Genomic DNA, 57,539 nt, shown 5'->3' on the forward strand with positions numbered 1-57,539 from the left:
AAGAGCCGTCCAAGACCAGGACGTTGATAGGCTGGGTGTGTAAGCGTTGTGAGGCGTTGAGCTAACCAGTACTAATGACTCGTGCGGCTTGACCATATAACGCCAAAGCGATTTGAACGCCAACGACCCAGATCGTTGAGAGTGTGTAGCACAGTAAATTAATCAGATTCCGGAGAGCATGAAACGTTAACAAACCAGTAAACGTATCATGATCTCGACCAGTTTTGTCTGGCGACCATAGAGTATTGGCCCCACCTGATCCCATCCCGAACTCAGCAGTGAAACGATACATCGCCGATGGTAGTGTGGGGTCTCCCCATGTGAGAGTAGGTCATCGCCAGGCTTTAATTGAGAAAACCCTGATCAGGTAACTGGTCAGGGTTTTTGCTTTGTACTTTTGAAAAAATAATCACTATTGGACTGAATGCATCAGGATATCGAGGTATCCCCCTGTATCGCCTCCAGCCCAGCACTCAACATCACTACCCTGGCAGGATGGAATATGGGTTTTGCACAGCTGGCTGGGGGCAGAATCTTGTACGCTGATATCTTTGTGTAAATAACCTGCGGGATGGAAAATACGCCCCAAATATCGTCCCTGCATAGAGATAAACCCCTTCACATGAATATTGCCACCAACAGGATAAGAGGGGGCATCATCATTATGTGAATAACAAGCAATAAACCCATTATCTTGGTGAGATAGGGTAACAACGGGCATAATTTGTTCGCGTTCGGGAATATAGCTGTAATGTATCTGATTATCTTCCAGAGCATAGCTTAGAGTGCTTGAGATTAAGGCAGAAAAGACAATTAAAACACTTCCTGTTTTTATTAATTTCATTCAATAAACTCCTTCAATTATTCATTTAATACAATATGAAGCTATTCTCATCTGGTGATAGGCCAAGAGAATCTTCATAGATATAGATTGCTGCAAATGGCGGGAGTTGCATGTGTTTATCCATTGTGAGTGATTCTGACTATTTGCTTATCAATTCTTCCCGCTTAATAAACTATTAAGTGGTTTTATTTCAGAAGTACATCGCAATCATAGGCTATTTTTCTACATTGCAGAGCGAACGATGACCTAAACGCAGGCCGAATAGCAAGAGAGTGCTTTAATGACATTTCCTGTCTCAATGAGTTCGTGGTTCGTTGTGGCTATGTTTATTATCGCGACGCTGTATGTCGCTGCACGGCATGCTAAGCGTAGTTGTTCATTTGATGAATTTGCCCTGTCGAAAGGTTTTTTTGGTGCATTCCCCTTAATGACCAGTATTGCTGCAACGGCCATAGGGAGTGGGTTTATTCTGGGGGTTGGTGAGAAGGTTTATTCACAGGGTTTTATTTATGCTCTCTGTCTTCTTGCCGGCCAACCTTTTCAGTTCATTCTTTTAGCTGCCATTGCTCCCAGGTTAAGGCGGTTTCAGCATTGTTTCAGTATTGGGGACATTCTTGAGCGTCGGTACGACAAGCGGGTTCGTTATGCCTGTGGCATCTTTTGGGTCTTATTCTGTGTCGGGATTATTACGGTACAGATGGCAGCTATTGGACGTGTAGCCGCGCTGATTTTACCGATACCAATCTGGCTCGGTAGCCTTGTCGGTGGCGCTATCATCATTGGCTATTGCTCGCTCTGTGGTATTCGGGGAGTGGTTTCAACGGATGTGATTCAGTTGTGTTTAATCTTATTGGGCATATTGTTCGTTATTACTGCCGGGATACATTATCTCGGCGGCTATGGTGCGTTTATTCACGAGTTAAACACGGAACAGATTATTGGCTTGGCTGATCTGGGCGTCGTGGGGGCATTGTCACTCTTCCTCAGCTTTGCGTTGGGCGATTTTATGATTCCCCCGATGGTTCAACGAGTCATGATGGCTCGGAGTCATTATCAGGCCGCTTTGGCGCTGTCATCTGCCTGTGTTGTTGTGGTGCTTATTGCTGCCGGCGCAGGTTTTTTAGGGCTGCTCGCATCGGTTGTGAATCCTGATGCTTCTGTCCAGTCTGCCATTAATGAACTGTTGCTGATGATTCTCCCCGGCAGTCTTGTCAGTGTTGCGATTTGTGCCATTCTGGCAGCCATTATGTCGTCCGCAGACAGCTACCTGAATACAGCCGCCATCGCCGCTGTCAGGGATGCATTACCGATATTCCTCAAACGAGCGCTGAGTGAGCAGCAACAGCTGTTTATTATGCGCCTGGCTGTGGTTGTGATTGGTGGGGTCGCGATGGTGTTCAGCCTGTATAAAGGCGATCTGTTGAGTATCTTGCTGTATGCCTTCAATTTCTGGGGGCCAACAGTGGTTGTGCCGTTGTTGGGTGCACTGTTTTATCAAAAATTGCCGCCCAGACTCTTTTTCGTACCGGCATCTATTGGCTTGTTAACGGCATTGAGCTGGGATTACTTTACTTTAGCGGATCAGTTTTACCTGAGTGGTTTAATTGCCGGTATGCTGGCCTGCGGCGTGGTGTATAGCATCATGCTGGTGATTATCATGCGATGCTCCCCCTGCTTGCTAATACCCATGCAGGGGGAGTCTTAAGATTAGAATTGTGGCAGCCAGGGTTTTTGTGCTTCAAATAATTCTTCAAACAGGCTGTCGATCTGTTCAAGGGTGCAAAGGGCGGCGGTCAGCGGATCCAGTGCCAGAGCATGCTTGGCTGCCTGCTTATCGCCTTTGAGGGCGGCTTCTACGATTAGCTCCTGAACATTGATATTCGTTTTGTTCAGGGCCGCACATTGCGTGGGGAGTGTGCCGATAGTTTCCGGATGCAGACCTTTGCTATCGACATGTATGGGCACTTCGACCACACAGTTAGCGGGCAGGTTATCAATTAGCAGACCATTACTCTGCTGGTTAGCCACATTGCCGTTAATGCGCGTGGGAGTATCGGTCAGCATGGCGTGAATCAGTTTGGCGCCATTGAGCATGTTCTCTTCAATTCTGAATGGCTGTTCGCCGGCCAGCTGTCGGTTGATCTCTTCGTTGGCCAGGGTATGTACTTCCTGCTCCAGGGCAAGCAGATTCCAGCGTCTTGGCAAAAACTGGTTGATCATGGCCTCATTCTTACGAAAGTACGGCACATAGTCGGTCATGTGCCAGTGGTTTTCTGTGCTCCAGTAGCCGAAGTGCTTCAGTATTTCACAGCGAGGGGCGTCGTTTTTATAGACGGCAGGGTTATCCGGTAATTGGTGGATCAATGGGTAGAGGTCTTCGCCTTTATGGCGGAACTCAAGCATCCAGGTCATATGGTTGATGCCACCGAATCGATATTCAATCGCTTCAGGGACATCTTGATACATTAATGCCTGCCATAATTCGGGCGTATGCGGGTGATCCACCCAGGGGCCGACACCAAGATACCCTGCCAGCTGGGAGGCGGTATAGCGCACACCGTAACAGAGGCCGATGCTGCGAATAGACGACGCTTGGCTGGCTGCCCAGGTTAATGGTGCCAGCGGATTGGAATAATTAATAAAGAGCGCCTGCGGGCAGACCTCTTCCATGTCTTGGAGAATAGACAGTAGGGGCGGTATCTGACGAAGGCCACGGAAAATCCCGCCAGCACCCAGCGTATCTCCCACTTCCTGGCTGATGCCGTAGCGTTTGGGGATTTCCATATCCAGCTTCCAGGGCTCGAGGCCGCCGACCTGGATGGCATTGATCACGAAGTCAGCATTACGCAACGCATCTTTCTGGTTTACCGTCATGCTCAGAGTGACGGGGACGCTGGCCTGCTCAATCATCAACCCAACCAGCCGGAAACTACGCTCCAGTACCTGTTCGTTGATGTCTTCCAGAACCACTTCTGTCGGTGGCAGGTCTTTATAAGCAAACAGAGCAGACAACAACTGACGCGTAAACATGGTGCTGCCGGCACCGATAATCGTGATCTTTTTCATAGCCTCCCCGCAAAAAAACATCTAGCGACGGTGGGTCTTCATCAGGAAGGCATAGATTGAGACCGAAACAACAATAATCAGACCGTAAACCATGCGCGTCCAGAACCCTGAAAGTCCGACGGCAATGATACCGGATTCGATCATGCCGATGACTATGGCACCGATCAATGTTCCGAACAATGTGCCGGTTCCGCCGAAGACTGAGGTGCCGCCGATAAAGATCGAGGCAAAGACCAGCAGCAGGTAGCCCTCGCCCTGGGTCGGCCACCAGTTGGCCATTTCCAGGCACACCATAACGCCTACCAGGGCGCTGGTCAGTCCCATCAGGGTAAACAGCAGGATACGGGTGCGATCCGTCGGGATACCCATCATTTTGGCGGTATTAATGTCATCCCCGATAAAACGAACATTGTCGCCAAAGGTGTGCCGCTGCAACATGAGCCAGGCGAAGACGGTCAACATCAGACACCAGATTGCCTGCATGGGCAACCAGCCAAACAGACGGCCAACCAGCAGGTCATGTAGCCAGGTGGAACGGACATCAATCAGACTGATAGCGATGCCGTCAGCAAGCACTGTCGTCAATCCATACCAGAAAAACTGGGTGCCGATCGTGGCGATGATTGAGGGGACGCCGAGTCGGACAATCAGTAGGCCGTTAACCAGTCCGGCCATACTCCCGCCAAGCAGTGCCGCGGCCAGAGCAGCGAGGCTGCTGCCCGTAGCCGTAAACACGATGGCAAAGAGATAGCCTGAAAAGGCCATGATGGCCGGGAAGGACATGTCCATTTCACCGGACACAATCAGGAATGTCAGTGCAAGCGCCAGTATGGCCGGGAACGGGATACTGGTCATGAAAGAGGTGTAAATACGCAGAGAACCAAAAGTGGCCGGGCTTAACACCAGAAATGTTGCCCAGAGCACCAGCAGAAGACCCAGGGTGCCCATCTGGAAACGGTATTGGCGCAGTAACAGGGTCATGACGGAGCTCCATTCCGTTGCAGGGTGTTTTCCCGGGCAATATTGATCAAGGTGGTGCTGAGTTCTTCCAGGCTGATGGCATTGCGGGCGTGTTCAGCCACAATCCTGCCGCGGTCAACAAAGACAAACCGGTCTGCTACGTCGTAGACATGGGCCATGTTGTGGCAGATCAGTATGCAGGAGCGGCCGGTGGCCCGTATACGACGGATGAAGTCCAGCACCTTGCCCACTTCATGCAGGGAGAGGGCGTTGGTGGGTTCATCAAGAATGATGATCTCGGCATCAAAATGCATGGCGCGACCGATGGCCAGACCCTGTCGTTCACCACCGGAAAGAATGCTGACATCTGAATCCGGCGTAATGCCTATTCCGCGCAGGCCTATGTCCTGCAGGAGTCGCTGGGTAATCAGTTTTTCTTCCTGGACACGGATGAAACCGAACTTGTTGCGCAGATGGCGCCCGACAAACAGGTTCCGCCACAGTGGCTGTTTTTCGCCGAGAGAACGCTCTTGATAGACCGTTTCGACACCGAGCTTACGGGCCATTGCGACGTTATAACGGGAGAAATCAATCGCCTGGTCGCCGATCTTGAGGGTGCCACTGTCAGGCTGATGCAGGCCTGCCAGTATCTTGATCAGGGTCGATTTACCTGCGCCGTTGTCGCCAACAATGGCGACGACTTCACCGGGATTCAGGTCGAAATCGATATCTTGCAGTGCATGTACGCCATTGAACCATTTGTTCATGCCGCGCATTTCCAGGCGTTTGGTCATCCGGAAAACGTCTCTTTATCCAGGGGGGCAGGCCAGGCGCGCAGCCAGCCTGCGCGCCTGTGAGTATTAACGGAGGCCTTTCTTGGCCAGTGGGGCAATCAGGTCGATATTGTCGCGGCTGATAAAGCCACCGCCGGTATTGATATTCAGGCCTGAGAATCCATAGCGTTTGGTCAGGACAATCTGTAGAACGGGCAGGTAGCCCTGCAGGAAAGGTTGTCCATCACCCACAAGGTCAACGTAACCGCTCTGGATGGCGGCGGCAGTGGCGGGAGAGAGGCTGAAGCCGGCGGCGAAAATTTCATCCGGACCGACACCGGCGGAACGCAGCAGGTTTTCCAACTGGCCTGTCAGTGAGCCATGGTCAATCAGAATCATTTGAGTATCAGGGTTACGGGATAGATACGCGGTCATCAGAGGCATGCCCAGTGTGGGATCTTTATCCAGCTCGGCGCTGATCTCCATGTAATCCACCTGCAGACCGGCGTCTTCCAGGGCTTCAATCATGCCGACGGTAGAGAGTCCGCGGTTGGGCTTACTCTTGAGTCCCCAGACAAGGGCGCGCTCACCGGCTTTCATAGGGTGGCGGCGCAGAGCTTCCTGAGCCAGTAATGTGCCACGGCTTTTGTTGTCAACACCGGCGTAGCCAAAGCCTTCTGATTGGTGCTCTGCCATCAGGCGTGGCAGCTCGGTATCGCTGCTGGTGACGATGATGCCGCTGTCTTGCGCTTCATCAATCAGTGCTTCATAGGCGTCATCGCCGGGATGACCCATGACCACCAAACCATCGGGTTTTGATGCGATAGCACGGTTGGTGTTTTCGATCATCTTCTGTGGGCTCCAATCGGAGTACAGGAACCGGATATCACAGCCGAGATCCTCACAGGCCTGCTGGGCGCCATTCTGTACAATCGTATTGTAAGCGCCACCCACGGGGCCGCCGGTATCAAACCAGATACTGACGTTTTCCCCGCTGCGGGTAGCCGCCAGGGAAACACTGGTGTTGAGGGATGTAAGTGTGACGAGAGTCAGGGCCAGGAGTGTTCGAATTCGCATTGTTTGCCTCTGAGTCGGTGGTGATGTGGTGTGACTGGCGTTTGTAACCGCCTTATAGGTGTAGAGGCCGGTATCCTACTGGGCAGGTTTTGTCTGGGGTATCAGCAGTATCCGCATGTCGCTCCGGTTAAGCTTGGCGCTAGCTATGGTATTTTTCCGTTTTGTTGATCGGCGTTATTTTCGGAAGCGTAGTCCGTGTTTTATGTAATCAAAGATATTGAGAGGTATATCGGATATCTAAATAACTGTTCTGGGGGGCATAACTTCATTGTTATTAATGATTTTGATGTTTTTTCCAGAAAGCGAGAATGGTTTTTTGTGAGTGTAAGTGATGAATGGGTTGATGGGGGTTGGTTGGGAAAGCTCATTATAGGAAGAGTCATTTTTTAATATATCGCTCTCTTTTATCATGGAAATCTGATCCAGATTTTTTACCTATGACTTGCTTTCAGACGTCCCGTCCTTTGATGCGGTTTTACTGATCCCATGAATCTAAACTTACTTAGCTGTGCTCAAATATTGCACTTACTGTTGATGCTGCAGTCCTTTCGAGTATTGTTTTGAATATTGCAAGAGTAGGGTAATGCCGCCAATGCGTTGATTGCGAATACAGATCACAGATAGAACCGGTATATTGCTGTCGTTTTATCTGTAGGTTCTATGGCAAAGATTGATGTTGTTTGTGCCCATTGTGATGGTACCAAAGCTGTTGTGAGAAACGGTAAAGTGCCCTCAGGTCTGCAACGTTACCTCTGTCGTGACTGTAAGCACAGCTTTCAGATCGAGTTCATCTACAACGCGAATCAGTCAGGAACCCATGAGCGGATTATCGACATGGCAATGAATGGTGCAGGGGTAAGAGACACGGGGCGAGTACTCAATATCAGTCCAAACACCGTATCCCGCCATTTAAAAAACTCTCTCCCCAACAAGTAACAAGCCATACCTTCGAGAAGGCCAGGGTAGAGCTACTCTGTGAGATGGATGAGCAGTGGTCTTTTGTAGGAAACAAGCAGAATCAGCGGTGGCTGTTCTATGCTTGGGAGCCACGCTTCAAACGGGTCATAGCCCATGCATTTGGGCGAAGGGCTGAGTCTACACTCCAATCACTGCTAAGACTCCTTGAACCCTATAGTTTCAGCTTTTACTGTACTGATAACTGGAGTCCTTACACCTGCCGGAGAATCGTCATGTTATTGGTAAGTTGTTCACGCAAAAAATTGAGAGAAACAATCTGACGTTACGTACACGTTTAAAAAGACTGGCTCGCAAAACGATTTGCTTTTCCCGCTCAGAGGAGCTTCACGATAAAGTCATTGGTGAGTTTATCTCTCGCACTCACTATCAACGTGTTTGAGGCATTACCAAGAGTAGATGAATACTGACTTGGCAGATAATGTCACTTGAATTGGTTGCGACATACCCTGTGGTTTTGTCTGTTTATCCTTTCTGCGTCGTTAGCTGATATGGGGGATGTGTTGCACGCATACTGATTATGCGAAGGCATAAAAGCGGTTTTGGTCTCCCCATTTTTTTGTCACAATATCCTGAGGATATGGATGCATATGACAAAAGAAGAGTGAAACATGCCAAAACTGCTGATGCGATTTCTGACCGTCCTGCTGCTGATACCCTTGCTTGCTCAGGCAGGCGAAAAGTTTGAGGAGGGAAAGCACTATATCCGCCTCAGTCAGCCTATTCCCACCAGTGACCCGGCCAAGGTAGAGGTCATGGAGGCGTTCTGGTACGGCTGCCCTCATTGCTACCAGCTGGAACCCTATATTGAGCCCTGGGCCAGAACACTGGCTGATGATGTGAACTTCCGTAAAGTACCCGCGCTTTTTGGCAAGGAATGGAAAGTGCATGGACAATTGTATTATACCGTCCAGACGTTAGGGCTTGACGCCAATAAGGTGGATGCCGCCATTTTTCATAGCATTCACCAGGAAAATCGACGCCTGAACCAGCCGGATTCCATGGCAAAATTCCTCAAGCTTTATGACGTGTCCGAAGAGCAGTTCACCAAAGCCTACAATTCTTTTGGGGTACGTAATCAGTTACGGCAGGCGGATTCCCTGATTCGTGGTGCACAGCTTACGGGCGTCCCTGCGCTGGTTGTGAATGGCAAATACCGTATTTCTGCCCGGGAAGCTGGCGGCGCCAAGGCCATGTTGGAAGTAGCTGATTTCCTGATCAAGAAAGAGCGTGAGGCGCTGAAGCCCAAGGGGTAATTCAGCACCTGCTGGTGAGTCAGGCAAAGGCTGGGCTCACCCTTCGATAAGCTGCTCTACCGCCGTTTTGACATCCTTGGGGATGGCACGCATACGGGGCCATGAGAGCTTATGGTTCCCGTCATCATCCTCATCCATATGGGCCGTTTTGGCGCCACCGGTCTGTCGGTCGAGTACTCGTATGCTGAATTCCGGGGTTTGGCCGTCCGGTGTGTTGTCATCCAGCTTCAGGTAAACCGCCCAGGATTTATCCTCTGACTCCCACTGGGGTTGTTCGAGCACCTGCAGGTGCTGAATGCTCTCGTTCAACTCTTCAAGCGCCTGACGCAGAGTCGCTGTTTCTTCCTGCTCACGTTTCAGTTTGCTTTTGAGCTGGGCTATGTCGTTCTGTTTGCTGCGGTTATCCTCCTGAAGGCGTTTGATCTGGGTTTTCAGACGCTTTGGGTTATCCGCTTGAAGGATTTTGAATTCGCGAATCAGCTGGCGATTCTCTTCCCTGAGTTTGATGAGCTCACTGGCATCGGCCTGTTGTCCGGGGGCTGACGGTTCGCTCTGGCTAATCGATGTCATGGTTCTCTCCCGAAAAAAGCCCGGAATTTTACCAAGATGTCTGAGCAATGCGTGTCAGGGAAAAACACAGTGGTTTTTTTGTGACACGTCATTTACAGGGCTGTGAATGTTCAGCCGTGGTCAGGCATAGTATGATCCTTCACCATGGCCGCGATCATTTTTCATCTGGAAACGTGACTGAGTATAGATCGTCGGAAGGCGGCTTGTCTGACGTATCGATGTTTGTACCAGGTAGGCCGCCCTAGACTAACAATAATGAGATGGTTGTTCTGGAATGAATCTGTATCTACGCTTTTTGACCCTCATCCTGCGAATTATTTTCTTTCGTCGTTCACATACCAGAAAACCCCTGGAAACCAGTATTCAGTCGTTTACCGTCTGCCCGCATGATTGCGATATCAACCTGCATTTGACCAATGCTCGCTATTTCAGCTTTATGGATCTGGGCAGAACCCTTCATATGGCGGAGTCCGGTTTGCTGAGGTTGACCCTGCAGAATCGGTGGAAACTAATCGCCAGTGCTCAGGAAATCGCTTACTTTCGTGAGTTGCCGCCGTTCCACCGGTTTCAGTTGCAGACAACATTGTTGGGATGGGACAACAAATATTGCTATTTCGAGCAGCGTTTTGAAAGAAGTGGACGACTGTATTCGCTTGGGCATTCCCGGGTGGCTATTGTCGGTTCCGGCAAGGTACTTGACCCTGGGCAGGTGATGCGCACGCTGGATCCCGATTGCCAGATGGGTGAATTGCCTGATCAGATCAAGGCATGGAAGCAAATGTTGTCGGTCAAACGTCAGGCATTATTCCGGGATTAATCAAGTCATTTTGTGGTGGGAGGCTTCGTAATACCCCCTATATAGAGTCGGCTCACTATCTGCATTGCAAGCGTACAGGCGCTTAAGTAGCCCCTTCAATTTGCTAAATTGAAGGGGAGTGGTGAGTATTTCAGTTGTCAAATCAGTAGATAGAAGACCGGTTAATAACGAACCATCATCAAAGGATTGGTGTTTATGAAGTTATTGATAGTGATGGTTCTTGTCACCGTTGCCGTTGTCGTTTTTTACAATAACGATCAGCCTGAAATCATTACTTATGATGGAATGGTCGGTGTGAATGTCTTTGAGGTGAGTGAGACTGACAACCATTTTCAATATGAACTGGAAGAAGATTTCCTGACCCTCGATGCGGTCGCCGCAATGACGGGGAAGAATAGCGGTATCAGGGAAGGTGGTGCTTTATTGACAGTTCACTTATTGAGTCACCAGGCGGCAGATAAGTTTGCAGAAACGTATGGCCAGTCTGGGCATTGCCCTGCGCCTTTCTTTAATCAGCATGCAGACCAAAAGATCCTGATAGCGGCGAGTCCCGCTGTTGAAGCAAAAATTAGAGCCTGGGATTTACCAGATTACCAGCTGAGCAGTACGTGGGAAAACTTCACAGTGCGCGGGCAGTGCATAAAACGGTTGAAACAGGGCAAGCTTGATGGCGAGGAAGTGCAAATTCACGAGTCTTTTTTCAGCAACTGTCGTTTTATACTGGTGAATGAGCTGGAACACTCTCCTCATTAATCCATGAGGTGATTGCTTTTACATGGGAAGAGTACACTCTTCCCATGTTCGTTATTGCTTGTCAGGCGACGTCGTTTTCCAGCATTTGAGCCTGCCCGATCTTGATCTTGCGAGGCTTCATGGCTTCTGGAATTTCCCGCACGAGATCAATGTGCAATAAACCGTTTTCCAGGTTGGCGCCGGTTATTCTGACATGGTCGGCCAGCTGGAAGCGGCGTTCAAAATTACGCTCGGCGATGCCTTGGTAGAGGTATTTGTTATCAGACTTTTCACTTTCTTTCTTGCCTTTGACCAACAGAACATTTTCCCGGCTTTCGATGTCCAGTTCGTCGTCTGTGAACCCGGCGACAGCCATGGTGATGCGGTAGTCGTTCTCGCCCAGTAGTTCGATATTGTAGGGGGGATAACCGTTCTGATTGCCGGATGTATTCAGGTTTTCCAGCAGGCTGGCAATACGGTCGAAACCAATGGCGGAGCGGTACAGGGGGGACAGGTCAAAATCCAGAGTACGCATAGTGATATCCTCATAATGAGCAATATATGACAAATGTCGCCTTCCTTTCAGGACAGGCGTTAACAGCAGTTCTCTCTTGAGCAACCGCTGTTACTCTATATGAGGGCACACCCAATGCTTTCAAGTCAGGAAGATAAAAAATATCAGCTTTCTGGATTGTCGCTGTGAAGCGCGAGTTCCATATCCATCATCCGGTCACCATCAAAAATATAGCGGCCTGTGAATGACTGGTTTGAGAGCATCACGGGTATCCAGTACTGGTCGTCTTCCCACATTTCGTCGTAGGGGATGGCATCCAGGTCTGCCCATAAGGGTTCGGCTTCTTCGGTTTCTGTGATGACGCCGTCATAGTCGGTTGCTGTGAAAACATGCACGTGTATGGAATAACCATCGATGAACTGAAAGCAGTTATCGCCGTGGTAGCGGATATTCTTTGGTGTGATACACAGCTCTTCCTGCATTTCCCGAATAGCGCAGGCTTCAATGGTTTCTCCAGCTTCCAGCTTGCCGCCCGGGCCATTGATCTTGCCGGCACCCAGCCCCCGCTTTTTTCGAATCAGCAGGATCCGTCCTTCCTGAATGACAAACAGCAGGGTAGCAGGATCGGCTGCCTGCCAATTCTGCCAGTCGATGTCACAGACCCTGTGGGGAATGGTGGTGGTTTCCATGGTGCCTTGCCCGCCAGTTAAAAGTCGCCACTATAGCGGGCAAAGTCAGAGAATCATAATGGGTGGGAAGTACTTCTTTCAGGGTATGGGTACAGTTCCGCCAAGCTGATGGATTGTCCGTTGACAGTCACTTGTCGGGCATGGTGCCGTTTGAGCTGGCGGGGTTCCCTGACGCCGCAGGCATTGGCAATCAGCTCCACATCATGCACCAGGTTGTTGTGGTAATGGGCGACACGGGTGGCCTTGTCTTCGGGTACCAGGCCGCGCTGCAGTTTTGGGTCATGGGTGGTAATACCCGTCGGGCAGCTATTGCTGTTGCACTGCATGGCCTGTATGCATCCCAGTGCCATCATGAAGCCGCGGGCTGATACCACGAAATCAGCGCCCATGCACAGCGCCCAGGCGATATCCGACGGGTTGATCAGCTTGCCAGAGGCGATAACCCTTATGCGTTCCCGTAAACCGTGCTGTATCAGGGTATTGGTCACTTCAGGCAGGCTTTCTCGCAGTGGTAAGCCGACATCGTCCATCAGGGCCATGGGAGCAGCTCCAGTGCCGCCATCGGCACTGTCGATGGTCATGAAGTCAGGGGCTGATTCAATACCGCGTTGATGAATGGTCTTGCATAATATTTTGAGCCACTGGGTATCGCCTAACGCAAACTTGATACCGACGGGTTTGCCGGTAATAGAGCGGACATGGTGAATCATATCCAGCAGTTCTGTACATGAATGAACTTCTGGATGGCGGTTGGGGCTGATGGAGTCCTGACCGACAGGAATCAGACGAATCGAAGCAATCTCTTCCGAGACCTTGTTTCCCGGCAGAATGCCACCTTTTCCCGGTTTGGCGCCCTGACTGAGTTTAATTTCAAACATTCTGACCCGGGCGTGTGACGCAATATCACTTAATCGTTCATCATCCAGTTTGCCTTGTTCATCACGGACACCATACTTGGCGGTACCGATTTGAAAGACTAGGTCACAGTTGCCTTCCAGGTGATAGGGTGAAAGTCCGCCTTCACCGGTATTTAACCAACAATGGGATTGTTTGGCACCAAGCGATAATGCGGTGACGGCAGGGGCGGAAAGGGCGCCAAAGCTCATGCCGGAAATATTGAACAGGGATTTGGGACGATACGGTTTACGGCAGTTTGGACCGATCAGCACAACCGACGCTTCGTGAGCTTCCTGGGTCAGGGGCGGAAAAGGGTTGTTCAGGAACATGACGCTGCCGGGTTCCCGTATTGTTTTGGTGGAGCCGAAGGCAACGGTTCGGTCGATATTTTTGGCTGCTCGATAAACCCAGGCACGTTGAGCGCGATTAAAGGGCATTTCTTCCCGGTCGCCGGCAAAGAAATATTGCCGGAAGAATTCGCCCAGATGTTCAAACAGGTAGCGGAAACGTCCCAGCACCGGGTAGTTTCTTCGAATCGTATGCTCTGTCTGGTTCTTGTCTATGAAATAGGCAATGGCAATGGCAACGATTCCTGCACCCAACGCCAGAATGAGCAACGAAGCAATGACCTGCAATATTGTTGATAACGCAGAGGCATATTCATGATTCAGCAGTTCCATGCTTTTCAGCTCCACTATCCTGTGAGTGATTATGTGAACAGTATAGAAGGATTATATGGAGAAAGTGCTTTGGGTAATTTTGAGGTCAGTTGGGTCTAACCCACTGACCTCGCGCTCTTACAGTGTGCTTATTTGTTCAATCGTGATGCTGTCCTCATTTTTCTCTGTCTGCAAAAGAATGTCATAACCTTCAAGTTTCACGGAGACAGAATGCATCTCGGCGATAACTTCAGCCGTATTGGCCAGGGCCTTGAAACTAACAGGCTTGTCGCTCTGCAATTCACCACTTTTGTATTTTGCTTTTATTAAGTCCATTGACTGAATGTAGATGTCAATGAACAGCTCAAAGCTATGCTGGAAACTCCCTCCAGCCTCAAAGAGATTGACAAATACTGCTGGCAAGTAGGTGGGAGTTTTTGGCGGATAACCGACAAGTTTGTCTGTGTATATCTCTCTGAGCGTTTTTTGTTGGTTTGTACTGAGTCTGTTATAGGCATCATGGAGCTGATCTGCTTGATCAGGGGTGTGAATTCTTAGCAATGAAGCCAGACCACCATAGACCATAAGGTCGTTAACAGGAATATTGGGTAAGTTTAAGGCTCTGGCCCGATAAGTAAGATAATTTTTTAATAGTTCCCGTGCGATAACGGCACGAGGTTGCCATTTCAACTGATTAAACAGTGAGTTAGTCAGCAAGTGCCATTGCATAATGGTGTTCTGCGCTTCAGCTTTATTCAGGTAGTAACTGCCTTCCGGGATTGTCGGATTCACCCAGAATCCGCTGATATCAATCAGCCAGACCATAAACCAGAAATTGAATGTGTCTCGCGATAACGCAGGATTAGCCTGTTTTTGCTGGAGACCATCTATCAGGCGGTAAAACATCGTTCTACTGCCTTCTGCATAAAGCATGTGCCGAAAATGGCTGTCAGGTAGAAATGCAGCAAGAAGTAGTGCCCGCTGCTCCGCGGGCAGTGTATCCAGCAGTGGATAGATGGTTGTGTCATGGTTGGCTGTGGCCCACAATAACTCCATGCCATCCTGGGGTACGGAACCTAAGCCTTTGCTGTCCCATACTTGTTGTGCTCGATCATGGGCAAAACGTGTGCGAGCAACAGCACTAATAATGGTTACCGCTCTTAGCGTGGCATAACGATCCTCAGAGAGAGCCCTGGGGTTGAACCAGCGAGACAGGACATCAAACGTTTGTCGGTCCAGTACAGGTCTATCATAGTTATCCTCCCTTTGTGGTTTAGTGAAATATTGATAGCTTGCTTCACTGCCCTCACGTAATAAGGCCAGATTATGCAATCGGTTCAGTAAGCGAATGACCTCTTTTTCAAGCGGATAATAGCCAGCAGAGGGTACGTTGTCAGGTGAACGATGTTCCGTCTTTTCCAGCCAGAGTATTTGACTGAATTCTTGAGAACTGAGTTCCAGCGTTATTCCAAAGTGTTGTTCAATATAGTCCTGAAGCGTTTGTTCCTGTAAAGGCGAGGTATGACCTATCGGCATGAACAGGAAGCCTATCAGGCAAGTAAAAATAACGGACCATCTGCGTTCTGTTTGCATAGGGAGTCGCTGCTCTGGTTTTTGGCCTCTTCATGAGGCGCAGGTGGATCAATCACGCAACCACCCTGACGAGATATGTATTTATCTATGGAGGCTATCCCTTAAGCGCTATCAGGGGATGCGTCGGGGCGGAAGTAAGGTATAGACGTTGATAACTCTCTGTTCCAGCCGCTACTGAAACGGCTGGTCAAGAAAGGAATGAACGGTAGGAAATGATCGGTGAAATTGCTGGTTTCGGTTCCAGTCATGGCTGAGGCCGATAATCTGGGTGATGCCAGCACGTATGGCGGCAGTAATACCGGCATCGGTGTCTTCAAAGACGAGAGCCTCAGCGGGGGAGAGGTGCATCTGCTGGCAGGCCATGCGGTAGCTGTCCGGGGCGGGCTTGGGGTTGAGAATATCATCACCGCAGACCAGGGTCTGAAAGCAATCCATCAGGTTGAAACGCTTTAACACAGCTTCGACGATAATGCGTGATTCACTGGTCACGAGGGCAAGAGGATGCCCGTGTTCGTGCAGGCGATGCACAAAGTCTTCCGCACCGGTTGTCATGGCAACTTGGGTGTGCAATAGCGTCTGGTAATGATCATGGAAGTATTCGGCAAGAATGCCCTGGCGAGCCTGAATGCCCGCGCGCACCATCAGCTGCTCTTCTACTGTGCGCCATGGATGCCCCAATAGCTCGGCATACCAGCGGTCGCGCCAGGTGCCGCCAGCATGTTCAACCGCATAACCCAGCGCTTCGGCTTTCAGGGGTTCGCTGTTGACCAGGGTGCCGTCAAAATCAAACAGGACGGCTGAGAAATCCTTTTCTATATACCGCATTGTCCGTCTTGTGTCCGGTGCGGCCTGGAAACACCTGAAAGGTCTGTGCTGTCAGGAGTTTGACCGCTTATTAATCACTGGTACAGGTGCATGTAGACCTGTTCACTTTCCTGACCGTCGGGGGTTTTGACTGAAATATTCAGCGTATGGCCGGAATTGATATTCAGCCGGGCGATGCCGTCACGGGTGGTTTCACCCTCCGCAATCGTCAGGCCGTTTTCGCTTCTGACGATAATATGGGCCTTATGGATCTTCCGCCCCTGATAGGCTACGGAGACGATAAGCTGGTCGAAGGTACTGGCTGACTTGACGACCAGTTCATCAGCAATGACGCTGCTGGTGAGAGCTGTCATCAGCAGCATGGATACAATCTGGCGCATTGACAAACCTCCCTGCACAGCAATGCGTTTATTACCAGTTTAGGTGCTGGCACAGGGAGGTTTTTGGCAGATGGGTTAAAGAATTATTGAGGAATGTGAAAGGGGGCAGAATGCGTGCCAGATCGTCGAAAAAACGACGATCTGGAGGTTGGCCACGATCAATAGAGTGATGGTTCGCCGGGCGGGCGTGTTTTGAAGCGCCGATGCTGCCACAGATACTGCTCAGGATGCTGCCGGATACGCTCTTCAATCAACTGATTGATACGGGTGGTATCGGCTACATTGTCCTCGCTGGGGAAGTTCTCCAGGGGCTGTGAGAAGCGCAGTACGTACTGGTTGTTCTCATCCAGGTAATAGCTGGCCATGATCACCCGGGCATTGCTCAGGCGGGCAAAGTCGGAGACGCTGGGGATTGTTGCGGCTGTCTGCCCGAAAAAGGGAACAAACAGGCTGCGCTTCTTGCCCATGTCCTGGTCCGGCAGGATGATGCCCATTTCGCCCTTGCTCATGAAGTGCAGGAGGTCTTTGACCTGTTTCCTGGGGATATAGCGTCCCTTGTAGGGGTAGCTCTGCCGGCGGACATTGCTGATGTATTCATAGAGTGGATTATCATGCACCCGGTACATCAGATTGAACGGCAGGTATTCTGCGGCAATCCGGCAGACCATCTCGACACAGCTCATATGCATGCAGCAGAACAGGATACCCTGCCCCTTGTCGATATGACGGCGGATATTCTCCAGGCCTTCCACCCGGCTGATCCGGCGGATCCGGCGGCTGCTGGAAAACCAGGCAACGCCGGGCTCCAGCAGGGCAACGCCGATGGCTTCGAAGTTGCGCACCAGCAGGGCTTCCCTTTCCGCTTCCGAGAGTTCCGGGAAACAGAGTTCCAGGTTCCGGCGGGTCACCTTGACCCGGCTGCCGCCAATTTTCAGGAGCAGGCGACCGATCTTTCGGCCGATTTTCACAATCCAGGCTATGGGCAGGCGGCCGATCAGCCACAGGGTGCTGATCAACAGCCAGAGCCCCCAGTAACGGGGATGCAGAAAAGCGCCCTGGAAACGGTAAGCTTTGGTGTACATCCGCTCTTCGTAGGGGATGTCGTCAGGAATGGTGGGGTTCAATGTTCGCCTCAAAGAGCATCATGACATTCTGGGGCGCGAGTATACCGTAATGTCGTGGCGGCTTCCTTGCCTGATGCTTTTCGGTTTGTTAACGGATGTAAGAGAGGCATCACAGTGGTTATTTGTATGTGAAGCCTGGGATCGTATCGCTGCGTAATCCAGGCTGATGTGACTCCCATATCGTGTTGATAAAAAAATCTAATCACACAGGGCGTTGACCGGGTGGTTCGCTTGCTATGATACTGTATATATGAACAGTATTTATTCAGGTGAGCACCACTGGCCACGGATGATCGCGCTGGTGGACATGAATGCCTTCTTTGCTTCCATTGAGCAACTGGATCGTCCGGAGTGGCGGGGGCGCCCGCTGGGTGTCACCAACGGACGCACCGGAACCTGCATCATCACGGCTTCTTACGAAGCCCGCGCCTACGGTATCGGGACCGGGATGCGCGTGCGGGAAGCCCGTGCGCTGGCGCCTGATTTCATCCAGGTGCCCGCACGGCCGTATCGCTATGCCCAGGTGTCATCCAGCATTATGGCGGCGCTGGAATCGATAACGCCGGATATCGAAATTTTCTCTGTCGATGAAGCATTTCTTGATCTGACCGCCTGCCAGAAACTGTATCGTTGTCCGGTTGAAGTTGTTGCCAGAAAGATCAAGCACTGTGTTTTCGAAGCATCCGGGCTACTTTGCTCGGTTGGGGTCAGTGGGGATAAAACCACCGCCAAATGGGCGGCCAAGCAGCAGAAGCCCAATGGTTTGACGATCGTTGAGCCCTGGCAGGCGGCTGAGCGGCTGGCGTCTGTTCCGGTCACGGAATTGTGTGGTATCAGTACAGGGATTGGTCGCTTTCTGGCGCAACATGGCGTTTACCTGTGTGGCGATATGAAGCAGATTCCTATCAGTGTGCTGGCCGGGCGCTTCGGTAACCTGGGGCGCCGGATCTGGCTGATGGCGCAGGGACTGGATCCGGAGCCATTGCGCCGGGAGGTCAAACCACCCAAGACCATCGGTCATGGCAAGGTCATGCCGCCGGATACCCGGGATCGCCAGGAAGTGGATCGTTACCTGATGCATATGTGCGAAAAGGTGGCGACCCGGCTGCGTCGACACCAGCTCCAGGCCGGCGTGTTCAGTTTTGGCTTGAATACCCGGCGTGGCTGGGTGTCGCGGAAACTGAAAACTGTACACCCCACCGCTGACAGCGACCCGCTGATCGCCCTGGCCCGCTTTTTTCTGGAGCACTGGTGGGATGGTGTCGGCGTGCATCAGGTGCATGTGGCGGCGCTGGATCCCCATCCGCAGGCCAGCCAGGGCGAACTGTTTGCCCCGGATCATGCCCGGCGAGACCAGGTGCTGACGGTGATGGATGCCGTGAACCAGCGTTACGGAGAGTTTGCGCTCTGCCGGGCGCCGCTGGTGAAACGGTCCGATATGCCCAATGTGATTGCCCCGTCCTGGAAGCCTTCAGGACACCGCAATACCCTGGAACCCTGAGGAGCCGGCTGTCATGCCGATCGGTGTGATTTATCGTTTTGACCAGAAGGAATGCGCCTGCCGCTTTTGTCTGCCGGGAGCTCGGTTACCGGTGTTGACCCGGGATGGCGAGATGCAGTTGCTGCTCTGGGGCCGGCGGCGGCTGGATGCCTGCCATGGCGACTTTCCTTTTGGTGGCTGGGCACGGCTCCACAATATCCAGGGAGGGCGCTGGAACCGGTTCAGTCCGGTACCGGTCAAGATTCCGGCGCAGGCGTTTTTTGAACAGGATGTCAGCGGGCAGGAGCATCGCTTTCCTGTCACAGAGGGGCAGTATCTGCAGGGGCTGGTCAGCCGGATCGGACGCGAACAACGAGTGTATGTCGTCACCCTGGAGACCAGCCTGGATGATATGTGTTTTGAACGCTGGCCCCGGCTGGTGGCATCGGTAACATGATGCGTCAGGGCATTTGCGATGATTGAATCCTTAACACTTCCATTGTGTTTTGGGTGGTTTGCCGGGCTATGATCTCCGCGGATTCCGGACGCAACAGGCAGAGTTCATCCAGAGTCAGAGGCAGGTATTCCGGGGAGTTTCTCTGTCCCTTGAAGGCTGCCGGCGCCATATCCGGTGCGTCGGTTTCCAGTACCAGGCTGGTCAATGGCAGCGTGGCGGCCAGATGACGGAGTTTGGTTGCGCGGGGATAGGTGATGGCGCCGCCAAACCCCAGCTTAAAGCCCATCTCAATAAAACGGTTCGCTTGTTGCTCACTGCCTGACCAGGCATGGACGATCCCGCCTTCCTGAAAATGGAGTTCCCGGAGGATTTTCAGTATTTGATCATGGGATTTTCGGGCATGCAGGATAATGGGCAGCTTGTGGGCTTTGGCAATCTTCACCTGCGCCCGGAACAGGGATTCCTGCTGGTCTCTGTCCAGATGGTCAAGATAGAAGTCTATACCTATCTCGCCGACTGCCATAAGGTGTTTCGGGTTCAGACAAAGCTGTTGTTCAAGGGCTTCCAAGTGAGATGCGTTATGCTCTTCAAGAAAATAGGGGTGTAACCCCAAGGCGAAATAAAGCGAAATAGGGCTTTTTGCTGCTGCTAAGTCGATAATTAATTGCCAGCGAGTGGCTGTAGTGCTTGGTATGCAGAGGGCGAGGATTCTTTTTTGGGCACAGTCATCCATAATGATTTGGCGGTCAGAGTCAAAATTCTTGAAGTCGAAATGGCAGTGGCTGTCAAAAAGCATAGAGTTAATTGTTGATTCAATTAAATGTCACAATATTTTATTTGAAATAAGATGTTATTTCAAAATGAAATAACTGTATTTTTTTTATTTTTGAAAGTGATGTTCTTGTTAGGTTGTGTCGATTTTTTATGAACTTAATGCGCTAATCTGAATATAAGTTGATTAAGAAAAAAACTTTTCATTGGAGAGTGATCATGGGCAAGGTTTCATCGACAGGAGCAGGGACAGGTGCTGCTTCGGGTTTGCATAAAATTAATACCTCCGCTGGCAAATCAAAAGTACAAAAAGCCAGAGTGGGTAACATGAAACTATCTGTTGCTAAGGTCAAGGCGAAAAAAAGTCACTTTTCAGGTGTGAAAAAGCTGTTTGGGAAAATACAGCAAAAGCTTAGTAAAAGAAGTGTCCAGTTTGTGGAAGTGGATGTTACCCAAAGCCGTAAAGGTAAAAGTGGTGGAGCCTTGTTTGAGCATAAAACGGCCGATGCTTTGCAGACGAGAAACCAGCATGTGGGTGATTATAAGGGTGTCCGTGATAAGCTTGAGGCTGCAATGGGAACTGCTTCAGGCGCTGTATCTAGAAGTGAAGCAACAGAGAGCCTGCAGCCAGTTTTATCGAATATACGCTCAAATTTTGAAGTGCTGCAATTTCAGCCTGAGGTATTAACAGCGGTTGATGCATTGATAGAAAAACTGCAAGAGCAAAAAGGTAGTGATGAAACACTACAAAGCCGTGTACAAAGTGAGGTACAAGAGCATAAAGTGTCTCTGGAAGAAAAAGAAAGTCTCGTAAAGGGTGATACGAGTGCTGTTGGTCAAGCGATGAGAACTGATCGTGATGATCTCGTTCGTGCAGAAGTTGATAAATTTGTTCAGGAAAAACTAGAAAAGAGAGCGACCGCTAAAACCGGGCGAACAGCGAAAAGAGGGCAGCTGGCAACCGATAGAGCAGCGTATGGCAAAGCAATAGAAGAATGGAAGCAGAAACTCGAAACGCACTCCCTCAAAAAATCTGAGGAATCTAAAGAGCTTAAAGATTTGAGATCAGACTTGAAGAAAGGGAAGAAGCTCTTCGAGAGTATAGAGGCTGCAGAGAGACTCGGTAAAAGAAGGCGTGCGAAAACGGCTAATGCTAATCCTAATCCTGAAGGGAAAATGCAGAGTCTAATGAATAATCTGGAAGCGGCAGGTGGTGATGTTCGTAGTATTAAACAAGATGCTAAGGATGATAAAGTCATATTGAAACGTGCGAAAGCCGAAGCAAAAAGATTAATGGGCGAAGCGGAAAAACAAATTGCGAAGAAGGAAAGGCAGTTACTCAAGCTTGAAGCTCAGGCTGCGAAAATGGAGCTTCAGTTTGCTGGTGAAAAAATTGTAACGGCTGTTGAAATAAAGAAAATGCAGTTCGATATGGAAAAAGTGACTGCCGCGTATGATAAACAAATGGATGAGCAGTTAAGTACGTTACAAAAAGTTATGCCTAATCTAAAAGTGCCTAAGACCACATCACGTAAGGTCATGGCGAAGGAAAGTAAGGCGGCGCATCAGGCAAAACATGGTGAAGCGGGTAGTACAGACTTATATGCCCAGGTTAAGAAGCGTAGTGATGATGATTCTATATCAGAAGTCTCTAGCCTGGAGATGGATGACAGAATGGATGACTTTGTAGACTACGATGAAACAGAACCTTTGCTGCCAGGAGATAATGATGTTTCATCGATGGATGGGGTACGAACAACAGAACAAGGTCTCGGAAGAATTAGTAGCGATTTATACGCATATTTCCAAGACAACAAAGCAGATATCCAATCGGCACAACAAGCACCGGAACAAGAGAAGAAGGCGTATAATGATCAATTGATAGATGTTTTGACAGGTTGGTTGGCTGATGAAGGTTTGTATGTGAGTGACAGCCAAGTGAAGCAAACTGCCAGAAATCTTATCGCTAATGGGGGCACGTCAGAGTCTATAATCGAGTCAATCATTCAATATGGGCTTAAAAACGGATAAGTAATAATAAAAATACTGTGTGCTTTCGTCAGGGAAAAGTTTGGGTGTATTTGCTGAGCTTTTCCCTGCTTTCGTTGTGAGTTTTGCTACGGTTTTGTTTCACCTTGCTCTTTGTTTAAAAGAGTATCCTGCTGATGTGCCCACTGCCTATGAGTGATCAACCTGAGGTAAATGGATCACTTTGAATCTCGGTTAGGTTGCCTATAATTGCTGCTTTATCTTATCAGCCGGTGATATGAGGGCGTATGGGAAAGCGGTTGTTGTTGGCAGGATTGATCCTGATAGCCATTGCTTTGTTGCTGAACCTGCCAGGTATTTTAAGGCAGATACATGGAGAGCAGGTTATTAGTCAGTATGACTGTTTGGACAGAGAGCGAGAGTGCCTCGGTGCCAGTACGTCTGTTGGCCAGATAGCGCTCAGCATTGAGCCCGTTAGTCTGCCAGCAATGCAGCCTCTATCATTAACCGTCAATGTGTCAGATAGGCGTGTGGAATCCGTCAAACTGCAATTTATTGGCCGGGATATGAATATGGGTTTGCAGCCCGTTACCTTAATCCGGAATGCTGATAATAAAGACCTTTGGCAGGGCGAAGGTGTCATCAGTTTGTGTACAGTGGATGCCGATATGGTATGGCTGGCACGAGTGACTGTCATGGCGTCCGGTAAGCCATATGTTGTGGAGTTTGTATTAGGACCGGCAACACATTAATCATCTTTTGGGGGACAGCTGCGATCATACCTCCTAAAATACCAGACGTTTTCATAATTCATAAATGTAAGGTGGTGCGGATGAATCCAGCATCATCAGGTGGTGGTGAGAAAGGATGTCAGACGTATGAAAGGTATGGCGCAGAGGTTGTCAGTCATTATGCGACCAGTGGGAAGCGGTCGGCGTTATGGTGTTTTACATGCCCTCATGGGATTCATTGGGCTGTTGGTTGCCGGTACAACGCTGGCTGCCGATGTGACGGTGTCTGACGCCCGTATCCGGGCAATGCCGCCTATCTCCAAGAATACAGCCGCCTACGTCGTCATCAAGAACAATAGCCCGCAGGCGATTGATCTGGTGGCTGCCGATGTGCTGGATAAGCAGGGTCGACCGATTGCAGATAAGGTAGAACTCCACACCACGCGCATGGAAAACGGGCTGATGAAGATGGAGCATCTGGCCGGTATTCGTATTGAGGCAGGCAAGCAGGCCCGTCTGGCGCCGGGTGGCAACCACATCATGATCATGGGACTGCATCAGGCATTGACGATAGGTGAAGATCTGATGCTCAGCCTGTCATTCTCGGATGGTGAACGGGTCAAGGTGACTGCGCCGGTCATGAAAGTGCTGACGGATGTCAAACCCCAGCCTGTGATGGATCATCATCAGACGTTGATGGTGACAGAACCCCGGGTCAGGGCCATGCCGCCAGGCAGCAAAAATACTGCAGCCTATTTGACGATCAAGAACAGCGGCCAGAAGGATGTGGAGCTGGTGCGTATTGATACGCCAGTGGCGGATTTTGCAGAACTCCATCTCAGTAAAATGGAAGATGGTGTTATGAAGATGGAGCACATGGCTGAGCCCCGTATTCCGGCTGGTAAGAAACTGAAACTCCAGCCCGGTGGTCGCCATATTATGCTGATGGGTTTGAAAAAAGACCTGGTGACCGGTGAAAAAGTGCCGCTCGAACTGCATTTCAGTAATGGCACGGTGCTGAATGTACTGGCGCCAGTGCAAAAACTGGTCTCCGGGGCTGGGAATTTTTCTTCTTGAACCCGCACGTTTTGAGTCTGTTTACCTGATGGCCATTTGTTTGTCTGCGAATGGCTTTCAGGCGTCGTCAGCAACAAATTATCTCCTGTTGGTAAATGTCCTTATACCGGCCACTATGACGGCTGTGTAGGGTGACGGCGTGAGCGGACGTCACCTTATTCTTTGAATAACAAACTGTCAGTGCGTCGCAAGAAATTGCTGTTTCCTGCCATGTGATGACGGGACATGACTGTCTCGCCCTCCTCTTTTATTAACAACATCAAAACCACTGTTCCGGGCTGACAGGTACTCCGGATGTATCGGGCTGTCTGCCATAAGGTTATGGATAATTCAGAATGACGGAAACTCTGACCACTGCAAATCCAATATTTTCCCGCAGGAAACCCGGCGTGTTGGGCGGCGCACTCATTGTGGCTGGCAGCACCGTGGGAGCAGGCATGTTTTCACTGCCTGTTGTCACCAGCGGCATGTGGTTTGGCTGGTCATTGTTACTATTGCTTGGCGTCTGGTTCTGCATGTACAGCGGCGGAATGTACCTGCTGGAAACCAATCTCTGTTACCGGCCATCCGACAGCTTTGATACGCTGGCGGGGGATACCCTGGGGCGTACCGGGCGGATTCTGAATGGTTTATCCGTGGCCTTTGTGTTGTACATCCTGACCTATGCCTATGTGTCCGGTGGCAGTTCCGTGGTTAGCCATAGCCTGGGTATGCTGACAGGCATTGAGTTAAATGCCAGCTTCTCGGCATTGTTGTTTGCGACGGTACTGGGTGTTTTTGTGGTGGCAGGTGCCGGTGCTGTGGATCGCATTACCACAATCATGCTGGGTGGGATGGCGCTGACATTTCTGGGTTTTTGCCACGGACTGCTCAGCTCGGCAGACAGCCGGACACTGTTCCCAGGTTTACCGATGACTGAAACGATGCCCTACATCGCTGGGGCGATTCCGTTTCTGATGGTGAGTTTCGGTTTTCAAAACTGTATTCCCAGTCTGGTGAAATATTTCGGTAAGGAACCGGTTGCGCTGCGCCGTGCGGCGATTATCGGCACCCTCATTACCCTGATGTTTTACCTGGTATGGCAGGTCAGTGTTCTGGGTAACCTGGAGCGTGACGCCTTTCCTGCGGTACTGGCTGCGGGAGGGAACATTGGTCACTTGATTGGTGCCCTGGAGCAGAGCGGCGTCAGCCTGGGATTATCCCTGCTGCTGCAGCTGTTTTCTCATCTGGCGGTAGCGACATCTTTCATTGGCGTAGCGTTGGGGCTGTTTGACTATATTGCGGACCTGTTCGGCTTTGCCAACGACTTGCGTGGACGGCTGATTACCGGGCTGATGACCCTGGCGCCGCCGACGGTGTTTGCCATTGTCGCTCCCAACGGTTTTCTGGCAGCGATTGGCTATGCCGGTATCTGTGCAACCGTCTTTGCCTTGATTGTTCCGGTGTTGATGACTGCGGTCTGTCGTTCCCGGGGCATGAATGGCGGTTATCGAGTACCGGGTGGAACGCCGCGTATGGTGCTGGTTCTGCTTTTTGCGCTGGTGGTATTGGTCTGCCAGTTAATGAATATGGCAGGGTGGTTGCCTTCGTTTAGCGGCTAAGTCGACAAGACGTGTTATTGCCTCGATGATAGGCAAACGACATTCGTGGCAGTAAAAGAAAAACGGCTTTCTTCCTGGTGAGAAGAAAGCCGTTTTTTTATTTTTCGATAATGCGTTTTAACTGAATATGGCCTGAATGATGTAGAAGAACAGAATCGCCAGCAGTGCGCCGGCTGGCAGGGTGATAATCCAGGACATGAAGATGGTGCTGATGACCCGGAGGTTCAGCGCACCAATCCCTCTGGCGAGCCCAACGCCGAGAACTGCACCGACCAGGGTGTGTGTGGTGGAAATGGGCAGGCCGGTGCCTGACGCCAGTACGACGGTACTGGCTGCCGATAACTCTGCCGCAAAGCCACGGCTGGGTGTCAGCTCGGTAATATGCTTGCCGATGGTGGCCATGACGCGGTAGCCATAGGTAGCCAGCCCCGTGATGATGCCGATACCGCCCAGTAGCAGTATCCAGCCCGGCATGGCGGATTTGGCAACGATTTCACCGCCCGACATGACAACACTGGCCACAGCCGCCAGCGGACCGACCGCGTTAGCCACGTCATTGGAGCCATGGGCAAAGGCCATGGAGCAGGCCGTAAAGATCATCATGACGCCAAAGACTTTTTCCACACTGGAGAAATGGAAGGCTTTGTCGGCTTTGTGGTCTTCCTTAATGCGGCTGATGGCCAGCTTACCGATGATCATGACCACCAGACCAATAATGACCGATACCATGAAACTTTCCATGTCCGTCAGTTCCAGACCGATATGTTTCAGGCCCTTGGTAAAGGTCACCATGGCCATCATGAAACCGACCAGGAACATATAAATGGGGACGTAGCGCTTGGCATTCCGAAAGGGATTATCAGTATCCAGAATCAACTTCTGGATACTGCTGAACACCATAAAGGCCAGTACACCCGATAACACCGGTGAAACGACCCAGCTGGCAACAATAGAGCTGACTTTGCCCCAGTTGACGGCATCCACCGATATACCGACAGCGGCAAAGCCGACAATGGCGCCAACAATCGAGTGTGTGGTGGAGACTGGCCAGCCAAAGTGCGTGGCGACCAGCAGCCATGTGCCGGCTGCCAATAGCGCGGCCAGCATGCCGTACACCAATAGCTCCGGGTTGGACACCAGCTCCGGCATGGTGGGGTCAATGATCCCTTTACGGATAGTCGCGGTGACCGAGCCTCCGGCAAGGTAGGCCCCGGCAAATTCCAGTACGATGGCGATAAAGATAGCCTGCTTGACCGTCAGTGCCTTGGAGCCAACGGATGTGCCCATGGCGTTGGCCACGTCATTGGCGCCGACGCCCCAGGCCATGAAGAAGCCAAATACACAGGCCATGATCAGCAGGATCGTGCCGTATTCTGCAATGATTGACATACTGCGTTTCCAGAAAGTAACTGAGCAGGGAAGTTATTTGGCCAGTAGCAGCTGCAGGTAGCTGCCCACTCGTGAGGCGCGATCCGCCAGATCGCCTACCCAGTCGATGATCTTGTACATGAACATGACATCCACCGGCGGTAGTGATTTTTCCAGCGCGAACAACACCCGGCGAATCTGAACCTGCAGATCATCGGTCTCGCTTTCAAGGTTGTCCAGTTCTTCAATCATCTCCTCGACCATATCGGCTTCTCGTCCCCGGAAACCCGTTTCAAGTAGCTCGTCGAGTTCGTTCATCGCTTTGAGGGCCTGGGCGGAGGTCTGGATCGACCGGTTCAGGTAATGGCCCAGGGCTTCATGGAGTTCGTTCGGAAAACGCATCTGGCGACCCAGCACCAGGCCAGCGATATCTTTTGCGCGGTTGGCCACTTTGTCCTGCACGGTCACGATTTCCAGCAGGTCGGTTCTGGGAACCGGGAGAAACAGACTTTTGGGTAATGACAGACGCACCTGTTTTTTGATCTGGTCAGCTTTTTCTTCCAGATCCACGATGCGCTGCTGATAATGCTCCGCCTGCTCCCAATCCTCTTTCAGTACGGCTTCAAAAAAGGGTTGCAGATCGGAGGCGCACTCATGCACCAGACTGATGTGTTTCTGAATGGGGCCGATGGGGGAGCGGCCAAATACACTGGATAACAGGTTGCTTGGGGGCATACGCCGGTTACCTGAGTCGATGTGAAAGCCCGGTAGTATAACGCTCTTCGAAATAGGTGGAAATCCGTAGATGGTTAGCCTGTCTGACAATTTGCATGATTTTATCTATGGAGTGAGCGCGCTAGAATAGACGGTCCCTATCTCGGGAATAGCCTGTCAGAAACGCGTATGTCCAAAGAAACCGAACTCAAGCTGCTGATTGCCCCTGAGGCACACAGTCAATTACTGTCTGACTCCCTGCTGAATGGTACCCCCTGTGCGGATCAGTGTACGTTTCAGCTGCAGAACACCTATTTCGATACGCCCGATCAACGGCTGCACCAGGCCCGGGTGGCGCTCCGTATCCGCGAAAAGCAGGGGCGCTTTATCCAGACCCTGAAAACCCGGGGACAAAGTCGCAATGGGCTGAGCCAGCGAGGGGAGTGGGAGTGGTCCCTGGCGACGGATCAGCTGGATGTGGCAGTACTCAATGGGGTCTGGCCTGACACCTTGGCGGATGTTGATCAGTCGGCGCTGAAGCCCGTTTTTACAACAGACTTTCAACGTACGGCCTTCACGCTGAACTGGGCGGGTGAACACCGGGCCTGTGTTGAGCTGGCGCTGGACCTGGGAGAAATCCGGGCTGGACGACAGCGTGAAGTGATCTCTGAGGTGGAGATTGAATTGATTTCCGGTGTCGAAGCCGCACTGCATGAAATCGCTGACCAGTTACGTCTTTCTGTCTCACTGGAGCCGTCTGATGTCAGCAAAGCTGAGCGTGGCTACAGGTTGATCAATAATCAGACATCCACCTAATAAAGCATTGCTGTCGTTTATTTTGTTAGTGTCTCCTTCATGTAGTGCCGGCAACAGATTGGCTGCTAGTATGAACGGTAGGGCACAACGCATTAGGTGCTGTTAAACACTGGGTGGCAATGTCAGGGAACGGGCGCAGGGATGATGCAGAGATATCACGATGGCAGACGGATACTGCTGGGATTTTTGCTGGTTTTTTCCACCGCCGTGGTGGCTGAGGAGCGTCCGGAAAAAAGTCATGCGGCTTATACTGCAGACTGGGAATGCCGGGCGTTTAGTGGCGGAGACTGGTTGTGTCGCACCGATTCGAACGGCGATTTTCGTGTGCCGCTGGATGCGATCGCACCGATGCGCTCTTCCATTCCTAAGACACTGAGCGCGTTACAACAGTCGGCGCAGCCGGCAAAGCAGCATCCTGGATTCCCCCAATTTTCTGAACAGCGAACAGGCTCCTCTCGGTCTGTGCTTTCCCTATCACCTGACGCTCGTCGTTTGATTGTCATGTTACAGCGTGAAGAAGCGTTCACGATCCTTTGGTATGCAGGTTCTGATCGCGCGGAGGCCGACAGAATGCGGGATGCCATTGGTCGTGTCGATGACGCGATATTGCTGGTGACAGATAGCCGCGAAGGTAAAGAATACGTGATCGTTTCGGGTTTGTTTTCCGATCAGGCATCAGCCCGCCGTGACCTTAGCAAGTTGTCCCAGAAAGGCCGCCTGGCTTTTCTGCAGCCATCCCCCCTGCAAGTGGGTGTTTTGAGCCGCCGCCCGCTCTCTTTGCCTGACTGATCGGCCTGTCACGAATCATTGCCTGGATGTTAGTATGCAGGCAGGCAACGCATCATGTGATGGCGGCTGAATCATCGTGGAATAAAGAGTGATAACAGCATCCGCGAGCGCCATCCAATAATAAGCATCTGGTACTCCAATCATGGAAGCAGCAAACAAGATCCCTGCGCGAAAAGTGGCGAGCACAGACAAAGAGGCGTCATTGAAGGCCACCATAAAAAAAGAGGTGGCGTCGAAATCGGAGGATGAGCCACGGGACAGCCGGGAACTGGACCTGGCCACCATAGTGACGCAACTCTGCACATCTGGGTTGCTGGATCAGGCACAGAAACGGGAGGTTCTGGATCGGCGGCGCAATGCAGAGCAGGCTCGATTGCACCCGGTGGAGTATCTTGCAGAGCTGGAGCTCGAGGATCAACGGCATTCGGGCCAGGCGCTGGATATTGATACCATGATGCGCTGGTTGGCTGTCCAGGCCAATCAGCCCTACTATCCGATTGATCCCTTGAAAATTGATCCTGCCGCAATCACGCCTGTGATGTCGGCCGCTTTTGCGCAGCGCCATCAGATTCTGGCCGTTGAGGTCAGTGATGACACGTTGGTGATTGCCAGTGCCCAGCCATTCCATACCGGCTGGGAGGATACGGTTCGGCATACCAACCGGAAAAAAATCCGGCGTGTGATCAGCAGTCCTGCAGATATACGACGTTACTCCGCTGAGTTTTACAGTCTGGCTGATTCTGTCAGCCGGGCATCGAAAAATGGCCATGGCAATGGCGCCACGCCAGCCTCTTTTGAGCAATTGCTTGAGCTGGGCAATATCCGCAACCCTGAAGCCAATGACCAGCATGTGATCAGGGTGGTGGACTGGCTGTTGCAATATGCGTTTGACCAGCGTGCCAGTGACATCCATATAGAACCACGAAAAGAACAGAGTAATATCCGGTTCAGGATCGATGGCATTCTGCATCAGGTTTATGACCTGCCTTCAGATATCGTCTCTGCGGTGACCAACCGTTTCAAGATACTGGGTCGAATGGACGTGGCAGAAAAGCGTAAGCCGCAGGATGGCCGGATCAAAACCAAGGGGCGGGACGGCAGTGAAGTAGAGCTGCGACTGTCTACCCTGCCAACGGTGTTTGGCGAAAAGCTGGTCATGCGGATCTTTGACCCGGACGTACTGCTCAAGAATTTCCGTTCATTGGGGTTTTCCCGGGACGATGAAAAACGCTGGCATAAAATGGTTCGTCAGCCCAATGGCATTATCCTGGTCACTGGGCCTACCGGTTCGGGCAAGACAACAACGCTGTATTCAACGCTGCGGGAACTGGCGACACCTGAAGTGAATGTCTGCACTATCGAAGATCCCATCGAAATGGTCGAGCCCCGGTTTAACCAGATGCAGGTTCAACATGGCATAGGGTTGAATTTTGCCAGTGGGGTACGGGCACTGTTACGGCAGGATCCGGATATCGTCATGGTCGGTGAGATCCGTGACCTGGAAACCGCAGAAATGGCGATCCAGGCGGCACTGACCGGACACCTTGTTTTGTCTACGTTACACACCAATGATGCACCGTCTGCGATTACCCGGTTGTTGGAGCTTGGAGTGCCTGGATACCTGATTCGCTCGACGGTTCTGGGGGTGATGGCGCAGCGCTTGGTCAGAACGCTGTGTCCGGATTGTAAGCAGACAGCCGCTGTGGACAAGCAGGGGTGGCGGGAGTTGACACATCCCTTCAAGGCGCCTGTTCCTGATAGCTGTAGTGTGCCTGTGGGCTGTCTGAAATGCCGTAATACGGGCTACCGTGGCCGCGCAGGCTTGTATGAAATCATGCTGTTGAGTAATGGACTCAATGAGAAGGTGGATGCTGGCTGCGATATTGATGCCATACGACGGCAGGCTATTGTTGAGGGAATGCGAACCCTGAGAATCAGTGGTGCACACAAAGTTGCCGCTGGTTTGACCACCATTGAAGAAATTATGCGGGTAACACCCGCCGGTGGCCGTTTTAATTAAGAAGACTTTGTTCTATTAAATGGTTTTTCATTTCTTTTAATAATGCCCTTTTCTATCTGGAAAGGGGTGTTATCAGTCACTTCCACACCTGCCTGATACCTGTACGCCATTAGTTGTAGAGACCTATGTATAAAGGTCAGATTGTCTGTAAGGCGGTAGTCTTATGTGATCAATGATCTCAGGGAGTAGGATATGGCGCAGCCGGGTTCACTGAATGTTCATCAAAATGCAGGCAATGCAGGTGTTGCTGGAAGGCCACTACAGGAGGCTCGGGAACTTGCGCTTTGGCACAGGGTGTTGAGAGTTGTGGTGCCAGTATTATCCGTCACCAGTATGCTGGTGGGGGTGCTTGTATGTATTGCCATGCCTCTCGTTGGTGGCGTTGTTGCTGGTATTGGCGCTGTAAGCCTTGGTTGCTATGTTGCTGGAAAATGTATTTATGACCGCCTGATACGTGAGGTTCCGCCTACACAAACACTCCATGGCAATCATGGAAGTCTACGATCCGAAGCTTCAGAAGCGACTCCTTTATTAGCTGACACTGAATCTGTGCACCGTGTGGATATTGAAGATGCAAACCCCTCTTCCCTCAGCTCGCGGACAGAAGACAGCGTTCTTATTCCGGAACAGCCTGACGATGATCGAGAGGCTGGAGATTCCCGGGAATTGGTTCCTGTCCATCTTCAGATTCATGGGGGGGAAGGCAATCTTGTAATTGTGGAACCTGAGAGTGTAGCCGGAGAGTTTCAATCTCAAATCCCGTGTACTGATATAGAAGCGGCCCTTTATAGTAACGATGCAGTACCTGGCTGTAGTCATTGGCAAGATGGTACCCCTATGGCGTTACAGGGACCTGATGACTTGGACAGTGATACAAATGAAAGCATCGGTGAGGAGTGGGAAGATATAGAGGTATATGATTACGATTACGATTATGAACCTTTCACTAGCCTTGATAATTACAGGCAAAGCTTGGTCAAACGGTCATATGATTCACGACAGGATGAGTATCTTAAACCTGTGTCCACGCGGCCCGATTTGGCAAGGGATGAAGATGAATACCTTGAGCCAGTCTCAAAAGGGCAGGGGGGAGTAGCACCTGAGCGGTCTTTTGATAGCTTATCAACGCAGTATACAGATTATGCATCAATCGATTTTGACCAATTAAGCCCTGAGGAATGTGTTAGTAAAGCAGACTCCCTGCTGGAGATTGTTAATGCTCTAATCGTTGATATCCCAACCAAAATGGTGCCATTTGCAGATTATCAGAGAGCAGATGAATTGCTTGATGAAGTTACAGCTGAATTTGATCGCTTAAAAACAAGTTTTAGAAATCCTGAAGATGGCTTGGCTAAAAAAATGATGGAAATAAAGAAACATCTTGATGGGCTAAGATGTCATGTTCGTGATGCCAGGGGAAATGATTATCGTCACCATGAAAATTATGAAAAACTCATTAAGCGGTTTTATGAGGTTGCAAAAATAACACTGAAAGATAATGAGGAACATCTTAATAATCTTGAGGAAAAATATAAATGCTATAAAGAGCTTTCAGGTGTGGCAGAAAATGGGTTTGTGCTTGATACAACCGCTTATGTCATGCGATTTGAAGAGGTTGTGCAGGGTCTTATTAAAAATGCTGGCCTGAATGAAAAGTATGAAGAAGAATTAATTAGAAGATTGTCAGATGATACTGTGGCTTTTACGGTTCAGCAGACCCTCCTGGATAAAATGGGAGAGTGGAGAACCGTCGAACATGTTTACACACCTGCTCATCAGGTTCGTTTTCAATTGATGGATGAGTCAGAAGACGACCCAAAAGACGGCGTGGATCCCTTTGAAGAGAGCTATGAAAGAAAGGGTTCACCGTCACTGTATCGAAATACCAAACATGCCGTTAGTATGTATCACTACAAAATGAAAGTTGATGGTGAAGTGGTAGAGCAATACACTCGCGTCGGTACACCCTATGCCTCTAAAGAGCTTGCTGGTGAAAATGTTGAGCGTGTCACCCGAAAGCGACTGAGAGAGATTGTGGTCAACATACTTGTTAATGAAATGGCTGATGAGTTGGACAAAGCTATCAAGGATGGCAGTTGTGTAGTCAATCTCAAGGCGTGTTATTTAAATTTGATGAGTCCTGACAGAATTAGGGGAATGTTGGGGGCATTGCCTTTACCTAAAAAAGTAAAAGAAGTGCTGGATGATGAAGCCAAGTGGGTTAAATACCTGGCAGATGAATACATAGGTCATCTCGATAAAATCCTGGATGAAGGAGAGATTACTGTTAAGACTGCAAAGGGTGAAATACATAGAGTCAAGCTCAACCTGAAAGCAGTTATGTTTATATTGCCTTGTAATCAGCTAGCGCTGAATGGATTCTGGAGTTGCGTCGGTAAGACATGGAAAATTGTCAAGCAAGTGAATCTTAGGGCATTGAGTGCGCTTAAGCAAAAAGGGGGGATTGTTGATGAGACGTACGAGGAAATCAAAAAGAAAGATCCTGATAATGCTGGTGCCTGGAAGAAAAAAATAGATAAAATGATTGATGAGATATACAAGAAGATAGAAAAGGCAGGAAGTAAAGCCTCTATTGATGATATTGCACGGCTTCAAGAGGATATTGATGAGATTCTTGAAAAGCTGGGTATGCATAAATTTACCGGATGTAAGAGTAACAAGGATAGAACCAGTATCATGATGGCGAAAAAACAGGCATCTCATTTTGATCAGAGAATGTGTAAGAACTTCATGTTGCATGGCGGACATCTGCAGATACAAATTAATAATACAGGGGTGCCTGGAGGAAAGTATGACCGTTACATGCTGGAGGGTAATAAAGATATCTCTCATGCTGTCGCAAGGACGAAGAAAATACACCGAAAAAGCAAGAAACGAAAAGGGGTGCTCGCATTTAATGTTCGCAATCCGTTAAAAAAATACAATCCTAAAAAAATAACCTCCGGTAAGAAAGGGGGAGAACCTGAAAGTCATAATTCAATAGTGCCGCCAGTTCCGAAAAGACCCTCCGGCGGGCTTGTCCCGGGTGGTATGATTAGCGCTTTGCAGATCGATGGAGGTCTATCTAGTGATGATGGAGGTTCAGGCGTTGCTGAGCAGCCAGTATATGAAGATATTGATGAGTTAAGATCTAAGCATGAAGTTGTGGTGAAACTCCCTGAAAAGAAAAAAGTAAGGTGGGGGCTGCGCCGGCGATAGTATGCTTTTGAAAATAGAATGAAATGTTGAGGAGATATCCCTGTGGTATTTAGCTGATACCAAGTTGCCTTTATTTGATGCTATCTATAAGGAGGTTATTAATAGTAAAAAGCTGGTTAACATCGATCCCAGTGATAAACAGAGTAAGCAGCATTCCTTGCCGCTAATCTGGTCTTGTGGCTGGCTCATTACGATACTCCCTGTAAGCCTACACAACATATAGCGAGATTATTGACTGACAAAAATCTCGCTATAGGCTTGATAGGTCGCCAGTACCAGTAGCGGCATCACAACCAGCAAACCGAGTCCCAATGGCAACATGCCAATGATTGAGAGCAGAATCGCGAGTACGCCGAAGAGAATCAGTGGCAAAATGTTTTTTATGCAAGCCATGAGGCTCAACTTCAGCGCTTCAGGTATGGGAAGGTGATTGACCGCAATCAGCATTGGCGCAAAATAGAATGCCATTCCCGCTAAGATCATTACGGCTACAGTGATACCAATACCCATCATATAGTTATCACCTGCCATAGCGAAGGCGGCAAAACCGACAGCTGCCACAATAATGCCGTAGAGGATGTTCAGGATGCCTACAGCCATCATGTTGGGCTTGAGATCTTCTTTGACCGCTGCAAAAGAGAGTTCTTCGTCATGAGAAACCCGATAAGCGGCCAGCATTAGGAAAGCGTACATGATGCCAGAGAAGATGGAGGATATGAGGCTTCCAATAACCGGGATGATCTGAAGTATGATGGAAACAATGCCCCACAGAAAGGTGCATCCTACCCAGAACATCGGTGCATTCTTGAACAGACTGAAGCCATCGGAGAGCCAGGAAAAAGCAGACGTGATTGAACTGCTCTCAATGCTTAGCGTGCCAGTGGTAGGGTTTTCTCCGCCCTGGGCATCGTCCTCATAGAAAACGACAGATGACTCGCTGCTGTTTTCGGTGTTGGCGCTGGAGGAGGCACCTCCTGCAGCAGCACTGACGACCTTCTGTAAGGGTTGCCCCTCTTCGTCGATTATCATCGACTCCATGCCAATACCATGGAGTTTCTGGCGATACTGCTCTGCTTCCGGAAGACTGAGACCTTTGCGAATCAGCACAGGAGATGCCGCTGAAAAGATATTTTTCAGGACTTTTTTGTCTGTCAGGTTGAATAGCTCACTGAAGTCCTTCTGGACCGCTTTTGCCTTGAAACCGGGGCGAAGCTTACCGGTGACGCAAACAGAGAACTCCATGTGCTTACCCCATATACTGCTTTATGGACTGCGATGGCAACAGACAAACGATTAGGATTTGTTATGGTTATCTGTCGTTCCATTTCCTGATGGTTCCCTATTAATTTTAGAAATTATCGTATAGGGAAACGCTGCGAATCATGACATTTTTAAAGTAAAAATAACAGCCGTTATGTCAGCGTGTTTTATGGGGATTGTAAAGCCCTGTCAGGGGTGAAGACCGACAAAAAGTGCCAGATATTTGGCATCAGTCACATTATTGGGATGCAACGAAGATGGGGGAGTCCCCCATCATTTTCAGTGCCGTTGCGAAGACGCTCAGTGCAGTACCTGATTCAGGAATTGTCGTGTACGGGCGTCATTCGGGTTATCCAGCACCTGTGATGGGGGGCCGGACTCTATGATTCGGCCTTCGTCAATGAATATCACCCTGTCCGCCACTTCACGGGCAAACGGTATCTCGTGGGTGACAATGATCATGCTCTGATTATCTGCCGCCAGACGCTTCATCAGGTGCAGGATTTCTCCAACCCGTTCGGGATCCAGTGCAGAGGTGGGTTCGTCAAACAGCAGCAGCTCCGGCTCGAGCGCCATGGCCCGGCCAATGCCGATACGTTGCTGTTGGCCACCGGAGAGTGAGGATGGCCAGGCATTCTGGAAATCTTCCATGCCGACCTGTTTCAGGATTGTCAGTCCTTTTTCCCGTGCAGCTGCCGGTGAAAGCCTTTTGACCACTAGCAGGGCTTCGGTGATGTTTTCCAGCGCTGTCTTGTTGCGAAACAGGGCGTAGTTTTGAAACACAAACGCTGTCTTGCGACGAAGTGCCAGAGTAGCGGATTTTGTGGCTTTGGCAGCATTGAATGTAACGTCATCCAGTGTGATAACACCCGAATCCGGTATTTCCAGCAGGTTAAGGCAACGCAAAAAAGTTGATTTTCCACTGCCTGACGGGCCCAGTATAACGACGATCTCACCCTGTTCCACCTGCAGATTAATCCCTGCCAGAATTGTTTTTTCCGCAAAGGATTTACGCAGGTCGCTGACTTCCAGTAATGCCATCAATACGCCTCATTCATCCGTTGTTCTGCCATTTTCTGGAGTGCGGTAAACAGCAGCACCAGCAGCCAGTACACCAGGGCGAGCACCAGGTAGCTCTCAAAGAAACGGAAACTGGATGCCGCTTCCATCTGGGCTTTTGCCATGATCTCCGCCACGCCGAGAGTGAACGCGAGAGAGGTGCTTTTCAGCAGATCAATAAAGCTGTTCATTAGACCTGGAATGGCAATGCGGGCTGCCTGGGGTAACACAATACGGCGCATGCCCTGTAAAGGTGTCATGCCCGTGCTGAGCGCTGCTTCCAGCTGACTCTTGTCAACACTGAGAATCGCCGCTCGAATGGTTTCTGCCATGTAGGCGGAAAAGTGCAGGCTTAAGCCAATCACTGCGGCCTGGAAGGCTGTCATGCTTTTCAGGGCCGGGAACAGTTGGGGCAGACCGTAGTACAGCAGAAACAGCTGTACCAGCAGTGGCGTACCCCGGAAGAAGGAAATAAACAGTTCGCTGAGTGCGGTCAGCCCCTTGGGGCGGAACGTCAGCACCAGTGCCAGCACCACGGCAATCGTGAGCGCTATGATCAGTGAGCTGGATGCCATCCAGAGGGTGACATCCAGGTATTTCAGAAGGATCGGGGCAAGACCCAGGGCGTAATCAAAATCAAAGCTGCTCATAGTACTGGCGCTGGTTTCCTCGTGTTATGAACGGGTGGTGATATCGCTACCGAACCACTTGATGGAAATATCAGCCAGGGTGCCGTCGGCCCGCATGCTGGCAATCGTTTTATCCACCTTGCTGCGAAGGGTATCAGCTTCCGGTGTTTTCAAAAACGGCATGGCATTTTCGATGGTTTCGAATGGCGTACCCGCAAGTTTCAGTGGCAGACCTGATTTCTTGATCAGCTCAGCTGCAGATAGACGATCCATGACGAAGGCATCAATTCTACCCAGTGCGACTTCCTGTTCAATACCAGTGTCGTAAGTGATGATATCGATTGCCTGTTCGTCACCGAACAGGTTCACCGCCTGTTGACGGATCAGGGTTTCATAGTTGGAACCCAGGTTGACGGCGACTTTTTTGCCCTTAAGATCTTCGAGACCGGCGATGGTATTGTCATCGCTGTTGATAGTCAGCTGAGCGCCATCAATGACGTAGGGCTGGGTGAATCCGTACTGTTCCCGTCGTGCATCGGTGACGGTGATCTGGTTGGAAATCGTATCGACTTTTCCCGTTTCAAGCATGCCGAACAGGCCGGAGAAGGGGGCAGTGATAAATTCTACCGGTTGACCCAGGCGCGTGCCGATTTCATTCCAGACATCCACTTCGAAGCCTTGGAGCTGATCCTGGGAAACAAAGGTAAACGGGTAATAACCACCGGACATTCCCACACGGATAGGTGCACTGGCGTTCTCACTGGTCTTGGATGTCGCTGCAGCAGAGCTGTTGGTCTCCTGTGGGTTGCAGCCTGCCAGCGCCAGGGAAAAAAGGGCTGCAAAACCGGCTGCAAAGAAGCGGTTACGCTTGTTCACTGTTTGTCACTCCAGTCTGTAAGAGAGGTTGTCGTCGCTTGGAGACGTTCTTATGGGGTGCGACTCGAAAACAGGATGTCGCTTGAAGGGCAGTTGTTGACCGTGGTCGTTGCTGCAGAAATCCGTTGTGTGTTGTTTTTCTTGAAGGGCAATACCATTTACCCACAATTCCGACCTTACCGGAATCTATTGATAAGTAAAAATATTAATAAATTAAAAACTAATTACTTTTTGTTATATATGAGGAAGAAGGTCTGGGTGCATCAAGCACCCAGGTAAGCTCGCTGAACATCGTCGTTAATGAGCAGGTTGTGGCCTGAGTCTTCCATCACGATCCGGCCATTTTCCAGCACATAGCCCCGGTCCGCCAGTCGCAGGGCCTGGTTGGCATTCTGTTCCACCAGGAAGATGGTCATGCCCTCATCGCGTAGTTTTTCAATGATTTCAAAAATCTGCTGGATAACGATGGGGGCAAGTCCCAGGGACGGCTCATCCAGGAACAGCAGCCGGGGTTTGCTCATCAGAGCACGTCCAATGGCCAGCATCTGCTGTTCACCACCGGACATGGTGCCACCCCGCTGGTGATAGCGTTCCTTCAAGCGTGGAAAGAGTTCCAATACATGCTCGAGTATGGCATCGAAGTCGTCTTTCTCAGTAAAAAAACCGCCCATGTGCAGGTTTTCTTCAACCGTTAGCCGGGAAAATATACGACGACCTTCAGGCACAACGGCAATGTCACTGCGCATGATCTCGGCGGTGGTACAGTCCGTAATATCCTCGTCTTCAAAGAATATACGTCCCTGGTTGGCCTTGGGGTCACCGCAGATGGTCATCAGCAGGGTGGTCTTGCCAGCGCCATTGGCACCGATCAGGGTGACGATTTCTCCCCGGTTAACCTGGATGGATACATTGTCCAGCGCCTGGATCTTGCCATAGCAGGTGGTGACATTCTCAACGCGCAGCATCAGGCTTCTCCCAGGTAAGCTTTAATGACATCAGGGTGGTTGCGCACTTCGTCCGGTGTGCCACTGGCCAGTGGGGCGCCTTGATTGATGACGTATATCCGGTCGGAAATACCCATGACCAGTTTCATGTCGTGTTCGATCAGCATGACAGATACTTTGTGCTGATCCCGCAGTTCCATGATGAGGTGATCCAGCTCCTCCGTTTCCCTGGGGTTCAGACCGGCTGCCGGTTCATCCAGCATCAGCAGGCTGGGGTTGGTCACCATGCAGCGGGCAATTTCCAGACGACGCTGCTGGCCATACGCGAGGTTGCCGGCATTGCGATTGGCCAGATCCAACAGGTTTACGCGTTCAAGCCACCAGGCGGCCTTTTCCATCGCGTCCTGTTCTGCACGACGATAGCCGGGTGTTTTGAACAGGCCTGCCAGCAGGCTGGTATTCAGATGCCGGTGTTGGGCAACCATCAGGTTTTCAATCGCGGTCATATTGCGGAACAGGCGAACATGCTGAAATGTCCGCACGATGCCTTTACGGGAAATCTTGAACCCCGGCAGTTGGTGAATGGCTTCGCCATTAAAGTGAATCGTACCGGCTGTTGGTTTGTAAAAGCCGGTCAGACAATTAAAAACCGTCGTTTTTCCCGCGCCGTTTGGGCCGATGATCGAGACAATTTCTCCCTGACTGACGGACAGGGAGACACGGTCAACGGCCCGCAGACCACCAAATTGCATGGTCAGGTCTGAGGCTTTCAGCAGGGTGTGTTGTGCCATGACTCATACTCCTCAGACTGCGTCGGCATGACCGGTCGTTGCCGGTGCACTATCCGTTGATGATGTTTTTTTGCGCTTGAGTGCGGTATGGGGCCGTTTCATAGGCAACAACCCCTGGGGGCGCCAGGCCATCATCAGAATCATCAGCAGACCAAACATCAACATGCGGTATTCATTAAATTCCCGGGCCAGTTCCGGCAGGATGGTCATCACAATGGCGGCCAGGATAATGCCGATCTGGGAGCCCATGCCGCCCAGTACCACGATGGCAAGGATGATGGCGGACTCAATGAAGGTAAACGACTCAGGACTTATGAATCCCTGGCGGGCCGCAAAGAAAGTGCCAGCAAACCCTGCAAAGGCAGCGCCAATGGTAAAGGCTGAGAGCTTGACCGCTGTTTTGTTCAGGCCGAGGGACTGACAGGCAATATCATCTTCACGCAATGCTTCCCACGCACGACCGATAGGCATGCGCAGAAGTCGGTTGATGACCCATACCGTGATCAATACCAGCAGTAATGCCAGCAGGTAAAGGAAGATGACTTTGTAACCACTGCTGTAGTCGATACCAAAGAATTCATGGAAGGGAACATTACCTTCTTCCTTGGCGCGGCGGCTGAACTCAAGACCAAACAGAGTAGGTTTCGGGATCTGACTGATGCCGTTCGGGCCGCCGGTGATTGTCGTCCAGTTGTTCAGAAGTATCCGGATGATTTCACCAAAGCCCAGTGTCACGATGGCGAGGTAATCCCCCCGTAACCGCAGGACCGGGAAGCCGAGTACAAAACCGAACAGCGCAGCCATGGCGCCGCCGATCAGCAGACAGCTCCAGAAGTCCAGGCCAAAGTACTGGTTCAGCAGTGCATAGCTATAGGCGCCAACGGCGTAAAAGCCGACATAGCCAAGGTCCAGCAGACCGGCAAGGCCGACGACAATGTTCAGTCCCAGTCCCAGCATGACGTAAATCAGTGTCAGGGTCGCCAGGTCCACACTGCCCCGGGAGGCAAAGAAGGGCCATATCATCAGTCCGGCCACCAGGAAGCACAGCAATGTGCGTTTCAGGTTGGTGTGGCCACTGAGATCGGGCTTCAAACGACTAACGTCTGGCAGTTGTGAGCGAGCGCCCTGCCAAAGTCCCGCAATGGGACTACGAAACAGTTGGAACAGAAACACAAAGATGGCGCCTGCAAGAATCGTATGGATTACCGTGTCCGGTGCACCGATGACTCTGAGTACCGTACCATCCTGCTCTAACCGAAGGCCGACCATGAAGCCTGTGAGCAGCAACAGAACGCCAGAAGCGATCAAGGCATTGAAAAAACTGGTTCGGTTCATACCTTTTCTACCTCCGGCTTGCCGAGAATCCCGGTGGGACGGAATAACAGGATTAATATCAGCAGGCTGAATGCGACAACATCCTTGTACTCAGATGAAAAATATCCGGCGGTATAGGCTTCGGCCAGCCCCAGGATAAGCCCGCCCAGCATGGCGCCGGGGATACTGCCAATGCCTCCCAGTACGGCAGCCGTAAAGGCTTTGAGTCCAGCAAGAAAGCCAATGTAAGGATTGATGACGCCGTAGTAGAGGCCAAGGAGGACACCGGCAACGGCCGCAAGGGCGGCACCGATAGTAAACGTCAGTGCGATAATGGTGTTGGTGTTGATGCCCAGCAGGTTAGCCATGCCCAGGTCTTCGGCGCAGGCGCGGCAGGCACGGCCCAGTCGGGAGCGTGAGATGAAAAAGGTCAGGGCCGCCATGGAGAGCAAGGTGACCAGGAATATTACCAGCTGCATCCAGGACAGGGTGGCATGAAAGCCGTCTTCCGGTCCGATGATCCAGCCACCGGTGATCAGGCTGGGCATGGCAATGTCCCTTGATCCCTGCGCCAGCCGGACGTAGTTCTGCAGAAAAATGGACATACCAATGGCGGAAATCAAAGGAATCAGACGATTAGTGCCGCGCAGTGGCCGGTAAGCGACACGCTCAATGGAAAACCCGTAAATACTGGTGATAACGATACTGATGAAAAAGGCGGCGACCAGCAACAACGTGATGCTGTCGATACCCAACATGGTGAGAATGGCCAGAACGATAAATGCCACGTAACTGCCTATCATATAGACTTCACCGTGGGCGAAATTGATCATTCCGATAATGCCGTAAACCATCGTGTAGCCGATGGCAATGAGTGCGTAGGCGCTGCCGAGCGTCAGGCCGTTCAGCGTCTGCTGCAGGAAATAGTAGGCTGCTTCAGGCATAAGTACTGCTTATTCTTGTGGATAGCGGGTTGAAGCATCCGGAACGCCTGTTGTGCATGCCGGATGCTGCGCCTGGGGGCTTCATCGCAAGGGAAGAAGCCCGCTCAAGGTTTTTGAGAGTCCGTTATTCTGTGACTGCAGTCTTGGTACCGTCGGCATGCCAACTGTAGACGACGAAGTTGAAGTCCTGCAGGTCACCTTTGTCATCGAAGCTGAGGGTGCCGGTAGGTGTGTTGAAGCTGTTGTCGCGCAGGGCCTTGGCAACGGCTTCCGGCGCTTCACTCTCCGCCAGTTTCATACCATCTACCATAACCTGTACTGCTGCGTAGGCCGGGAATACGAAGGGACCGCTGGGGTCTTCATTTTTGGCGCTGATAAAATCGACCAGAGCCTTGTTTTTAGGATCCTGGTCAAAGCTCTTGGGCAGCGTTACGAGCAGACCTTCAGAGGCTTCACCGGCAATGCCAGAGATGTCCTTGTTACCGACACCTTCAGGGCCCATGAATTGCGCCTTGAGACCTTTTTCAGCACCCTGACGCAGGATCAGTCCCAGCTCCGGGTGATAACCGCCGTAGTAGACGAAATCAACATCCTCTTTCTTGAGCTTGGCGACCAGGGCGGAGAAGTCCTTGTCACCGGGCGTGACACCTTCAAACATGACAACGTTGATGCCGGCGGCTTTCAGATTGTCGCGAACAGAGGTCGCCAGGCCTTCACCGTACTGTTGCTTGTCATGGATAACTGCAACGCGCTCAGGCTTAATGCTATCGGTGATGTATCGCGCAGCCGTCGGACCCTGCATGCTGTCCAGGCCGATGGTGCGGAAGATCATCTGGTAGCCGCGTGTGGTAATGTCCGGGCTGGTGGAAGCCGCGGTAATCATCAGGATGCCTTCGTCTTCATAGATATCAGACGCTGGCTGGGTAGAAGATGAGCAAAGGTGTCCTACGACAAAGCGGATATCGTCGTTCACAATCTTGTTGGCAACAGCAACGGCCTGTTTTGGATCACAGGCGTCATCATAAACAACACTTTCCAGCATTTTGCCGTTGATGCCACCGGCAAGGTTGATCTGCTCAATCGCTGCCTTGGCACCAGTGAACTGCATGTCGCCATATTGAGCGACAGGGCCGGTGACAGGGCCGGCGAGGGCAATTTTCAGGGTGTCTTCAGCCTGCGCTGCAGAACAGGTCAGGGCGATTGCCGCCGTCAGGCCAGCGAGTTTTCGGGTTATGCTCTGTTTCATTGTTATGCCCGTTATTGTTGTACTTTATCGTTCGTCTTGTTGTGTTGTGCACGATCCCGGTGCGTCGGTGTTCTGTATACCGTAAAATTGGCTGAAATGACAGTATTTGTACGTAATCCGAGTTGGGGCTGCGATCATTATTGTACCGCTGTCCTGAAGGAAAGTTAGCTCTGGCTAGGTAAGCTGTTATATTGGAGCCTGATTGCTAAACGAGTAGGCATTTTTATCACTTATCCCGTATTTTTGATAAAAATGCCTTGAAAAACAGTTTGTTGCTATTATGCGTCGTGAAGTTTATGAGTTAAAGATTCATCACTGCTTGAGCTACTCTCGTATTGAAATGTAGGGCGCCACCACGATTTGTGATGTTCTGTTTGCCCATGAGAAGTTCCAGGTTGAGTTTGGCTTGACAGTAAGTCCGGATTCCTGCTTCCAAATAGGAATGTAGATTTAGTTCTGATGTGTCTGTCTCCAATAGGGATACCTGTCTGTGCACAGACATCCATATCAATCGCGGTAAATTCTGTTTTTTTATCAGCTGATTTTGGTTGGGTTATAATTACAGATTCAATGGATTCACCTGTGGTATGTCGTGTAGCTTGAGGCGAGGATACCGTTGTGTATTCCATCTCAAGTGCTTCATATTCATATGCGGTTGGTGTTTCTTTAGAGAATGTAACACGAGTCTTACCTAACTCTATTCTCTCTTGATGATCTTGCGTTTTAGGACAGCATTCATAGGGAGGGTGGCAGCACGTACAGCATTCAGGCCATTGCTCTGGCTGTATTTCATATTTCTCCAGACTTTTGCAAAACTTTGAACAGCATTCACCGCAGAGTGGCTCGCAGCATTTGTCCAGCAGTGCCGTACAAGAACACTCCATGCATTGGATTGCCAGGTCGCAGCATTGACCGCAGGCGGCGCCACAGCCGGAGGCGCAAGCCGAGAGTGCTTTCTCGCAAGGGCTGCATAAGCGTTGACAGGGTGCAAAGTGTTGAGCGATTTGTCCTTCCGGGATTTTATCGCAACGTTTTTTTATGAGCCATCCGATTAATGCAAGCAGTGCGAAACCTGAAGCAAACCCTAATAGCATTAGTGGGCCTTTCCAGTTGGCTCCTGAGATTCCTGTTGTTTCTGTTGTGCCGGGAGCAGCAGAGGATGTCTCTTGGGCATCGCACGCCTGGAGCAAGTATGAGAAAACAAACATTGCGCCAAAAGTAATGAAAATGGATCTGTCTGTAATTGTTGCTTCTGATGATTGATTCGCAACTTGCATATTGGGAGGTATATGGTTTTTTGTAGTCTGTACTCTATTAATTGTTTTGTTAGGCTCACTATTATGGGCTTTTGGCACTTGTTGCGTGTTAGTGGGGGAGGCTGGTCTTAACATATTCACTACTCCTGACAATGTTAGTCTTTAAATACATTTGAAAGATAAGGCTTTTAATGGATTCTCATGGTGATTAGATAGCGTTTCTTCGAAAGCTAGAAGTTCGAGTCTTAATGTCAGGTGAAGTTCTTTTAAAATAATAACATTTTAGTTTTGTTAGTCTTGATTATCTTACGGTTCAGAATGTACAACTAATGCATCAAAAAATGTCAGGTTTGGCGATATGGGTACGTTTGGTTGGCTCTGAAGGCTAGTAAAATGAGTATTACCCCTGCCTATTTGGCCAGGGGCGTAGACTTGGAAAAACGATCAGTTCAGTTTTTTAACGCCATCGGACGTTCCAAGTAACAGCAGATTTGCCGGGCGCATGGCGAAGAGACCGTTTGTAACAACGCCAGTAATCTGATTGATAGCCTGCTCCATCTCAACGGGGTTAAGAATGTTCATATTCCAGACATCCAGGATAATGTTGCCGTTATCGGTAACAACCCCTTCCCGGTAAACCGGGTCGCCACCCAGTTTGACCAGTTCCCGGCCAACATGGCTGCGGGCCATGGGAATAACTTCCACCGGCAGGGGGAAAGCTCCCAACACATCAACCAGTTTGCTTTCATCGGCGATGCAGATGAACTCTCTGGCAACCGCCGCCACAATCTTTTCCCGTGTCAGTGCTGCGCCACCGCCCTTGATCAGGTGCAGATGTTCGTTGGCTTCGTCGGCACCATCAATATAAAAGCGGAGCTCACTGACCGTGTTCAGGTCATAGACCGGAATGCCATGGGACTTGAGGCGCTCAGCAGAGGCTTCAGAGCTGGCAACAGCACCATCAAAGCGGTCTTTCACCTCGGCCAGTGCATCAATAAAACAGTTAGCTGTGGAGCCTGTGCCAATGCCGAGAATCATGTCGCTCTCAAGATGGGGCAGAATATGGTCCAGCGCCGCGCGGGCGACGGCCTGCTTGAGTTCGTCCTGGGTCATGACGGTTCCTGTGGTCGGGAGAATTTGCGCGGATTATAGGGGATACGCTGCGGTCTGTCCCGATCTGTCAATGCCGTACATTCAGGAGGCTGATTGGCGATAGCTGTCTTTGTAAGCCTGGTTGAGGCGCTCTGTCAGGTGCTCACCTGCTGTCGTAGGCGGGTATAGCGGAGATTCATCAGGAAACAGGTCGCGTGCATCAATGACTGTGTCTTGGGCCGGACCGCAGAAATAAACCATGGAATAACGTTCTGGCCAGATATCTGCATCAGGGTCAGCCACGACCCGGTGTGGAGTTGCCATTAGACGGTGATTGCTCCAGCGGGCCAGCAGGTCATCCACGTGCACCAGCAGGGTCTCTGGTTTGGGTGGAACAGACAGCCATTGACCGGAAGGAGAGCGAACCTGAAAACCGGGTGCATCATCCAGGAGGATTAGCAGTGACAGAGTGTCATAATCCGTGTGTTCGGATAAGCGGATATTGCCGCTACGTTCCGAAGGTTTCAGTGGCGGATAATGATTCAGCCTGAGCGTGCTGTGACTCCTTTCTGGTAAGTGGCGATTGACAAGAAATCCGGGAGTCATGGCGAGTGCCTGCTCGAGCAGGGAGAGAATCGTCAGGCTGGCATCCTCGGCCAGGTTGCGAAAATATGTCATCTCAGATTTGAATCCTGACTCTATAAGCGCAGCTGGCCAGTTTTGTGTGTCGTGGCCGGTTACGGCAAATGATTCCTTGAAGTCAGCGCCAGCAGTATCGTCGCCGTCAAAATAGCGCTCTGAACCCATGCGTTCATAACCGCGCTTAATATCAGGAGAGCCGAATCGAAAGGTATTTTTGTCTCTGTCTGAGAAATCGTTAAAAAAGGTGTGAGCCAGACTAAGTAACCTTTTCTGGTTGGCACTGGTGGCAATGGCCAAGCCGGAAAAGTAGGCGATTCCCGCAGAGGTATAAGTCTTTAATAGCTTATGTGCTGCATTGGGGGAATTTACGTCTATGAGAGGAATGGTTTGCATGCAAATTCAAGACAATAATTGATCAGACGAGCTTATTCTAGACGTTTTCAGTTAGCTTGTAGTCCCTGTGCTCCTGCGCAAATGTAATCTTTTGTTTTTCTGCCTACAGCTCGCTTTTCCCTGACAGGTTATCTGAAAAAATATTAGATAAGATGTATATGTCTTATTGATTGGGCACTTTTCAACCCTGATCAGGGGGAGATTTTGCATAGTCCACTACTTTTCCGTAGTCGGCTGCGATTTTGTTAAGATCTAGCATGTTCAAATCGTCTGGCGTCATAACCCCCATGGTTCTCAGTTTTTTTAGAACTTCACTTGATGATAACCCTTCCAACTCTTCGATTGATCGATTTTTGGTTTCGAGTGCTGTAGTTATCATTTCAAATAGTGGTAATTCGTGACTTGTGGGGTGATAGGGCGTATGTGGTTTATTTGTGCTACGTGATGATGGATGCTGTGTTGAAGAAGGAGTCTTCATCAAAGAGGAGGCTTGTGTTGATGTAGTCTCTCTTTCTTTAATTTTTTTGCCAATTCTATCGGATAGGGGATAGCTATCGTTTTTCTTGATGAATTGCTGAGCTTCTGTAATGGAAAGTTGTTTCCCGAAAATACAGTGGAATAGAGCCCTAGCTCTAGATTCCCCATTTCTCATTGTGTAGCTGATAGCATCACTAAGAAAAAGCCTGACTCCACCTTTGTTGTTGATAATTGGCATTGGAGTGTTCCTTTGTTTTAAAGGTTTTAATTAAAGTTAAGCCTGATTTTTAATACTTTTATCTATTTGTTTTTATGTTTTTGTAATAACTGAATGCTGGTTATTACCTTTTTTAGAGGATGTGATGGCACCCTTGGAGAGAGTGAATCAGCGTATCAAACTCCTATTTGGGCTACTTGTTTTTTTAGAGAACGTTTGGGTAGCTTGTGACGAGAGGTTTCCCCTGTATCCTGGCCATTAAATTCCTTACAATGCAGGCACAATCAGAAGTACAAGAAGCGAAGCCATGCCGGATCAGTACATAAAAAAAATCCTCGAAGCCAGGGTCTACGATGTGGCGGTGGAAACCCCGATTGACCCTGCCCCGTTCCTGTCAGAGCGGCTTAATAACACGGTGCTGATCAAGCGCGAAGACCTGCAGCCGGTCTTTTCCTTCAAGATTCGTGGTGCCTATAACAAGGTTTCCCAGCTAACCGAGGATGAGAAAGCCCGTGGCGTCATTGCCGCTTCAGCGGGCAACCATGCCCAGGGACTGGCGCTGGCCGCGAAACAACTGGGGATCAAGGCTGTGATTGTCATGCCCCAGACGACGCCGGATATCAAGGTACGGGCGGTTCGGGCCCGTGGCGCTGAAGTGATTCTCCACGGCGATGCGTTTGATCAGGCGTTGACGCACTCCATGGCGTTGGTGCGTGAACACGGATACACCTATATCCACCCGTACGATGATGTTGACACAATCGCCGGGCAGGGGACTGTCGGGATGGAGATTCTGCGTCAGCATCCGGAGCCGCTGGATGCGATCTTTGTTCCGGTAGGCGGCGGGGGTTTGATTGCCGGTGTGGCAGCTTACGTCAAGTATGTCCGGCCGGATGTCCGTATCATCGGGGTTGAGTATGAGGAGTCTGCCTGCCTCAAGGCAGCACTGGAGGCTGGTGAACGTGTGGTGTTGTCACAAGTTGGTATCTTTGCCGATGGGGTGGCGGTTTCACAGATTGGCGAGGAAACATTCCGCATTTGCCAGACTTGTGTGGATGACGTGATCACCGTCAGTGCCGATGAGGTTTGTGCTGCGATCAAGGATATCTTTGATGATACGCGATCCGTCGCAGAACCGGCGGGTGCCGTCAGTTTGGCGGGCCTGAAGAAGTACGTGGAACAGACAAGCGTCCGTGGTCAGACACTACTGGCGATCGACAGTGGTGCCAATATCAACTTTGATCGGCTGCGCTACGTATCTGAGCGTGCGGAGCTGGGAGAAAAGCGTGAGGCGATTCTGGCGGTTACCATCCCTGAGCGTCCCGGCAGTTTCAAGACGTTCTGTGATGCAATCGGGCGTCGCAATATCACGGAATTCAATTACCGTTACCATAACGACAGTGATGCTGTGATTTTCGTTGGTGTTCAGGTGAATCCTGAGATGGAAACCCGGCAGGCGCTGGTCGAGAGTTTGATAGAAGCTGGTTATCCCGTTCAGGATCTGACCGATAACGAAATGGCCAAACTGCATACCCGGCATATGGTCGGCGGCCACTGTCCTTCAGTGACCAACGAAGTGGTTTATCGATTTGAATTTCCTGAGCGCCCGGGTGCGCTTCTGCGTTTTCTGGAGCGGCTGGGGACTCGCTGGAATATTTCTCTCTTTCATTACCGTAACCATGGTGCGGCTTATGGGCGGGTTGTGGTTGGCATGCAGGTGCCGGAGAGTGAGCGTGCACTGGTGCCGGAATGCCTTGAGGAAATTGGTTACCATTTCTGGGAAGAAACGGACAACCCCGCTTATCAGCAGTTCCTCGGTTAGTCAGTCAGTGGAGTCACATGGCGGACTTTAGTCCGCCATGCTTATTAAGAAAAAATATCCTCTTGTTGTCATTGGGTAATACTGTTGGTCCATATTGGTTTCAATGGTTGAGGCACTATGGCTTTCCCTATAAAAAGTGTACTGTCGTATTAAAATAAACAGCGTGTTCAGCATAAGATAGAAAGAGGCGCCCTTTACGGAAGGGCTGCTGTTATGCGTGACAAAGGATAACGAACTATCTTGCGGCCAGTATGTTGTATGGCTGAAATCGGCGTGAATGGATTCCCCGAGCATGGCAAAAAAAGAGACAACATCGACGGTCGACAGTAACCCGCATGGTTGGTTCTGGCAGGTCGTCGTACCTTACTGGCGTGTTTATCGTGATGTGATGGCGGCCAGTTTCCTGGTCAATCTGCTGGCGCTGGTTTCCCCCTTATTTGTCATGAATGTCTACGACAGGATCGTGCCCAACCAGGCGTTTGAAACCCTGTGGATGCTGGCGACCGGTGTACTCATTGCGTTTCTGTTTGAGAGTGTGATTCGTTTCATTCGTATCCGGTATATTGATTTGGCGGGGCGGCAGATTGATCTCACATTATCGTCCCGCTTGATTGATCGATTGTTGGGGTTGAAGTTGAGTGCCCGCCCTAACAGTGCGGGTTATTTGATGAATCGGCTGGCAGAATTTGACGGCATTCGTACGTTTATTACCTCCGCCACCGTGATGGCCTTTATTGATTTACCCTTTGTCGCCCTGTTTCTCGGGTTGGTTTTGTGGCTGGGCGGCTGGCTGGTAACGATACCGTTACTTTGTATTAGTGTCTCTTTGGGGATTGCCTGGGTATTGAACCGGCCTATGCAGCGCGTGATCGCGCAGCAGCAGGATGTGTCCGCACAGCGTCAGAATTTCCTGATGGAGTGTTTACTGGGATTGGTGTCGGTGAAATCCTGCAATGTCGAACGTCAGCATCAACAGCACTGGAGTGGGTTGAACCAGAAGGTGGCTGATGCGTCTCTGAGAATAAGACAGTTACAAACGATTTCCACACAAACGGCAACGTTCCTGTTGCAGTTGAATACCCTTGTCATGGTTATTGCCGGTGTTTACCTGATCAGTGCCGGGAATCTGTCCATGGGTGGCTTAATTGCGATGATGATGATTTCCGGCCGTTGTGCGGCACCCGTTTCTCAAGTCATCGGCTTATTGAATCAGTATGAAAAAGCCATTCAGGCACTGACGCATACGGGGGAAGTGATGAAGCTTCCCCAGGAATACCCGGCAGATCGTAAGCTGTTACGACCAGCATCATTTAGAGGTGTCTGGCATATTAATAATCTGTCGTTTGCTTATCCTGGCACTCCCGATTTGTTGCGCGATATTACGCTGAAAATCCCTGCGGGAGCTCGGGTGGCCATTCTTGGCAGGATGGGGTCAGGAAAAAGTACTTTGCTGCAGTTGTTGATGGGGCTGTGGGAACCCTCGAAAGGCCATGTAGTGGTCGACGGCATCGATATTCGACAGCTGGATCCGGCCTGGTTTCGTCAGCAGGTAGGATATGTCGGGCAACAGGCTGATCTGTTTAATGGCACGTTACGTGACAATATTACCATGCACCGGCCTGGCATTAGGGATAGTGACATTCTGGAAGCCCTGGAAAAAGTTGGCTTGATTACGATGGTGCAATCTGGCAGGGGCGGGTTGGATTTTCAGGTGGGTGAAGGTGGACGTCATCTGTCAGGCGGTCAGGCGCATGCCGTGGGGCTGGCCAGGGCGCTGGTGACGCGACCCAGGGCCTTGATACTTGATGAGCCGACCGGGGCAATGGATACGCAGGCTGAAGCACGTTTTCGCAAAGTGTTGATGCAGTTGGATGGAATAACCCTGTTCCTGGTTACCCATAAGGTCACTTTGCTGGATGTCATGGAGCGCATCATTGTGCTGGAGGAAGGTAAGCTCCGGGTGAACGACGATGCGCAGGCGATTCTATCGGGTCAGGTGAAAGCGACAGCTGAAGCAGTGGAGAGCCTCTGATATGCAGCAATTGCCTTCAGGTCAGTCTTCTGACAATCAGGACCCGTTGTCGCATTGGCAGGAAGTCAGTCAGGCCGACGTGCAGCTGATAACGCGTGGGAGTCGGCCACTGTTAATGAGTATTGGGCTGTTCATCATCTGTTTTATTGTCTGGGCGGCCTGGTGTGAAGTGGATGAGGTGACCCGTGGAGAGGGTAAGGTCATTCCGTCCAGTCAGGTGCAGGACGTTCAGAATATGGAAGGCGGTATTATTGAGAAAATACTGGTGAAGGAGGGCGATCTGGTTGAACAGGGGCAGGTACTCATGCTTATGGATGACACCCGTTTTTCGGCCAGCCACCAGGGACAGTTGGCCAATCAGTATGCTCTTATGGCGCGCAAGGTTAGGTTGCAGGCAGAAGTGGAAGGCAGCCGCCCTGTAATGCCGGTACCGCTAAAGGTGCAGGTGCCTGAATTGGCGGAAAGCGAACTGGAACTGTACCAGTTTAGACGTCAGGAACTTGCAAGTACTCTGGGTATTTATCAGCAACAATTGATCCAGCAGGAAAAGCAGCAGTCGGAAACCCGTGCCGAGATCGCCATGTTACAGCAGCGGCATGCGTCATTGGATGAAGAGCTGAAGTTATCCCAGGACTTGGCAAAAGAGGGGGCGGTCTCCCGTGTGGAGGTTTTGCGACTGAAGCGGCAAGTCAGTGATACGCGTGGTGAGCAACGCATTGCGGAAGAAAACTTTTCCCGTATCCTGGCGGCACAGGCCGAAACGCAACAGCGTATTCGTGAAGCAGAACTCGCTTTTACTAACAAGGCGCGTATGGAGCTTAACGAAACCCTCGCGCTGCTGCATGAACTATTTGCCAAGGAAGCCGCGGCCAGTGACCAGGTTGAACGTACCCAGGTTCGTGCGCCGATGAAGGGTGTGGTCAAACAGATACTGGTCAATACAGAAGGTGGTGTCGTTCAACCCGGCATGACAATGATGGAGCTGATTCCGGTTGATGACACCCTTGAAGTTGAGGTCAAAATCAGGCCGCGGGATATTGCTTTCCTCCATCCAGGCCAAAAAGCAACCATCCGTTTTACCGCTTACGATTTTACGGTTCATGGTGGTATTGATGGCGTTCTGACACATCTCAGTGCGGATACCATTATTGATGAAAACACTGAGCACTATTACTTGGCGCGCATAAAAACTGATCAGAACGCTCTGGGAAATGCAGACAATAGCAAGCCTTTAATTGCAGGAATGGTTGCGACGGTGGATATTCTGACCGGTAAGAAAACCTTGATAACCTACCTGCTCAAGCCGGTATTACGTGCTAAACAACTGGCATTCACTGAGCGCTAACCTGTAGCGCTTCATGTTGTTTGCTTTTTTAACCGGTAATCATTCACGCGTGTTTCCGGCAGGTGCCAGGTGGCAATGATGCCAATCACGGCGCTGCCGAGCATCATCACCAGAAAACCGAAGGGCTTTCCATCAACGCTGAGTATTTCCAGAATATAAGGTGTGCTGCCGGCAATCAGGCAGATGCTGATGTTCATGGAGACGGCGAGGCCAGTATAGCGGACGTTAGTGTTGAACAGGTTGGCCAAGGTGACCAGGCCATTGCCGCAGGCGAGTGCAGTCGGCAGTAACGTCAGCAGTCCAACCTGCAGTAACAGATGGTCTGACAGCAGGCTATATACCGGCCAGGCGACAATCAGATACAGAATATTGCTGAGAAGAAGAGCCAGGCGTCGGTTGATTCCACGATCGGATAGCCAGCCAAAAAACAGGGTCAGCATTGCTGTTACCAGCAGGATGGCGGTCATGGTCTCATACACGACACTTTGATCCATACCCAGATGTCGGGTGGCGTAAGGTACCATGAAGGTGTACATCGATAGCATGGTAGCTGAAGCGAAGTTCATCCCCATGGCTATGGCCAGTGTTTTGCTCTGGGTTTGAAAAAGCGTCAGTAGTGGTATACGAACCACCTGTTTTGCGGCAATCAGTTGATGAAAAAACGGTGTTTCGGACAGGCTTCGGCGCATAATATAGCCACTGACTCCCAGGATGCTGCCAGCGATAAAAGGGAGTCGCCAGCCCCAGTTGTACAGTTCTTCTTCGGTCAATAGTGCGTGGGTCAGCATGCCGATGGTTGAAGCCAGCATGACGCCCAGCAGGCCACAGGCGCCAATCGCCGAAGTGATCAGCCCTTTCAGATGGGCAGGAACATGTTCTGCAGCGAAGACAACGGCGCCAGGAAACTCGCCACCGACTGAAATGCCCTGCAATGATCGTAGAAGCACCAGAAGGACGGTTGCCAGATAACCGATCGTCGCATAGGTTGGTAATAATCCCATGCCCAATGTGGCAAAGGTCATGATCAGAATGGATATTCGAAATAGCCGTTTACGCCCGATCCGGTCGCCAAAATGGCTGAAGGCAATGCCGCCCAGAGGGCGGATAAAATAGCCGGCAGTGTGTATGGCAATAATCCAGAGAAAGCCTGCCTGGTCGGCTTCGGGCAAAAAGAGCTTGGCCAGATCGTTGGCAAACAGCAGCACGAGGGTGAAATCAAAATATTCCAGCATGGCGCCGAGGCAAGTGACCAGAATCAATTTATTGAGCATGTGTCTGGATTTCCACAGTATCCGAATCTGAGAGGGTTCGTGTGAGGTGGGTCTTTAAATCAACGACAAGCTTAGGAAACTGTGCCAAAAATGCGTTTTTATTTTTCAGCTTTTGGAAGAGCGGTAATTTGCGCAATTATTTCGGTGATAGCCTGATAACCATCACCGAAATGAAACCTTCAGATCAGCGAATTAATACAAACGCTTTTTGCTGGTGAGACTGTAAACGTTGTCGAGGTTCTGATAGACAATGGTTTCCCACTGGTGACCGTTGTCCATTTCAAGCACCATGGCGTAGTTCATGCCGGCAACTACTTGCTGCCGGGCTGAGAGTACATTTTGCAGTTGACCGTCATGGATAGCACTGGCGGCAAAATAGGCGGCATTCATCACTTGCTCATCAATGCTGGTTGGCGACCAGCCCCCCAGCATTTGCTCTGTGTAAGTCTCCGAGTTGCTCGGTTGTTCTTGAGCGTGGGTAAGCTGAAATCCGGTCAGGCTGATGGCGAGAGTAAAGACTAGCAGGGTAATTGATTTGGACATGACAGAATCCTGAAAAACAATAATGGAGAGTAAATACAGCCTTGCTGCGATCTGTGCACAGAGCATGTTAGAACGGAATGGGTTGTCTGGGAAAAACTGAGACTGTTATTGCGAGTGAATAGGTACAATGATGGTCCACTTGCTACTTTAATTGGACAAACCTTGCAACACGTCACAGTATGCGTTGCGATGTCTCTCTATGATCTGCACTGTTTTAAGTGGATGGCTCTATTTTGTGCATATCCGGTGTTGAATTGACGTTGGCCTGATATTCCGGAGTGATGTGAACATGTTTCAATGGCGTAAGCTTGACCCTGTTGCAGCGATTATTTTTCTGTTTGCCATTGGTGTGGTAACCACTGCGACTGCCCAGATGCTGGGTTGAATATCAGTTGGTTGTATAAAATTGTTGGTCGCTGGCAATGCCGGCGAGCGGTATATCCCAGCTGTTAATCGGCAACTGATCAACTCGCTGGCACTCATGGGCAAGCCCGATCAGTTGTGGTGCCCTGATGCATCCGGGGGTATTAATGAAGGCAAACGTCCTGTCATAAAATCCCCCGCCCATACCCATGCGATGACCTTTCCGGTCAAACCCGGTAAGCGGCAACAAGACGAGATCCAGCGACCAGGCCGGAGCAGCTTGATAGAAGCGTGCATCGGGTTCTGGAATACCGAACCGGTTTTTTTTCATGCGGGTGGTAGGTGTCCAAGGCAAAAACTGTAGCCAGCCGGACTTCAGTGGGTGCAGTACGGGTAGAAAGCACTGCTTACCCTGCTGCCATGCCTTATGGGCAATCTCTTTTGGATCGATCTCACCATCGTTGGTCAGATAAAGTGCGATACGTTGACTTCTCAGGTAGCAGTGCTGTCTACACAGGATTTTCTTAAGATGCTGACTGGCTTGGTGTTGTTCTGAAGGGGACAATCGACGCCGACGTTCCCGCAGGATCTGCCGGAGTTGTTTTTTCTGGAGCAACTGCTGTTGTGGCGTCATTCCCTGGCTGGCAATCCGTTTATTCTGAAATGATTTCAATCGGCAAGAAAAGGTCGTGCGAATAAAACAAGACTCCCCAGTGCTGACGCTGTCAGTATAGCCCTTGAAGCCATGCTTCAAGGTGGAGGCTGCTGGGATACGTTGGGCTTTTCACTGCAAGGTGAACCTGCACGCTGGTATCCACGAGGAGCCCCCAGGATGGTATTTATCGCCTCAGGGACAGTTCATGACTGGCGATCAGACCAGGGAGTCTTGTGAAGGATTATATCGGCAGGCAGGCGGGTGTTACCAGCCCTTTATTAGTTCGAATCGCAATCAGAGTTCGAGCTGGTTATGCTCGAGCAGGGCGTCATCCAATCGTTCCACCAGTATCTGGATGTGGCGCTGGGTATCTTCCTTGAGCGCATTGGCTTCCCGGCTGCTGATGAGCATGTCATGGGCAATATTCAGGGCTGCCATGACGGCAATACGCTCAAGGCCGATGACCTTACCCGAAGCCCGGATTTCTCGCATCTTGCTGTCGAGGTAGCGGGCCGCAGAAGTCAGGGCTTCCTGCTCTTCGGGCGGACAGCTGATCCGGTAATCCTTGTCCAGGATGTTGACTGTGGTGGTGAGCTGTTCGTTGCTCATATCATGTTTCCTGCTCAAGCGCCCGTAACCGGCCGATCATTGCTTCGACCTTGGTCCGTGCCATCTCGTTTCTTTCAATCAGTTGTGCGCGTTCCTGCTTCCAGGCGTGCTCGCCGGCTCGCAGGATACGGTTCTCCTGACGCAGGTGATTGCAGAGTACGATGAGTTCATCGACTTTTCTGCTCAACATCGACAGTTCTTTGGGTTCCATGGGCCGTCAGACAATCTTTGGATTATCAATGTTTTACTATATCCTTTTGGTGTTGAGGGGAACAAGAGACCGACCCCCTGATTCCGGTCAAAATGACCATTATTTTTTCTGCCTGATGAATCTCGCTCCCCCAGACGCCTTGCGGTACACTCGGGGCAATCTTGAATTGGCGGACATTCTCCCATGATTACTGATGCTTCAGGTCCTGCGCCGGTCAGTTTTGATCGGCTGAGCAACCTGTTCCTTGAACTGCAATCTTATCAGTCGCCTTCGGAACTGCACGGTTTGCTCTGCGGGCAATATTGCGCGGGACAACGTCCGGCTCATGGTGCCTGGCTGGCTACAGCCGCCGAGCATATGGCGGTCACCCAGACGCTGGACGCGGCCACTAAGGCCGTTTTGTTACAACTCTACGACGATACGCTGGGCAAGTTACAATCCGAAGATTACTCCTTTCAGCCACTGCTGCCCGATGACGATGAAGCCCTTGGTCAGCGTACCCAGGCGCTTGGACAGTGGTGTCAGGGATTTCTTGGCGGTTATGGATTGAGTGGCCGCAGCGAAGGCGACCTGTCAGAAGAAGTGGCCAGCATCCTGACGGATTTTGCCAGTATCGCCCAGGTCCAGTTTGACGATCTGGATGATTCCGAAGCGTCAGAAAAGGATTTTCTGGAGGTCAGTGAATACCTGCGTATGGCCACACTGATGTTGTTTGGCGAGAGTGAAGATGCCGAGGCTGAAGCGGGTCAATCTACAGGTTCTCTC

General features: G+C 50.7%; 52 protein-coding genes, 2 rRNA genes, 1 other RNA gene and 1 pseudogene (1 of these 56 running past the window's edge). 21 read left to right on the top strand and 35 right to left on the bottom strand.

Annotation, left to right across the window (positions count from 1 at the left end):
* A 23S ribosomal RNA gene (locus tag KHS78_RS19755) occupies positions 1-96 on the top strand; the annotation flags it as partial.
* A 131-nt stretch (positions 97-227) separates the two neighbouring features.
* A 5S ribosomal RNA gene (gene rrf / locus KHS78_RS19760) occupies positions 228-343 on the top strand.
* Positions 344-412: 69 nt separating this feature from the next.
* Here rrf and KHS78_RS19765 read toward each other — a convergent pair.
* Positions 413-844, bottom strand: coding sequence for a hypothetical protein (locus KHS78_RS19765; RefSeq protein WP_211830553.1), 432 nt, complete (start codon positions 842-844; stop codon positions 413-415).
* A 298-nt stretch (positions 845-1,142) separates the two neighbouring features.
* Here KHS78_RS19765 and KHS78_RS19770 point away from each other — a divergent pair, with 298 nt between their 5' ends.
* Positions 1,143-2,549, top strand: a complete 1,407-nt coding sequence (locus KHS78_RS19770; protein WP_211830554.1) for a sodium:solute symporter family protein — start codon at positions 1,143-1,145, stop codon at positions 2,547-2,549.
* A gap of 2 nt (positions 2,550-2,551) precedes the next feature.
* Here KHS78_RS19770 and melA read toward each other — a convergent pair whose 3' ends face one another.
* The 4 genes from melA to KHS78_RS19790 all read right to left on the bottom strand — a co-directional run bounded on the left by melA (position 2,552) and on the right by KHS78_RS19790 (position 6,720).
* Complete coding sequence (melA, locus tag KHS78_RS19775; protein ID WP_211830555.1) at positions 2,552-3,910, bottom strand: alpha-galactosidase; 1,359 nt, start codon at positions 3,908-3,910, stop codon at positions 2,552-2,554.
* Between the two features lie 21 nt (positions 3,911-3,931).
* Positions 3,932-4,891: an ABC transporter permease gene (locus tag KHS78_RS19780; RefSeq protein WP_211830556.1), complete on the bottom strand. Its 960-nt coding sequence runs from the start codon at positions 4,889-4,891 to the stop codon at positions 3,932-3,934.
* Positions 4,888-5,664 carry an ATP-binding cassette domain-containing protein gene (locus KHS78_RS19785; RefSeq protein WP_211830557.1) on the bottom strand — a complete coding sequence of 259 codons (777 nt, stop codon included), beginning with the start codon at positions 5,662-5,664 and terminating at the stop codon, positions 4,888-4,890. The genes KHS78_RS19780 and KHS78_RS19785 overlap by 4 nt, the downstream gene beginning before the upstream one ends.
* A gap of 66 nt (positions 5,665-5,730) precedes the next feature.
* On the bottom strand, positions 5,731-6,720 hold the full coding sequence (locus tag KHS78_RS19790; RefSeq protein ID WP_211830558.1) for a sugar ABC transporter substrate-binding protein: 990 nt from the start codon (positions 6,718-6,720) through the stop codon (positions 5,731-5,733).
* A 660-nt stretch (positions 6,721-7,380) separates the two neighbouring features.
* On the opposite strand from KHS78_RS19790, the pseudogene KHS78_RS19795 reads away from it, so the two are divergent.
* Together KHS78_RS19795 and KHS78_RS19800 are read left to right on the top strand one after the other, a co-directional pair.
* Positions 7,381-8,077 (top strand): annotated as a pseudogene (locus tag KHS78_RS19795) (IS1 family transposase).
* Between the two features lie 229 nt (positions 8,078-8,306).
* Positions 8,307-8,951: a thiol:disulfide interchange protein DsbA/DsbL gene (locus KHS78_RS19800; protein ID WP_211830559.1), complete on the top strand. Its 645-nt coding sequence runs from the start codon at positions 8,307-8,309 to the stop codon at positions 8,949-8,951.
* Positions 8,952-8,987: 36 nt separating this feature from the next.
* On the opposite strand, the gene KHS78_RS19805 is transcribed toward KHS78_RS19800, so the two are convergent.
* A complete protein-coding gene (locus KHS78_RS19805) occupies positions 8,988-9,521 on the bottom strand; it encodes a hypothetical protein (protein ID WP_211830560.1) in 534 nt (177 codons plus the stop codon).
* Positions 9,522-9,795: 274 nt separating this feature from the next.
* On the opposite strand from KHS78_RS19805, the gene KHS78_RS19810 reads away from it, so the two are divergent.
* Complete coding sequence (locus KHS78_RS19810) at positions 9,796-10,338, top strand: acyl-CoA thioesterase (RefSeq protein ID WP_211830562.1); 543 nt, start codon at positions 9,796-9,798, stop codon at positions 10,336-10,338.
* Between the two features lie 195 nt (positions 10,339-10,533).
* On the top strand, positions 10,534-11,091 hold the full coding sequence (locus tag KHS78_RS19815; RefSeq protein WP_211830564.1) for a hypothetical protein: 558 nt from the start codon (positions 10,534-10,536) through the stop codon (positions 11,089-11,091).
* A 61-nt stretch (positions 11,092-11,152) separates the two neighbouring features.
* Here the strand turns inward: KHS78_RS19815 and KHS78_RS19820 are convergent, their stop codons facing one another.
* From KHS78_RS19820 to lpxL, 7 genes are all read right to left on the bottom strand, one after another.
* Positions 11,153-11,605, bottom strand: coding sequence for an Hsp20 family protein (locus KHS78_RS19820; protein WP_211830566.1), 453 nt, complete (start codon positions 11,603-11,605; stop codon positions 11,153-11,155).
* A 143-nt stretch (positions 11,606-11,748) separates the two neighbouring features.
* Complete coding sequence (locus KHS78_RS19825; RefSeq protein ID WP_211830568.1) at positions 11,749-12,273, bottom strand: 8-oxo-dGTP diphosphatase; 525 nt, start codon at positions 12,271-12,273, stop codon at positions 11,749-11,751.
* A gap of 53 nt (positions 12,274-12,326) precedes the next feature.
* Entirely contained in the window at positions 12,327-13,850 is a 1,524-nt protein-coding gene (locus KHS78_RS19830) for an FMN-binding glutamate synthase family protein (protein WP_211830571.1), read from the bottom strand.
* 117 nt (positions 13,851-13,967) lie between these two features.
* On the bottom strand, positions 13,968-15,422 hold the full coding sequence (locus tag KHS78_RS19835) for a hypothetical protein (protein WP_211830573.1): 1,455 nt from the start codon (positions 15,420-15,422) through the stop codon (positions 13,968-13,970).
* A 171-nt stretch (positions 15,423-15,593) separates the two neighbouring features.
* Complete coding sequence (locus tag KHS78_RS19840) at positions 15,594-16,247, bottom strand: HAD family hydrolase (RefSeq protein WP_211830575.1); 654 nt, start codon at positions 16,245-16,247, stop codon at positions 15,594-15,596.
* A 74-nt stretch (positions 16,248-16,321) separates the two neighbouring features.
* Positions 16,322-16,627 carry a hypothetical protein gene (locus KHS78_RS19845; RefSeq protein WP_211830576.1) on the bottom strand — a complete coding sequence of 102 codons (306 nt, stop codon included), beginning with the start codon at positions 16,625-16,627 and terminating at the stop codon, positions 16,322-16,324.
* A 158-nt stretch (positions 16,628-16,785) separates the two neighbouring features.
* Positions 16,786-17,763: an LpxL/LpxP family Kdo(2)-lipid IV(A) lauroyl/palmitoleoyl acyltransferase gene (gene lpxL, locus KHS78_RS19850; RefSeq protein ID WP_211830578.1), complete on the bottom strand. Its 978-nt coding sequence runs from the start codon at positions 17,761-17,763 to the stop codon at positions 16,786-16,788.
* 238 nt (positions 17,764-18,001) lie between these two features.
* Between lpxL and KHS78_RS19855 the strand changes: the two genes are divergently transcribed.
* Positions 18,002-19,252, top strand: coding sequence for a DNA polymerase Y family protein (locus KHS78_RS19855; protein WP_211830579.1), 1,251 nt, complete (start codon positions 18,002-18,004; stop codon positions 19,250-19,252).
* A gap of 13 nt (positions 19,253-19,265) precedes the next feature.
* Positions 19,266-19,688: a hypothetical protein gene (locus tag KHS78_RS19860; RefSeq protein WP_211830580.1), complete on the top strand. Its 423-nt coding sequence runs from the start codon at positions 19,266-19,268 to the stop codon at positions 19,686-19,688.
* A gap of 4 nt (positions 19,689-19,692) precedes the next feature.
* Here the strand turns inward: KHS78_RS19860 and KHS78_RS19865 are convergent, their stop codons facing one another.
* A complete protein-coding gene (locus tag KHS78_RS19865) occupies positions 19,693-20,484 on the bottom strand; it encodes a TatD family hydrolase (RefSeq protein WP_211830581.1) in 792 nt (263 codons plus the stop codon).
* A gap of 194 nt (positions 20,485-20,678) precedes the next feature.
* Here KHS78_RS19865 and KHS78_RS19870 point away from each other — a divergent pair, with 194 nt between their 5' ends.
* From KHS78_RS19870 to KHS78_RS19885, 4 genes are all read left to right on the top strand, one after another.
* Positions 20,679-22,490: a hypothetical protein gene (locus KHS78_RS19870; RefSeq protein ID WP_211830582.1), complete on the top strand. Its 1,812-nt coding sequence runs from the start codon at positions 20,679-20,681 to the stop codon at positions 22,488-22,490.
* A gap of 245 nt (positions 22,491-22,735) precedes the next feature.
* Positions 22,736-23,200, top strand: coding sequence for a hypothetical protein (locus KHS78_RS19875; RefSeq protein WP_211830583.1), 465 nt, complete (start codon positions 22,736-22,738; stop codon positions 23,198-23,200).
* A gap of 159 nt (positions 23,201-23,359) precedes the next feature.
* Complete coding sequence (locus KHS78_RS19880; RefSeq protein WP_211830584.1) at positions 23,360-24,256, top strand: copper chaperone PCu(A)C; 897 nt, start codon at positions 23,360-23,362, stop codon at positions 24,254-24,256.
* Between the two features lie 335 nt (positions 24,257-24,591).
* On the top strand, positions 24,592-25,857 hold the full coding sequence (locus tag KHS78_RS19885; protein ID WP_211830585.1) for an aromatic amino acid transport family protein: 1,266 nt from the start codon (positions 24,592-24,594) through the stop codon (positions 25,855-25,857).
* 117 nt (positions 25,858-25,974) lie between these two features.
* Here the strand turns inward: KHS78_RS19885 and KHS78_RS19890 are convergent, their stop codons facing one another.
* Positions 25,975-27,246, bottom strand: a complete 1,272-nt coding sequence (locus KHS78_RS19890) for an inorganic phosphate transporter (RefSeq protein ID WP_211830586.1) — start codon at positions 27,244-27,246, stop codon at positions 25,975-25,977.
* 33 nt (positions 27,247-27,279) lie between these two features.
* Positions 27,280-27,960 (bottom strand): TIGR00153 family protein, encoded by a 681-nt coding sequence (locus KHS78_RS19895; protein ID WP_211830588.1) that lies wholly within the window; start codon positions 27,958-27,960, stop codon positions 27,280-27,282.
* Positions 27,961-28,128: 168 nt separating this feature from the next.
* Here KHS78_RS19895 and KHS78_RS19900 point away from each other — a divergent pair, with 168 nt between their 5' ends.
* The 4 genes from KHS78_RS19900 to KHS78_RS19915 all read left to right on the top strand — a co-directional run bounded on the left by KHS78_RS19900 (position 28,129) and on the right by KHS78_RS19915 (position 34,783).
* Positions 28,129-28,755, top strand: a complete 627-nt coding sequence (locus KHS78_RS19900; RefSeq protein WP_211830590.1) for a CYTH domain-containing protein — start codon at positions 28,129-28,131, stop codon at positions 28,753-28,755.
* 141 nt (positions 28,756-28,896) lie between these two features.
* Positions 28,897-29,544 (top strand): SPOR domain-containing protein, encoded by a 648-nt coding sequence (locus KHS78_RS19905; RefSeq protein WP_211830592.1) that lies wholly within the window; start codon positions 28,897-28,899, stop codon positions 29,542-29,544.
* A gap of 142 nt (positions 29,545-29,686) precedes the next feature.
* A complete protein-coding gene (tfpB, locus tag KHS78_RS19910) occupies positions 29,687-31,564 on the top strand; it encodes a type IV pilus assembly ATPase TfpB (protein ID WP_211830594.1) in 1,878 nt (625 codons plus the stop codon).
* A gap of 192 nt (positions 31,565-31,756) precedes the next feature.
* Entirely contained in the window at positions 31,757-34,783 is a 3,027-nt protein-coding gene (locus KHS78_RS19915; RefSeq protein ID WP_211830596.1) for a hypothetical protein, read from the top strand.
* A 228-nt stretch (positions 34,784-35,011) separates the two neighbouring features.
* Here KHS78_RS19915 and KHS78_RS19920 read toward each other — a convergent pair whose 3' ends face one another.
* The 13 genes from KHS78_RS19920 to KHS78_RS19980 form a co-directional block, all read right to left on the bottom strand.
* A complete protein-coding gene (locus KHS78_RS19920) occupies positions 35,012-36,025 on the bottom strand; it encodes a BPSS1780 family membrane protein (protein WP_211830597.1) in 1,014 nt (337 codons plus the stop codon).
* A gap of 318 nt (positions 36,026-36,343) precedes the next feature.
* Positions 36,344-37,084 (bottom strand): amino acid ABC transporter ATP-binding protein, encoded by a 741-nt coding sequence (locus tag KHS78_RS19925; protein WP_211830599.1) that lies wholly within the window; start codon positions 37,082-37,084, stop codon positions 36,344-36,346.
* On the bottom strand, positions 37,084-37,752 hold the full coding sequence (locus tag KHS78_RS19930; RefSeq protein ID WP_211830601.1) for an amino acid ABC transporter permease: 669 nt from the start codon (positions 37,750-37,752) through the stop codon (positions 37,084-37,086). The genes KHS78_RS19925 and KHS78_RS19930 overlap by 1 nt, the downstream gene beginning before the upstream one ends.
* 24 nt (positions 37,753-37,776) lie before the next feature.
* Entirely contained in the window at positions 37,777-38,607 is an 831-nt protein-coding gene (locus KHS78_RS19935; protein ID WP_343216946.1) for an amino acid ABC transporter substrate-binding protein, read from the bottom strand.
* Between the two features lie 263 nt (positions 38,608-38,870).
* Positions 38,871-39,572, bottom strand: a complete 702-nt coding sequence (locus tag KHS78_RS19940; RefSeq protein ID WP_211830603.1) for an ABC transporter ATP-binding protein — start codon at positions 39,570-39,572, stop codon at positions 38,871-38,873.
* On the bottom strand, positions 39,572-40,342 hold the full coding sequence (gene livG / locus KHS78_RS19945) for a high-affinity branched-chain amino acid ABC transporter ATP-binding protein LivG (RefSeq protein ID WP_211830605.1): 771 nt from the start codon (positions 40,340-40,342) through the stop codon (positions 39,572-39,574). Before livG ends, KHS78_RS19940 begins: the two co-directional genes overlap by 1 nt.
* A gap of 12 nt (positions 40,343-40,354) precedes the next feature.
* The gene (locus tag KHS78_RS19950) at positions 40,355-41,677 is read right to left on the bottom strand and encodes a high-affinity branched-chain amino acid ABC transporter permease LivM (RefSeq protein WP_211830607.1); all 1,323 of its coding nucleotides are present in this window, start codon (positions 41,675-41,677) and stop codon (positions 40,355-40,357) included.
* Positions 41,674-42,600, bottom strand: coding sequence for a high-affinity branched-chain amino acid ABC transporter permease LivH (livH, locus tag KHS78_RS19955; protein ID WP_211830609.1), 927 nt, complete (start codon positions 42,598-42,600; stop codon positions 41,674-41,676). The genes KHS78_RS19950 and livH overlap by 4 nt, the downstream gene beginning before the upstream one ends.
* Before the next feature lie 124 nt (positions 42,601-42,724).
* The gene (locus KHS78_RS19960; RefSeq protein ID WP_211830611.1) at positions 42,725-43,846 is read right to left on the bottom strand and encodes a branched-chain amino acid ABC transporter substrate-binding protein; all 1,122 of its coding nucleotides are present in this window, start codon (positions 43,844-43,846) and stop codon (positions 42,725-42,727) included.
* Positions 43,847-44,124: 278 nt separating this feature from the next.
* The gene (locus KHS78_RS19965; RefSeq protein ID WP_211830613.1) at positions 44,125-45,237 is read right to left on the bottom strand and encodes a hypothetical protein; all 1,113 of its coding nucleotides are present in this window, start codon (positions 45,235-45,237) and stop codon (positions 44,125-44,127) included.
* A gap of 309 nt (positions 45,238-45,546) precedes the next feature.
* Positions 45,547-46,215, bottom strand: a complete 669-nt coding sequence (gene rpiA, locus KHS78_RS19970; protein WP_211830614.1) for a ribose-5-phosphate isomerase RpiA — start codon at positions 46,213-46,215, stop codon at positions 45,547-45,549.
* A gap of 81 nt (positions 46,216-46,296) precedes the next feature.
* Positions 46,297-47,229, bottom strand: a complete 933-nt coding sequence (locus KHS78_RS19975) for an isopenicillin N synthase family oxygenase (protein ID WP_211830615.1) — start codon at positions 47,227-47,229, stop codon at positions 46,297-46,299.
* Between the two features lie 181 nt (positions 47,230-47,410).
* Positions 47,411-47,944, bottom strand: coding sequence for a hypothetical protein (locus tag KHS78_RS19980; protein ID WP_211830616.1), 534 nt, complete (start codon positions 47,942-47,944; stop codon positions 47,411-47,413).
* A 286-nt stretch (positions 47,945-48,230) separates the two neighbouring features.
* Here KHS78_RS19980 and ilvA point away from each other — a divergent pair, with 286 nt between their 5' ends.
* The 3 genes from ilvA (at position 48,231) to KHS78_RS19995 (ending at position 53,122) form a co-directional block, all read left to right on the top strand.
* On the top strand, positions 48,231-49,745 hold the full coding sequence (ilvA, locus tag KHS78_RS19985) for a threonine ammonia-lyase, biosynthetic (protein WP_211830617.1): 1,515 nt from the start codon (positions 48,231-48,233) through the stop codon (positions 49,743-49,745).
* A 292-nt stretch (positions 49,746-50,037) separates the two neighbouring features.
* Positions 50,038-51,777: an ATP-binding cassette domain-containing protein gene (locus tag KHS78_RS19990; RefSeq protein ID WP_211830618.1), complete on the top strand. Its 1,740-nt coding sequence runs from the start codon at positions 50,038-50,040 to the stop codon at positions 51,775-51,777.
* 1 nt (position 51,778) lies between these two features.
* Entirely contained in the window at positions 51,779-53,122 is a 1,344-nt protein-coding gene (locus KHS78_RS19995) for an HlyD family type I secretion periplasmic adaptor subunit (protein WP_211830619.1), read from the top strand.
* A gap of 11 nt (positions 53,123-53,133) precedes the next feature.
* On the opposite strand, the gene KHS78_RS20000 is transcribed toward KHS78_RS19995, so the two are convergent.
* The 6 genes from KHS78_RS20000 to KHS78_RS20025 all read right to left on the bottom strand — a co-directional run bounded on the left by KHS78_RS20000 (position 53,134) and on the right by KHS78_RS20025 (position 56,774).
* A complete protein-coding gene (locus KHS78_RS20000; RefSeq protein ID WP_211830621.1) occupies positions 53,134-54,393 on the bottom strand; it encodes an MFS transporter in 1,260 nt (419 codons plus the stop codon).
* Between the two features lie 192 nt (positions 54,394-54,585).
* Positions 54,586-54,936: a cystatin family protein gene (locus KHS78_RS20005; protein WP_211830623.1), complete on the bottom strand. Its 351-nt coding sequence runs from the start codon at positions 54,934-54,936 to the stop codon at positions 54,586-54,588.
* A gap of 388 nt (positions 54,937-55,324) precedes the next feature.
* On the bottom strand, positions 55,325-55,933 hold the full coding sequence (locus KHS78_RS20010; RefSeq protein ID WP_211830624.1) for a 5-formyltetrahydrofolate cyclo-ligase: 609 nt from the start codon (positions 55,931-55,933) through the stop codon (positions 55,325-55,327).
* A gap of 69 nt (positions 55,934-56,002) precedes the next feature.
* A non-coding RNA gene (ssrS, locus tag KHS78_RS20015) (6S RNA) lies at positions 56,003-56,185 on the bottom strand.
* A gap of 63 nt (positions 56,186-56,248) precedes the next feature.
* Positions 56,249-56,563: a cell division protein ZapA gene (locus KHS78_RS20020; protein WP_211830625.1), complete on the bottom strand. Its 315-nt coding sequence runs from the start codon at positions 56,561-56,563 to the stop codon at positions 56,249-56,251.
* A gap of 1 nt (position 56,564) precedes the next feature.
* The gene (locus KHS78_RS20025) at positions 56,565-56,774 is read right to left on the bottom strand and encodes a TIGR02449 family protein (RefSeq protein WP_211830626.1); all 210 of its coding nucleotides are present in this window, start codon (positions 56,772-56,774) and stop codon (positions 56,565-56,567) included.
* 183 nt (positions 56,775-56,957) lie between these two features.
* Here KHS78_RS20025 and KHS78_RS20030 point away from each other — a divergent pair, with 183 nt between their 5' ends.
* A protein-coding gene (locus KHS78_RS20030) for a UPF0149 family protein (protein ID WP_211830627.1) crosses the window boundary here: on the top strand, positions 56,958-57,539 show its 5' portion. 6 nt of this gene lie beyond the right edge of the window; only the first 582 of its 588 coding nucleotides appear in the window; the start codon lies at positions 56,958-56,960; the stop codon falls past the right edge of the window.

It is taken from the genome of Kistimonas asteriae, from assembly GCF_018263925.1.
In the GTDB taxonomy this organism is placed as follows: domain Bacteria; phylum Pseudomonadota; class Gammaproteobacteria; order Pseudomonadales; family Endozoicomonadaceae; genus Kistimonas; species Kistimonas asteriae.

Coding starts and splice junctions, on each gene's coding strand:
- KHS78_RS19765 (WP_211830553.1), bottom strand. CDS start 844: ATGAAATTAATAAAAACAGGAAGTGTTTTAATTGTCTTTTCTGCCTTA.
- KHS78_RS19770 (WP_211830554.1), top strand. CDS start 1,143: ATGAGTTCGTGGTTCGTTGTGGCTATGTTTATTATCGCGACGCTGTAT.
- melA (WP_211830555.1), bottom strand. CDS start 3,910: ATGAAAAAGATCACGATTATCGGTGCCGGCAGCACCATGTTTACGCGT.
- KHS78_RS19780 (WP_211830556.1), bottom strand. CDS start 4,891: ATGACCCTGTTACTGCGCCAATACCGTTTCCAGATGGGCACCCTGGGT.
- KHS78_RS19785 (WP_211830557.1), bottom strand. CDS start 5,664: ATGACCAAACGCCTGGAAATGCGCGGCATGAACAAATGGTTCAATGGC.
- KHS78_RS19790 (WP_211830558.1), bottom strand. CDS start 6,720: ATGCGAATTCGAACACTCCTGGCCCTGACTCTCGTCACACTTACATCC.
- KHS78_RS19800 (WP_211830559.1), top strand. CDS start 8,307: ATGCCAAAACTGCTGATGCGATTTCTGACCGTCCTGCTGCTGATACCC.
- KHS78_RS19805 (WP_211830560.1), bottom strand. CDS start 9,521: ATGACATCGATTAGCCAGAGCGAACCGTCAGCCCCCGGACAACAGGCC.
- KHS78_RS19810 (WP_211830562.1), top strand. CDS start 9,796: ATGAATCTGTATCTACGCTTTTTGACCCTCATCCTGCGAATTATTTTC.
- KHS78_RS19815 (WP_211830564.1), top strand. CDS start 10,534: ATGAAGTTATTGATAGTGATGGTTCTTGTCACCGTTGCCGTTGTCGTT.
- KHS78_RS19820 (WP_211830566.1), bottom strand. CDS start 11,605: ATGCGTACTCTGGATTTTGACCTGTCCCCCCTGTACCGCTCCGCCATT.
- KHS78_RS19825 (WP_211830568.1), bottom strand. CDS start 12,273: ATGGAAACCACCACCATTCCCCACAGGGTCTGTGACATCGACTGGCAG.
- KHS78_RS19830 (WP_211830571.1), bottom strand. CDS start 13,850: ATGGAACTGCTGAATCATGAATATGCCTCTGCGTTATCAACAATATTG.
- KHS78_RS19835 (WP_211830573.1), bottom strand. CDS start 15,422: ATGCAAACAGAACGCAGATGGTCCGTTATTTTTACTTGCCTGATAGGC.
- KHS78_RS19840 (WP_211830575.1), bottom strand. CDS start 16,247: ATGCGGTATATAGAAAAGGATTTCTCAGCCGTCCTGTTTGATTTTGAC.
- KHS78_RS19845 (WP_211830576.1), bottom strand. CDS start 16,627: ATGCGCCAGATTGTATCCATGCTGCTGATGACAGCTCTCACCAGCAGC.
- KHS78_RS19855 (WP_211830579.1), top strand. CDS start 18,002: ATGAACAGTATTTATTCAGGTGAGCACCACTGGCCACGGATGATCGCG.
- KHS78_RS19860 (WP_211830580.1), top strand. CDS start 19,266: ATGCCGATCGGTGTGATTTATCGTTTTGACCAGAAGGAATGCGCCTGC.
- KHS78_RS19865 (WP_211830581.1), bottom strand. CDS start 20,484: ATGCTTTTTGACAGCCACTGCCATTTCGACTTCAAGAATTTTGACTCT.
- KHS78_RS19870 (WP_211830582.1), top strand. CDS start 20,679: ATGGGCAAGGTTTCATCGACAGGAGCAGGGACAGGTGCTGCTTCGGGT.
- KHS78_RS19875 (WP_211830583.1), top strand. CDS start 22,736: ATGGGAAAGCGGTTGTTGTTGGCAGGATTGATCCTGATAGCCATTGCT.
- KHS78_RS19880 (WP_211830584.1), top strand. CDS start 23,360: ATGCGACCAGTGGGAAGCGGTCGGCGTTATGGTGTTTTACATGCCCTC.
- KHS78_RS19885 (WP_211830585.1), top strand. CDS start 24,592: ATGACGGAAACTCTGACCACTGCAAATCCAATATTTTCCCGCAGGAAA.
- KHS78_RS19890 (WP_211830586.1), bottom strand. CDS start 27,246: ATGTCAATCATTGCAGAATACGGCACGATCCTGCTGATCATGGCCTGT.
- KHS78_RS19895 (WP_211830588.1), bottom strand. CDS start 27,960: ATGCCCCCAAGCAACCTGTTATCCAGTGTATTTGGCCGCTCCCCCATC.
- KHS78_RS19900 (WP_211830590.1), top strand. CDS start 28,129: ATGTCCAAAGAAACCGAACTCAAGCTGCTGATTGCCCCTGAGGCACAC.
- KHS78_RS19905 (WP_211830592.1), top strand. CDS start 28,897: ATGATGCAGAGATATCACGATGGCAGACGGATACTGCTGGGATTTTTG.
- tfpB (WP_211830594.1), top strand. CDS start 29,687: ATGGAAGCAGCAAACAAGATCCCTGCGCGAAAAGTGGCGAGCACAGAC.
- KHS78_RS19915 (WP_211830596.1), top strand. CDS start 31,757: ATGGCGCAGCCGGGTTCACTGAATGTTCATCAAAATGCAGGCAATGCA.
- KHS78_RS19920 (WP_211830597.1), bottom strand. CDS start 36,025: ATGGAGTTCTCTGTTTGCGTCACCGGTAAGCTTCGCCCCGGTTTCAAG.
- KHS78_RS19925 (WP_211830599.1), bottom strand. CDS start 37,084: ATGGCATTACTGGAAGTCAGCGACCTGCGTAAATCCTTTGCGGAAAAA.
- KHS78_RS19930 (WP_211830601.1), bottom strand. CDS start 37,752: ATGAGCAGCTTTGATTTTGATTACGCCCTGGGTCTTGCCCCGATCCTT.
- KHS78_RS19940 (WP_211830603.1), bottom strand. CDS start 39,572: ATGCTGCGCGTTGAGAATGTCACCACCTGCTATGGCAAGATCCAGGCG.
- livG (WP_211830605.1), bottom strand. CDS start 40,342: ATGGCACAACACACCCTGCTGAAAGCCTCAGACCTGACCATGCAATTT.
- KHS78_RS19950 (WP_211830607.1), bottom strand. CDS start 41,677: ATGAACCGAACCAGTTTTTTCAATGCCTTGATCGCTTCTGGCGTTCTG.
- livH (WP_211830609.1), bottom strand. CDS start 42,600: ATGCCTGAAGCAGCCTACTATTTCCTGCAGCAGACGCTGAACGGCCTG.
- KHS78_RS19960 (WP_211830611.1), bottom strand. CDS start 43,846: ATGAAACAGAGCATAACCCGAAAACTCGCTGGCCTGACGGCGGCAATC.
- KHS78_RS19965 (WP_211830613.1), bottom strand. CDS start 45,237: ATGTTAAGACCAGCCTCCCCCACTAACACGCAACAAGTGCCAAAAGCC.
- rpiA (WP_211830614.1), bottom strand. CDS start 46,215: ATGACCCAGGACGAACTCAAGCAGGCCGTCGCCCGCGCGGCGCTGGAC.
- KHS78_RS19975 (WP_211830615.1), bottom strand. CDS start 47,229: ATGCAAACCATTCCTCTCATAGACGTAAATTCCCCCAATGCAGCACAT.
- KHS78_RS19980 (WP_211830616.1), bottom strand. CDS start 47,944: ATGCCAATTATCAACAACAAAGGTGGAGTCAGGCTTTTTCTTAGTGAT.
- ilvA (WP_211830617.1), top strand. CDS start 48,231: ATGCCGGATCAGTACATAAAAAAAATCCTCGAAGCCAGGGTCTACGAT.
- KHS78_RS19990 (WP_211830618.1), top strand. CDS start 50,038: ATGGCAAAAAAAGAGACAACATCGACGGTCGACAGTAACCCGCATGGT.
- KHS78_RS19995 (WP_211830619.1), top strand. CDS start 51,779: ATGCAGCAATTGCCTTCAGGTCAGTCTTCTGACAATCAGGACCCGTTG.
- KHS78_RS20000 (WP_211830621.1), bottom strand. CDS start 54,393: ATGCTCAATAAATTGATTCTGGTCACTTGCCTCGGCGCCATGCTGGAA.
- KHS78_RS20005 (WP_211830623.1), bottom strand. CDS start 54,936: ATGTCCAAATCAATTACCCTGCTAGTCTTTACTCTCGCCATCAGCCTG.
- KHS78_RS20010 (WP_211830624.1), bottom strand. CDS start 55,933: ATGACGCCACAACAGCAGTTGCTCCAGAAAAAACAACTCCGGCAGATC.
- KHS78_RS20020 (WP_211830625.1), bottom strand. CDS start 56,563: ATGAGCAACGAACAGCTCACCACCACAGTCAACATCCTGGACAAGGAT.
- KHS78_RS20025 (WP_211830626.1), bottom strand. CDS start 56,774: ATGGAACCCAAAGAACTGTCGATGTTGAGCAGAAAAGTCGATGAACTC.